The sequence below is a fragment of the Yinghuangia aomiensis genome, assembly GCF_039542225.1.
Classification (GTDB): Bacteria; Actinomycetota; Actinomycetes; order Streptomycetales; family Streptomycetaceae; genus Yinghuangia; species Yinghuangia aomiensis.
On record NZ_BAABHS010000004.1, the window covers coordinates 112,294 to 169,964 of the forward strand.

Below are 57,671 nucleotides of genomic sequence, written 5' to 3' on the forward strand. Positions count from 1 at the left end.
CTGCGCGAGCACCCGGAGCTGTTCCAGGAGTACTTCGGCTCGGTGATCCCGGTCGGCGACAACAAGTTCGCGGCGCTGAACACCTCGGTGTGGTCGGGCGGCTCGTTCATCTACGTGCCGCCGGGCGTGCACGTGGAGATCCCGCTCCAGGCCTACTTCCGGATCAACACCGAGAACATGGGCCAGTTCGAGCGGACGCTGATCATCGCCGACGAGGGCTCGTACGTGCACTACGTCGAGGGCTGCACCGCGCCGATCTACTCGTCCGACTCGCTGCACTCGGCGGTCGTCGAGATCGTCGTCAAGAAGAACGCCCGGGTGCGCTACACGACCATCCAGAACTGGTCGAACAACGTCTACAACCTGGTCACCAAGCGGGCCGTCGCCCACGAGGGCGCGACCATGGAGTGGATCGACGGCAACATCGGTTCCAAGGTGACGATGAAGTACCCGGCCGTGTGGCTGCTCGGCGAGCACGCCAAGGGCGAGACGCTGTCGATCGCCTTCGCGGGCGAGGGCCAGCACCAGGACGCGGGTTCGAAGATGGTGCACTGCGCGCCGAACACGTCGTCGAACATCGTGTCGAAGTCGGTCGCGCGCGGCGGCGGGCGTACGTCGTACCGCGGCCTGGTCCAGATCGAGGACGGCGCCAAGGGCTCGACGTCGTCGGTGAAGTGCGACGCGCTGCTGGTCGACACGGTCAGCCGCTCGGACACCTACCCGTACGTCGACGTCCGCGAGGACGACGTGTCGATGGGCCACGAGGCGACCGTTTCCAAGGTCTCCGAGGACCAGCTGTTCTACCTCATGAGCCGCGGCATGACCGAGGACGAGGCCATGGCGATGATCGTGCGCGGCTTCGTGGAGCCGATCGCTCGGGAGCTGCCCATGGAGTACGCCCTCGAGCTGAACCGCCTGATCGAGCTTCAGATGGAAGGGGCTGTGGGCTAGGCCCGCGAAAACCTATGGCAAGCGCAACTAACTCCGGTAGCACCACGGCCGGTTCCATCGCCGTGCGCGAGGCCGGGGCCCCCGGCGAACTCGCGGGTCCCGGCACCGGGCGCATGGTCAGCCAGCCGGCCGACGCCCGGCAGATCGCGGTCGCGTCCTACGACGTGGCCGACTTCCCGGTGCCGCACGGCCGCGAGGAGGACTGGCGGTTCACCCCCCTCGACCGGCTCAACGGGCTGCACGACGGCACGTTCGGCACGGCCGGCCGGGTCGGCGAGCTGACCGTCGAGGTCGAGGCCCCCGCGGGCGTCGTCGTCGAGACGGTCGGCCGGGACGACGCCCGGGTCGGCAAGACCGGCAAGCCCGTCGACCGCGTCGCGGCGCAGGCGTACAGCGCGTTCGAGAAGGCCACCGTCGTCACGTTCCCGAAAGAACTCGTGGCGGGCGAGCCGGTGTTCGTGCGGACGCGCGGTGCCGGGACGACCGGTTTCGGGCACCTCGTGATCGACGTCGGCCGGTTCGCCGAGGCGGTCGTGGTGCTCGAGCACACCGGCAAGGCGACCTACGCGGACAACGTCGAGTTCCTCGTCGCGGACGGCGCGAAGCTCACCGTGATCTCGGTGCAGGACTGGGCCGCCGGCGCGGTGCACCTGAGCCACCAGATCGCCCGGCTGGGCCGGGACGCGGCGTTCAAGTCGGTCGCGGTCACCCTCGGCGGCGACGTGGTCCGGCTGTTCCCGCGGGTCGTGTACGACGCGCCGGGCGGCGACGCCGAGCTGTACGGCGTGTACTTCGCCGACTCGGGCCAGCACCTGGAGCACCGCCTGTTCGTCGACCACGACGTGCCGCGCTGCCGCAGCCTGGTCACCTACAAGGGTGCGCTGCAGGGCGCCGACGCCCGCACGGTGTGGATCGGCGACGTGCTGATCCGCGCGGCGGCCGAAGGCACCGACACGTACGAGCTGAACCGCAACCTGCTGCTCACCGAAGGGGCGCGCGCCGACTCGGTGCCGAACCTGGAGATCGAGACCGGCGAGATCGCCGGCGCCGGGCACGCCAGCGCCACCGGCCGGTTCGACGACGAGCAGCTGTTCTACCTCCAGGCCCGCGGCATCCCGGCCGACGAAGCCCGCCGTCTGGTGGTGCGCGGCTTCTTCGCCGAGGTGATTGCCCAGATCGGGCTGCCGGAGCTGCAGGACAAGCTGATGGAGCGCATCGAGGCGGAGTTGGGGGCGAGCGTCTGATGGCGTTCCAACGCGCGTGCGCCGAGAGCGAGTTGTCGGAAGACACCCCGCACCGTGTGGTGCTGGACGGTGTCCCGGTGACGCTCGTGCGCACCGAGGGCGAGGTGTACGCGATCAACGACGTGTGCAGCCACGCCAACGTGTCGCTGTCGGAGGGCGAGGTGGAGGACTGCACGATCGAGTGCTGGCTGCACGGCTCGCGTTTCGACCTTCGCACCGGCCGCCCGTCCGGCCCGCCGGCGAACCAGCCGGTCCCCGTCTACCCCGTGAAGATCGAGGCCGACGCGATCCACGTCGACCTGAACCAGGAGTCCTGAGTCCGTATGGCAACGCTTGAGATCCGCGACCTGCACGTCAGCGTGGAGGCCGAGAACGGCCCCCGCGAGATCCTGCGCGGCGTCGACCTGACCGTGAAGCAGGGCGAGACCCACGCCATCATGGGCCCGAACGGCTCCGGCAAGTCGACCCTGGCGTACTCGATCGCCGGGCACCCGAAGTACAAGGTCACCGGCGGCACCGTGACGCTCGACGGCGAGGACGTGCTGTCCATGTCCGTCGACGAGCGCGCCCGTGCGGGCCTGTTCCTCGCGATGCAGTACCCGGTCGAGGTGGCCGGTGTGTCGGTGTCGAACTTCCTGCGCACGGCGGCGACCGCGGTGCGCGGCGAGGCGCCGAAGCTGCGCCTGTGGGTCAAGGAAGTCAAGGAGGCGATGGACCGCCTCCAGATGGACCCGGCGTTCGCCGAGCGCAACGTCAACGAGGGCTTCTCGGGCGGTGAGAAGAAGCGCCACGAGATCCTCCAGCTGGAGCTGCTCAAGCCGAAGATCGCGGTGCTCGACGAGACCGACTCGGGTCTGGACGTCGACGCGCTGCGCATCGTGTCCGAGGGCGTGAACCGGGTCCGCGACACCGGCGAGATCGGCACGCTGCTGATCACCCACTACACGCGGATCCTGCGCTACATCAAGCCGGACTTCGTGCACGTGTTCGCGGGCGGCAAGATCGTCGAGTCCGGCGGTCCTGAGCTGGCCGACAAGCTGGAGGAAGAGGGCTACGAGGCCTACACCGGAGTCAGGGAGAACGCATGACCATCACCCTTCCGGGGCTCCTCGACACCGACACGATCCGCAAGGACTTCCCGGTGCTGTCGCGCACCGTGCACGACGGCAAGCCGCTCGTCTACCTGGACAACGCGGCGACCTCGCAGAAGCCCAAGCAGGTCATCGACGCGCTGAACGCCTACTACGAGCTGCACAACTCGAACGTGCACCGGGGCATCCACGTGCTCGCCGAGGAAGCCACCGCGCTGTACGAAGGCGCCCGTGACAAGGTCGCGTCGTTCATCAACGCGCCGTCGCGCTCCGAGGTCGTGTTCACGAAGAACTCGTCCGAGGCGCTGAACCTGGTCGCCAACATGCTGACCTGGGCAGACGAGCCGTTCCGGGTCGGTCCGGGCGCCGAAGTGGTCATCACCGAGATGGAGCACCACTCGAACATCGTGCCGTGGCAGCTGATGTGCCAGCGCACGGGTGCGTCGCTCAAGTGGTTCGGCCTGACCGACGAAGGCCGCCTCGACCTGTCGAACATCGACGAGGTCATCACCGAGAACACCAAGGTGGTCTCGGTTGTGCACACGTCGAACATCCTCGGCACGGTCAACCCGATGGAGCTGATCGTCCGGCGTGCGCACGACGTGGGCGCGCTGGTCGTCGTCGACGCGTCGCAGGCCGCGCCGCACGTCCCGATGGACGTGCAGGAGATGGGCGCCGACTTCGTGGCGTTCACCGGGCACAAGATGCTCGCTCCGACGGGCATCGGCGTGCTGTGGGGCCGGCTCGGGCTGCTCGAGGAGCTTCCGCCGTTCCTGGGCGGCGGCGAGATGATCGAGACCGTGACGATGGAGTCGTCGACGTACGCTCCGTCGCCGCACAAGTTCGAGGCGGGCACCCCGCCGATCGCGCAGGCGGTCGGTCTGGGCGCGGCGATCGACTACCTCAACGCGCTGGGCATGGAGAACGTCGCCTCGCACGAGCACGCGCTGACCGCATACGCGCTCGAAGCGCTGGCCACCGTCGAGGGCCTGGAGATCATCGGCCCGAAGACCGCCGAGTCGCGCGGTGCGGCGATCTCCTTCAAGTTCGGCGACCTGCACCCGCACGACGTGGGCCAGGTGCTGGACGAGCAGGGCATCGCGGTGCGCGTCGGCCACCACTGCGCGCGGCCGGTGTGCCTGCGCTACGGGGTGCCGGCGACCACGCGCGCGTCGTTCTACCTGTACTCGACGCCCGGCGAGGTCGATGCGCTGGTGGCCGGCCTGGAACATGTGCGCCGGTTCTTCGGCTGACATATCCGTGGCACGGACACACATGCGTCAGGACCGTTGGGAGCGGCGATGAAGCTGGACTCGATGTACCAGGAGATCATCCTGGACCACTACCGCAACCCCCATCACAAGGGGCTGCGGGACCCGTTCGACACCGAGGTGCACCACGTCAACCCGACGTGCGGCGACGAGGTGACGCTGCGGGTGAAGCTCGACGGGACGGGTGCCGGCGCGAAGGTCGTCGACGTCTCGTACGAGGGCCAGGGCTGTTCGATCAGCCAGGCCAGCGCGTCGGTGATGACCGACCTGGTCATCGGCCGCACGGTCGAGGACGCGCTCAAGGTCCAGGAGGAGTTCCTGACCCTGATGCAGTCCAAGGGCCAGGCCGAGCCGGACGAGGACGTGCTGGAGGACGCGGTGGCGTTCGCCGGCGTGTCGAAGTTCCCGGCCCGGGTCAAGTGCGCATTGCTCGGTTGGATGGCGTGGCGGGATGCGACCACGCAGGTGATGGAGGGTCGGAAGTGAGCGACACCAAGATCGGTCCGGCGTCGCCGGACGAGGTCACCGAGGCGCTGTACGACGTCGTGGACCCGGAACTCGGCATCAACGTCGTGGACCTGGGCCTGGTGTACGGCGTCACGGTGGACGACGGCAACATCGCCACCGTCGACATGACGCTCACCTCGGCGGCGTGTCCGCTGACCGACGTGATCGAGGACCAGGCGAAGACGGCCACCGAGAACCTGGTGAAAGATCTGCGGATCAACTGGGTGTGGATGCCGCCGTGGGGCCCGGACAAGATCACCGACGACGGTCGGGAGCAGCTGCGGGCGCTGGGGTTCAACGTCTGATCTGCTGCCTCGCCGATCTGTGCCGGTGCTTGTGCCGGTGATGTGTGCGTGACGGAAGGCCCGGTTCCCCGATTCCGGTCGGGAGCCGGGCCTTCGGCGTTGGATAGCGTGGGCGGCATGAGCGAGGCGGGCGGTGCGGGCGGTGCGGGCGCGGCGGTTGCCGAGTTCGAGGCGGAGCGGGGGCGGTTGTTCGGGATCGCGTACCGCATGCTCGGGTCGGCGGCGGAGGCCGAGGACGCGGTGCAGGACGCCTATCTGCGGTGGCATGCGGCGGACCGGGGGTACATCGGCGCGCCGGGGCCGTGGCTCGCGAAGGTGCTGGCGAACCTGTGCCTGAACCGGCTGACGTCCGCGCGGGCGCGCCGCGAGGAGTACGTCGGCCCGTGGCTGCCCGAGCCGGTGCGCACCGACACCGGCGCGCTGGGGCCGCTGGAGACCGCGGAGCAGCGCGAGGCGGTGTCGATGGCGATGCTGGTGATGCTGGAGCGGTTGTCGCCGCCGGAACGGGCGGTGGTGGTGCTGCGCGACGCGTTCGACTACGGGCACCGGGAGATCGCCGCGGTGCTGGACTGGCCCGAGGCGAACGTGCGGCAGGCGTACAGCAGGGCGAAGAAGCACCTGGCGGACGGCCGCCCGCGGTTCGCGGCGTCCGCCGAGGTGCGCGCGGACCTGCTGGAGCGGTTCCTGACCGCGGCGGCGGAAGGCGCACTGGACCGGCTGGAGGCGCTGCTCGCCGACGACGTGGTGGCGTGGGCGGACGGCGGCGGCAAGGTGCGGTCGGCGACCCGGCCGGTGTCCGGGCGGAACGCGGTGGCGCGGTTCTTCATCGGCATGCTGCAGAAGTTCGGGAGCGGGGTGGTGGTCACGTTCGCCGAGGTCAACGGTGCGGCGGCGGTCCTCGGGTGGGAGGACGGCGCGCTGATCGCGGCCGGGATGGTGGAGTTCGGAACCGACGATTTCGGGAACGGTGTGGTGACGGACGTCCGGATCATGCGGAATCCGGACAAGCTGGGGTTCCTGGAAATCCAGTGCCGGGAGCTGTCACAGAACGCGTAGCTGCGCGGTTCCTTCCTGCGTAGGCGCTTCGACCGCGTACGCATTTGGAGGAGACGCAGATGTCCGACGACGCGATCCGCAACGACGGCGGCACGATCCTGGTGACCGGGGCGACGGGGGTCCTGGGCCGGGAGGTCCTGGCCCGGGCCCGCCGCACCGGCCTTCCGGTGCGGGCGATGACGCGCCGCACCGAACTGCCCGACGACCCGGGCGTCACGTGGGTCACCGCCGACCTCAAGACCGGCGCGGGGGTGGACGAGGCCCTCGACGGGGTGACGACCGTCGTCCACTGCGCGAGCGACGTCCGCCACCCGAAGAACGACATTCCGGGGTGGCACCACCTGCTCGACTCGGCGCGGCGGGCCGGGGTGGGGCACATCGTCAACATTTCGATCGTCGGGATCGACCGGATCCCGTACCGCTACTACCGGATCAAGCTCGAAGGCGAACGTCTGCTCGCGGCCTCCGGCATCCCGTGGACCAACCTGCGCGCGACCCAGTTCCCGGAACTGCTGAACGCCGGCTTCCGGGCGCTGTCCAAACTGCCGGTCGTGCTCGTCCCGGCGAAGACCGCGTGCCAGCCGGTCGACCAGGGCGAAGTCGCGGACAGGCTGGTTGCGTTGGCCTTGGCGGCCCCGTCCGGCCAGGCCACCGAGATGGGCGGCCCGACGGTCTACACCGCCGACGAACTCGCCCGCACCTGGTGCCGCGCGGCGGGCAAGAAGCGCCGGATCGTCGCTGTCCGTATCCCCGGAAAGCTCGGCGCGTCTTTCCGCAGCGGCGCCCTGACGACCCCGGAGCAGGCCACGGGGGTGCGGACCTGGGAGGAGTATCTGGCCGGGAAGTCGGGGGTGGCGGCGGGCTGATCGGCGGCGGTCCGGGTGGTGCGGACCCGGTGCCGGGGCGCGCGGCGTCGCCCCGGCACCGGCTCAGGCCGCCGGTTGTGCCGCGTCCTCCGTGCTCAGGCGCAATGCCGCGACGATGCGGCGGTAGAGCGGTGATCAGGACGCTGGAGCAGGGCATCGCCGGCACGGCGTGAGACGCCGTACCGGCGCCCGGCGGGTCAGGAGCGGATCGGCTCGCAGCCCTTGGCGGTGGCGACGGCGCCTGCGATCCTGCGGAACGTCTCGTCCGGTGCCGGCAGCCAGGCCTGCCGCGGCTCGGTCTGCTTGACGACGAGGAACAGCGGACGGCCCTGACAAGTCGTGCGCAGCGTGAAGTCGGTCCCGGCATCGGTCACCGACCGCCACACCGTGCCGCGGTAGCCCGCCACGGCGACATCTCGGGGCCCCGGCCCGGCGGCGGCCTCCGGCGGCTGCGGATCGCCTTGCACGACGCGGAACTCCAGCTCCCAGGAGACCCAGTTGCCTCGCCCCGGGCGGTGTTCCACACCGACGTGCACGCCCAGCCCGCACGCGAAGTATCCGCTGCCCGTGTCGATGTAGGCCTGACGCAGCGGTGCCTGCTCCTCGGCCGCGGCCGGGAGAACGTCCTTCCACGCGACGCCGGCAAACCCGCACACGGGGTCGCCGGCACGGACATCGCCGCGCACCGGGTCGCCGCCCGGGGCCGGGGCAGGCAGGTCCGGCCCCTCGCAGTTGTCCGCACGGCGCCGGATGTTCACCGCGGACACCAGCGCGGCGGCGAGCCGGCCCCGGTTGTCGGGCCGCGCCACGGCACCGGGGTCGCCGGTCAGGTTGGTCAGCTGAAGCCTTGCCGCCCAGGTCTTGTTCGTGGCGTGGCAAGGCGGGACGAATACCACCGCCTCGTGCTCGTCCGCGTAGCCGGTCAGCCCGGGGCCCAGGGGCTCGAACAACGCGGGGACGGAACGGTCGGCGGAACCCCGCCAGTTCACCATGCGGTCTTCGTTCGGGCTTGCCACTCCGGTGAGGAAGTCCAGGTACCAGGTGGTCTGCGCGGGGTCGGTCGCTGTCACCACGGTGCAGCCCGCGGGGAGGCCGGGGACCGCGTCGTTCCGGCCGCCGACGTCCTTGAGCTTCGCGGTGGTCCCCGGCGGCAGCAGGTCCCGGACCTGGCTCTCGGTGAACCATCCGCCGCACAGGCTCTGCGGCGACGCCGGCGGCGACTTGGCGCCACCGCCGGAGGAACACGCCGAGGCGGCACACAGGAGAGCTGCGATGGCGACCCACCGCGCGAAGGTGCGGTCTGTGCGCTTCATCCCGGAGTGCCCCGCGTTCCCTTGGTGACCTGCTCTCCCGTGTTGTAGCCCGTGTCCACGACGTCCACGAGATCGACCGGGTCCCGCCCCGGCGGCAGGTGCGAGTTGTAGTCGTTTTGCCATTGAAGGACCGTGTCCGTGGACATCGTCAGTCTGTCGACGTAGGCCCGGCTGATCTGCTTCGACGCATCGCCGGAAGAATCCTGCTTCAACCAGTCGTTGATCTCCGACGCCGACTTGTCGATGACCACTGCGCCGACGTCCCCGATCCACTCGTGCCCCGCCGGCGCAAACACCGTGGCCGCCGCCGACAAGGCACCGCCGCCCCAGCGCGTCCATCGCTCCAGGGTGGCATTCGATGCCTTGTCGCCGTTGAGCTGAGAACTGCGAATGTCATCGGACGTCACCCTGTCGATGGCGCCGAAGACCTCTGCCGAGTTCGCCGCGAACTTCTCCATGGCAGGGTTGACGGCCTGCGGGGAGCCGTAGACGCCGTCCGGGTTGGCGGCGATCGCCGACAAGCCGGACCAGGTGAACGCCTGCTCGGCCTGCTGCAGTGCGGCGACATTCAGCTTGTCTCCGGCCAATCCCGCGACCAGCCGCAGCATGTCCTCGCGAGCCACCCCGACAGCCGGAAGTCCCGGGGGCATATTCGCGGCCGAAACTCCGGCGTGCTGGTTGGACAATCCCGCGTGCAGCGTCGCCGGGTTGGATACCAGCATCTGTGTCACACCGGTGCGCAAGTGTTCGGAGTGCGAGAGCGCCGAGGAATCCTTGTCGCTGAACACACCGACGACGTTGGACACGACGCTCGGCAACTTCGTGGGATCCGTGCCGACCCGCGTCGCCGCCGCAATGGCGTCGCCCAGGGGATCCAGATGGGCCTTCGCGCCCGGGCCCGGGCCGTAGATGCCGTTCCTCAGTTCCCGCTGGTTCGCCAGATAGTCGAGATCGTTCTTGCCCTGATTGCCGGCGAACATCTCGGTGGCCGCGGCCGGGTTGTTCTTCAGGGCGACGAGATAGCCGTTGACCGGGTCCCGACTGGGCTGGTCGGTGCCCCAGCCGATGCCGCGGGCGTTCAGCTCCTTGTCGTAGTCCAGGACGTCGCGGCCCACGACCTTCAGGAACTCCGTGTCGTACGTGCCCTGGCGGATCAGGGTGTCCAGCGCCTGGTACCCGTACGTCACGTTGCCGCTCAACGGGTCGCCGGGGTCGTTGACGACGTTGCGTCCCGCCTGCTTCAGCTGCTCCATCCACGTCTTGTCGCGGGCCAGTTCCGGACTGGCCGCGGACAACGCGTTGCGCAGGGTGTCCTGGACGACCTTGAGGTCGCCGGAGTCCGCGTCCCTCCGCGACCAGGGCGGGGTGGTGTACTTCGCGGTGTCGAGCAGGCCTTGGGGTCCAAGGTCCCGGACCAGCTGGGTCTGGTAGCCCGGGTTGCCCGCGTTGTCCAGGCCGAGCAGTTTCAGCTCCCGGATGTCCTGGCTGCTCAGCTCGCCGCTCTGGAGCTTGGTCAGGAGGTCCGCCGCGCGCCGAGCGTCCGCGGCCGGATCGGCACCGAGGGAGTGGACGTTGAAGTCCCGCTTGGGGCCGAAGTCGACGTTGGCTTTCATGGTCACGGCGGCCAGTTCGTCGGCGGCGGTGGCCTGGTCCAGCGCGGCGGTGACGCGTTTGGCGATGTCGTCGGCGATGCCTTGGAGATTGGTCTGCTCGGCGTCCGACATCGCGGTCCAGGTGAGCCGCCCGTCCGGTTGACGGGTGATGCCGTTGCGGCGGGCGTCGTCCAGCGCTTGACGGAGCGTACTTTGCGCTGTGCGGAGCTTTTGCGCCGCTTCCCGCAGGATCGCCGCCATCGCGCCGGACTCGGCGCGCACGGCTTCGAGTTGGTCGCCTACGTAGCCGATCAGCTGCACCGCTCTGCGGCCGTCGTCGCTGATCCAGGCACCGGCCAGCGGGCCGATGACGTCGCGGTCGACGGACGCTTCGTCTCCCGTCATCGCGGCGCTGAGCCGCTCCCAGCTTGCCGCCACCGCGTCGACCGCGTCGGGAGAACAGGTGTCGAGGTCTTCGATCGAAAGTCCCATGGCGTGTCCCCTACTTCCGGATCAACGCTTTGGTGACGGCCTGTTCGTTTTCCTGCCAGTTCGTGGCGGCCTTGCGGATCCGGCCCGCGCGGTCGTCCATGTCTTCGAGGAGATGCTTGAGCTTTTCGCCCCAGCGTTCGTGGACGTGCTCGACCGCCTTGGTGAGTTGCAGGTTGCGGCCGATGTTCACGTGGTCGCTGTCCTTCAACGCGGCGTTGACGTCGGCGCTCGCTTCGGCGCGCAGGCCTTCGAGGCGGGCCGCGGCACTCAGCAGAGTCTCGGGTGTCAATCGGACCGCGCCGGGTGCGGCGGCGGCGGACAGCAGCCGGGTCTCGGCGGGTTCGGCGGCAGGTGGGTCGGCGCCCTCGTAGAGCCATGGGCTCAGGGCTCGGTCTATGTGGTTGTCTGCGCTCACAGCGGCCCCCGTAGCGACTGGAATCGTGGACGGGAGCCTAGTGAAACGGAGGCTGCGGCGCAGTGATACGACTGGCTTGATCGGCGCTGTGGCCACGCCGCGCAAGCGGCATGCGCGGTAGCGTCGCCCCAACAGTGGACTAGCTGTGGGGTGGGGTGGCTGCGGGTGGTCTTCCGATGGCGGCGGCGGCACGAGCGCCACCTGGCCGAGTACCGGCAGCGCCTGGAGCAGGCGCAGGCCGCCGCTCCCCCGTCGGGTGCCCTGATACCCGCGATCGCGCCGCCCAGGGGATCACTTTCGGTCGAAGCGGAGGATGAGCTTCCGTCACCAGCGCGGTCCGCACGGGCCATGGCGGTACGCGCCGAAGACCGCGACCGGGCCGCCATGCTCGCCGACCGAGCCCGGCAGTTGAGCCGGTCCGGACGCCACACCGAAGCCTCCGCGCCCGCCCGCGCCGCGGTGCGGATCCTCGGCGAACTGGCCGAGCACAACCCGGCCGAGCACGCCGCGGCCCTCGTCGACGCGCTCCGCGCGCTGGCCGCGGTCCTCGCGGGCGGCAAACAGTACGCGGACGCGGTCAAGGTCGCCGACAATGCCACGCTCCGCGCGCGCCGCCTCGCCGCGCTCGACGTGCATCTCCACCGGCCTTTGCTGGCCGCGACCTTGCGGGACCTCGGTGCGCGGCTCGGCGACGCCGGCGAGGCGATACGGGCGTTGAGCGTGCTGCACGAGTGCGTCGAGGCGTATCGCACGCTTGCGGCCCGCTCGCCCGAGGTCTACCGGGCCGGACTCGCGGACGCGCTGGACGAGTTCGCCGGTCGGCTCGCGGAAAGCGGGCTCACCGACGACGCGTTGGCCGTGTTCGAGGAAGCTGCTCGGCTGCTGACCCTCGCGGACGCGGACGTCCTGGCGCAGGTGACGACGCGTCAGGCCAACTTGCTGGCCCGGGTCGGCCGCGTCGACGAGGCGCTGGAACGCGCGAACTCCGCGGTACGGCTGCGCCGTTCGCAGGCCGAGGACGCCCCGGGCGCGGCCGAGGACGCGCTGGCCGCCGCGCTGCAGAGCTACGGCCTGCTGCTGAGCGGCACGAAGCGGCACGACGACGCGGTGGAAGCGCTGGAGGAGGCGGTGTCGCTGCGGGCCCGCCGGGTGCGGGTGGATCCGGCGATCGCCCGGCGGCCCGAGGTCGCGGTGACGTATGCCGTGTACGGCCTGGTGCTGATCTCCGCGGACCGCCCGGCGGACGCGGTGCCGCCGCTGGCCGCCGCGCTGGGGGTGGGCACCGCGCTCAACCTGCCGCAGGTCGTCGAGATGGCCACCGACGCGCTGATCCGCGCCCACGCCGCCGAACCCGCCGCGGTCCGATCGCGCTGGCGCGCGGCCACGGGCGAGGACGCGCCGCAGTGGATCACGGGGACGGGCCGTACCCGCCGCGTCGAAGCCGGGCCCCCGGCCCCTGCCACTACCGCTCCGCGGCCCGACCGGATGCCCGCACCGGACCGGACACCGCCGGCCGACCGTCCCCCCCGAGCCGACCGCACGCCGCCACCCGACGAGGAGAACCCCCGCCCGCCGGGCCGCGGCCGCCTGACCGGCCAGCCGATGCGACGGCCGATCCCGTCACCGACGAAACGACCGCGGACGGACGTCGACGTGTAAGCAGAAACGAGAAGCGCCGGTGCAAGACGCGCGAGCCCAGGACGCGAGACGCGGGCGCAGCGCGGGCGAGCGCGAAACGCGGGGGCGTACGGGCGCGCGGGCTGGAGCCCGCGGCTCAGGAGCGGCGGCGTGAAGCCGCGGGCACGACGGGCGACAGCGCGAAAGGCCAGGGCGCGAGGCACGAGAGCGCGGGCACGAGAGCGCGACGCGCGCAGCTCCGGACCTCCCCGAAGGCCTGACGGCGCGGGGCCTCAATCACGGGACCCCGGGCGCAAGCGCGAGGCGCAGGCGGGAGAACCCGAAACGCGGGGGCGTCGGGCGCGATAGTCGGGGCGTGCGAGCGAGGCGCGATGCGGAGTCCCTCGCGTGCCCTGCGCTTCTGCCGCCAGGGCGCGAGCGCGAAACGCGGGGGCGTCGGGCGCGCGAGCTGGAGCCCGGGGCGCGCGGGCGCGTGACGTAGGCGTGCGAGCGCAGTGCGCGAGGCGCGCGATGCGGCGGCTGTCGTGTGGCCTGCTCCCCTGGCCGTCAGGCCATCCGGCTGCCCGGGCGTGGTCGGGCCCCGAGTGTGGGCGCGCGCGGCGTCGACGCCACGATCCCGGCTCAGCGGCGTTCCCGTTCGCCTCCGCCCGCTTCGTCGCCCTTCGCGTCGGAGACCGCTGCAACCGGGCGGTCTGCGGACGTGCCCGGGGTCCCGGCTTCCCGGTCGGCACCGTCCTCCGCCGACCACACCGTCTCGGCCGGCGGCTCCCCCGCCTCGCCCTCGCCACCGCCGCCCTCGCCACCGCCGTCGCCCCCGTCCGCCGTCGGCCCGCGCCGCCGCGACGTGTACCAGCCCGCCCCCGCGATCGCCGCGACCACCGCCGCGATCGTGCCGAGCAGGGTGGCGGTCGAGAAGAAGCCCGCGGAGGAGGCCGAGTCCGCGTCGTCGGGCAGCTCGTCCAGATCGGTGGAGCAGACCAGCTGGTCCGACATGCCCGCGAGGCGGACGCAGGCGGTGGCCGCCAGGCCGCCGCCGTCGTCCGGCAGGACGTCGACCCGGGCCTTGACCGTCCGCACCACCTCGCCGCCCACCGGCAGGTCGACCGTCCATGTCAGCTGTCCGCCGAGGGTGTCCGGCGAGCCGTCGCTGGCGAGCAGGAAGGTGCCGTTGGGCAGCCTCGCCGTCAGCGAGACCGTCTCCAGCGCCACCGCGCCGATGTTGCGGGCCCGGATCGTGTACGTGTGCACCCGCCGCTCGGCGGTGTTCATCGTCCCGTCGTCCATCCGCACCGAGACCGCGGGCTGCGGGACGCCCGGCAGCGGGTCCGCGGCCGCCGCGGCGGGCAGGCAGGCGAGCGCGGCGGCGGTACCGAGGACGGCGAGACGCGTGCCCACGAGGACTCCCAACGGTGGCGGCCTGGCGCAGGTTCACCGCTCAGTCTGGGCAGCGGCGCACCCCGCAACGCCGATCCGGCCCGCAGGTTCCCCCAACGGGCGTATCAGGACAACTCGTTCGTGTCATTCCGCGGCCGTCGGGGAACCACCCGGAACGCCGGCAGGGGTGTGCCGTCACGTGGGCGCCAGGCACCCACGTGAGGGCACACCCCTGCCGGGACGTGCAAAAAAGCGCGGTCGCTCTCAGATCTCCCCGCGGAGCTTGGCGAGGGCCTCGGCGAGGATCGCCTCGCCGTCCGCGTCGCTGCGGCGCTCGCGGACGTACGCGAGGTGCGTCTTGTAGGGCTCGGTACGCGGAGCGTCCGGCGGGTTGTCCGCGTCCTGGCCGGCGGGCAGGCCGCAGCGCGGGCAGTCCCAGGTCTCCGGGACCTGTGCGTCGGTCGCGAAGCTCGGCTGGGTTTCGTGCTTGTTGGCGCACCAGAACGAAATGCGCAGCCGGGGTGCCGCTTCGCCGCGCTCGGCCTCACCCATCGGACCCGCGCCTACCCGGCTCCCACGGATGGCGTTGCCACTTGCCACGGTTAAAACTCCCCTTGGATCTGGTGGACGCGCGCCACGGACGCGCGGCTCGGACGACGGCTCGGGCCAACGGCCGTGATCCGGCCGGGCGACTGCCTGCCGAAACAGTGTACGTGCGGCCCGCGCGACCGGGAACCGCCTCCTGCGGCATTCCGACACGGTGTCAGGAAGCGTGCACAGAACGGGACATCGGCCCCGATACCGGGTGCCCGGAAAGTCCGGCGGGGCGGCCCGGCACGGAAATCCCCGCCGGAGCCGCCCCGTCCGCGCACCCTACTTCTTGAGCAGCAGCCCCAGGACCACGATGCAGATGAACCACAGCGAGCCGACGATGATCGTCAGGCGGTCGAGGTTCTTCTCCACGACGGACGACCCGCCGAGCGAGGACGACATGCCGCCGCCGAACAGGTCGGAAAGACCGCCGCCCTTGCCCTTGTGCAGCAGGACCAGCAGCACCATGAGCAGACTGCAGATGATCACGGCGATCGAGAAAGCGAGAGTCACGGCCTGGCCCAAACTCCTCATCGGAGAGCTTCACGGGGGCTGGCCCCGTCCCGCTCCGGACGCGCGGCCAGGGGTTCCTGGCCTCGGACAGGGTACGCCGTTCCGCCGCCCCGGGGGGAACCGGAAGCCGAAAACCCGGGACCCACCTGCGGAAACCGCGGGCGGGACCCCGGCGGACGCCGGGCCCGCGGAACGGACCCGGCCGACGTACCCGACTAACCGTGCTTAACCTACGGCCTGGTCCCGGAAGCGGACCAGCTTGACGAACTCCTCGGCCTCCAGGCTCGCGCCGCCGACCAGGCCGCCGTCGATGTCCGGCTTGACCATGAGGCCCGCCACGTTCGACGACTTGACCGAGCCGCCGTACAGGATGCGCACCTTGCCGGCCAGCTCGGCGTCGTACAGCTCGGCCAGGCGGCCCCGGATCGCGCCGCAGACCTCCTGGGCGTCCTCCGGCGTCGCGACCTCGCCCGTGCCGATGGCCCACACCGGCTCGTACGCGATCACGATGCGCTCGGCCTCGGCCGCCTTGATGCCCTTGAGGCCGCCGTCGACCTGCGCGAGCGTGTGCGCGACGTGCTCGCCGGCCTTGCGCACCTCGAGGCCTTCGCCCACGCACAGGATCGGCGTGATGTTGTTCGCGAACGCGGCCTTGGCCTTGGCGTTCACGACCTCGTCGGTCTCGTTGTGGTACTGGCGGCGCTCGGAGTGGCCCACGGTGACGTAGGTGCACTTGAGCTTGGCGAGCATCGAGCCGGCGATCTCGCCGGTGTACGCGCCGCCCGTGTGCTGCGACACGTCCTGCGCGCCGAACACGATGCGCAGCTTGTCGCCGTCCACGAGGGTCTGCACCGAGCGCAGGTCGGTGAACGGCGGCAGCACCGCGACCTCGACCTGGTCGAAGTCCTTGTCGTCCAGCGCGAAGGCGAGCTTCTGCACCAGGGCGATGGCCTCGAGGTGGTTGAGGTTCATCTTCCAGTTGCCGGCCATCAGCGGAATGCGGCCGGTCACGGCGGAACCTGCGGGGTTCTTCTTGGTCACGGGTCAGCTCTCCAGGGCTTCGATGCCGGGCAGGGTCTTGCCCTCGAGGTACTCCAGGCTGGCGCCGCCGCCGGTCGAGATGTGGCCGAACGCGGCCTCGTCGAAGCCGAGGGTGCGCACCGCGGCGGCCGAGTCGCCGCCGCCGACCACGCTGAACGCGGCGGAGTCGACGAGGGCCTGCGCGACGGCGCGGGTGCCGCCGGCGTACGGCGCCATCTCGAACACGCCCATCGGGCCGTTCCAGAAGACGGTGCGCGCGTCGGCGAGCTTGGCCGCGAAGAGCTTCCCGGACTCGGGGCCGATGTCGAGGCCCATCCGGTCGGCGGGGATCGCGTCGGCGGCGACCACGCCGTGCTCGGCGTCGGCGGCGAACGCGGCCGCGGCGACGACGTCGACCGGCAGCACGAACTCGACGCCCTTCTCCGCGGCGCGGGCCAGGTACGCCTGCACGGTCGGGATCTGGTCCTTCTCCAGCAGGCTGGAGCCGACCTCGTGGCCCTGCGCGGCGAGGAACGTGTAGACCATGCCGCCGCCGACCAGGATGCGGTCGGCCTTCTCCAGCAGGTTGTCGATCACGCCGAGCTTGTCGGAGACCTTGGAGCCGCCGAGGACGACCGCGTAGGGCCGCTCGACGTTCTCGGTGAGGCGCTTGAGCACGTCGAGTTCGGCGGCGATCAGGTAGCCGGCCGCGTGCGGGAGCTTGTGCGCGATGTCGTACACCGAGGCGTGCTTGCGGTGCACCGCGCCGAAGCCGTCGCCGACGTACAGGTCCGCCAGCGCGGCCAGCTCGTCCGCGAACGCGCCGCGCTCGGCGGCGTCCTTGCTGGTCTCGGCGGCGTTGAAGCGCACGTTCTCCAGGACCGCCACGTCGCCGTCGCCGAGGGAGGCGACGGTCCCACGGGCACTCGCGCCGACCGTGTCGGTCGCGAACGCGACGGGCTTCCCGAGCAGTTCGCCGAGGCGCGCGGCGACCGGTGCGAGCGAGTACGCCGGGTCCGGCTCGCCCTTCGGGCGGCCGAGGTGGGCGGTGACGACGACCCGGGCGCCGCGCTCGGCGAGCGCGCGGATCGTCGGCAGGCTCGCGCGGATGCGGCCGTCGTCGGTGATGGTCGCGCCGTCGAGCGGCACGTTGAGGTCGGCGCGTACCAGAACGCGCTTACCGGCGACATCGAGGTCGTCGATGGTCTTCATGCGGGGGTGTCATCCTCATCGGTTCGGGCCGTCGAGGGAAACGGCCCGTCGGCCGGCTGGGGGTCGCGGGTGCGCCCGGGGCTTCCCGGGGCGCCCGGGGCCGGCGGGCCCCGGGCGTGCGGCCGGGCCCGGCCGACGGAAGTCCGTCGTCCGGGCCCGCACGGTCACCGGATCAGCGGTGTCAGAGCTGCGCGCCGACGTGCTTGACCAGGTCGACGAGGCGGTTGGAGTAGCCCCACTCGTTGTCGTACCAGCCGACGACCTTGACCTGCTTGCCCTGCGCCATCGTCAGCTTCGAGTCGAAGGTGCAGGAGGACGGGTCGGTGACGATGTCCGAGGACACGATCTCGTCCTCGGTGTAGGACAGGAAGCCCTTCAGCTCGCCCTCGGCGGCCTTCTGGAACGCGGCGTTGACCTCGTCCTTGGTGACCTCGCGCTCCAGCTCGACGACCAGGTCGGTAACCGAACCGGTCGGGACCGGCACGCGCATGGCGATGCCGTCGAGCTTGCCGGCCAGCTCCGGCAGGACCAGCGCGGTGGCCTTGGCGGCACCCGTCGAGGTCGGGATGATGTTGGTCGCGGCGCCCCGCGCGCGACGCAGGTCGCTGTGCGGGAAGTCCAGGATGACCTGGTCGTTCGTGTACGCGTGGACCGTCGTCATGAGGCCCTTGGCGACGCCGAAGTTCTCCAGCAGGACCTTCGCCATCGGCGCGACGCAGTTGGTCGTGCAGGAGGCGTTGGACAGCACGGTGTGCTTCGCGGCGTCGTACTTCTCGTGGTTGACGCCCATCACGATGGTGATGTCCTCGCCCTTGGCGGGCGCGGAGATGATGACCTTCTTGGCGCCGGCCTGGACGTGCTTGACGGCGTCCGAGGCGTTGGTGAAGCGGCCGGTCGACTCGATGACGATGTCGGCGCCCAGCTCGCCCCACGGCAGCGCGGCCGGGTCGCGCTCGGCCAGCGTCTTGAACGTCTTGCCGCCGACGGTGATGCTGTCGTCGGTGTGGCTGACCTCCTGGCCCAGGCGGCCGAGGATGCTGTCGTACTTCAGCAGGTGGACCAGCGTGGCGTTGTCGGTGAGGTCGTTGACACCGACGATCTCGACGTCGGCGCCCGACGCCAGAACCGCGCGGAAGAAGTTGCGGCCAATACGGCCGAACCCGTTGATACCTACTCGGATCGTCACGAACCGATCTCCTCTTGGTGCGCCGGAGGGATGCCCTGATGTGTTCTTCCCGGCAGACGGGTTGGAATCGTCAAGCCGAGACCAAGTCCGACCTTATCGCGCGCCATAGCGTGGCCGTGACCCAGGCGTCCACCCGTTGAGACCGGCTCCGACCGGCGGATATGGCGCGCGAGCCGACCGCACAGGGGCGGGCCGCACTTGCCGGCGCACCCGAAGCGGAGCACCCCCGGACGGGCGGAAGGCCCGGCGGTCGCGACCGCCAGGCCTTCCGGTGGTGCATCGCGCCGACTAGCGGCTGCGACCCGCGCCGAGAGCCGCGCCGCCTGCGGCCACCACGCCGAGTGCGGTCAGGAAGCCCTTCGAGCCGTCCTTCATCTCTTCCTTCCAAGCATCGAAGATGTGGAGTTTGTCGAGCACATCCGACAGCGAGATGTCCATGCCGTGGTCGTTGTAGGCGTTCTGGACCGAGAAGGCGATACCGAAGTACTGCGCGACGAAGATGCCGACTGCGGCGAGCACCACCGCAAGCACCGGCATGGCCGGGTGGCGGCCGCCGAAGCGGCCGACCACGGCGCCGATGACCAGGCCCGCAAAAATCGCAGCCCAGGCGTAGAGCTTGTCCGTGCCGGCGATCAAGCCGCAGTAGGCGCCACCCGCCACGAGCGTCGCCAGCACGCCAAGGCCGACCGCCGCGCCCACACGGACGGGCCGTCCCGCACCGTAGGGCCCGCCCGGCCCGTACCCACCCGGCTGTCCCCCGTAAGGGCCGGGCTGCTGAGGGTGGGGCTGGCCGTAAGGACCGGGCTGCTGGCCGGGCTGGCCGTATGGCCCCGGCTGCTGGCCGTAAGGTCCGGGCTGCTGCCCGTACGGGCCCGGCTGCTGCTGCGGGGCGCCGTAATTGCCGGGCCCGTTGTATCCACTCACGTATTCGTCTCCCGAGACGATGGCTTGGGGGGACGCCCGACGCTAGTGGGGCGCAGTGACGAACGCGCGAACGCAAGGGTCCCTAGGCCTGCGAACACCCGCGCGTCGCCCGTCTTGACCGGAAATGCCGGAAAGATCGAGGGATTTCCCGCAGACCGGGGCAGGCGGAGCAGACCCCCGACGCGGCCTCGCTTGCGGAACGCTCGGCGCGACAAGCGAGTTCCCGCCGTCACCCTCCGCACACGCCGGGGCCCGGCGGACGTTTCGCCCGCCGGGCCCCGGATCGCACCCGACCTCACTCGTCCGCCTTGCCGGTCCCGTGCGGGACCGCCAACCCCTGCGGACTACGTACCGTCCTTCCCGGACCGGGCTACTTGAGCAGGTGCGCCAACGCCTTGCCCATCACGGCGTTCCGCTCGGCCTGCGTCGCCAACTGCTCCAGGCCGAAGCCGAAGAGCAGGGTGTCGTTCGTGGCGACCACCGAGCTGCCGTAGACCGACTTGGAGTTGATGAACGTGCCGGACGAGTGGTCGCCCGGCGGCGGGCCGGCGATGGTCCACGGGCCCGTGCCGGTCTCGAAGCCCTCGCTGTCCACGGTGCCGCTGACGGTCACGACCTTGGCGTCGTCGAAGAACACGCCCGCGCCGCCGGTGTTGGCGTCGCTGACGTAGCCGAGCGAGACCTCCACCTTCTTGCCCGCGTACGGCGACAGGTCGAACGCGACCTGCTGCCAGCCGCCGGAGTTGCCCGTGAACGCGTTCCACGCCCCGGTGCTGCCGGAGGCCTGGCAGGGGGTGCCCACGGTGATGTAGTGCGCCAGGAACGGGTGGTCCTTCTGCGCCAGGTAGCCGCTGGAGCAGTCCTCCGGCAGCTGCTGGGTGCTGCGGCCGTTGAGGTCCGGCAGCGTCGTCCAGTCGTCCTGGCCGACGGTGTGCGCCTCGACGATCACGTGGTCCCAGTTCTGCTCGGTGTCCCACGACATCTGCGCGGTCAGCTTCGCCGCGTCCGCCGCCGTCACACTGCTCAGGTCGATGGTGCGCGTCATGCGCATGTACGACTCGTCCACGTGCGGGCCGGCGATGTACTTCTGGCCCTCCGGCGGGGTCAGCGGCCCCGACGGAACGCCCTGGTACACCGCGGCGCTCTGGCTGCTGCCGAACTGCGGGAAGCTGTTCGGCGGCAGGATCGCGCCGGTGGGCAGGAACCCGCCCGCTTCGTTCACCGGGTTGCTCGCGGTGCCCGGAAGCCCCGCGGCCGTTCCGGCGAACGGGCCGGTGTCGGTGCCCGTGACGCCGTTCACGCCGCCCGTCGCCGCCCGTGCGTAGGCGCCGAAGTAGTACTGCGTGAAGTCGTCGGACAGCAGCTCGCAGTCGTCGCGGTAGCTGGTGGTGATCCAGCACGGCTGGTCGGGGTGTCCCTTGAGGCCGTAGTAGATACCGCCGCCGTTGGCGCCGGCGAGCGGGCCGTAGTACGCGGTGGTCTCACCCGCGTACATGACCTTGCCGCCCTCGTTGAGGTAGTCCCGCATCGCATAGGTGAGGGCCACCGCGCGGTCGGCCACCGTGCTGTCCGGGAACTGCCCGCTGCCGCCCACCCGGGTCGGCTCGTCGGCCGCGTCCTGGGTGAGACGGTTGTCGCCCAGGTACCACACGACCGCCTTGAAGTGGCCGAGTACGCCGACCGCGTCGGGCACGCCCTGCTGGTCGATGTCCCACAGCGACGCCTTGACGCCGTTGGCCTTCAGCGAGTCCAGGTACTGCTGGGCGTACTTCGGCGCGCTGGTACCCGGCGGGTAGGTCGGGTTGACGCCCTTGTAGTCCTCGTTTGCGACCACCAGGACCTCGGAGCCCTTCGCCACCGTGCCCGGCGGCGCGAACTTGTAGGTGAAGTGCTCGCTCTCCACCTTGCCGGTGCCGGGCTTGTTGGCGGTGTACCACACCTCGACGGAGTCGCCGGGCTTGCTGTGGTCGACGGAACCTCTGTACTGCTTGTACCAGTTGGTGCCGTCCTTGCCGAAGACCTCGCCGCCGTCGAAGGGCAGGACGCCGTCGGTCTTCACGCTGCCGCCGTTGACCCGGTAGTTGATCCGCAGGTTCTTCAGCTTCTGCTTCGCGTCGACGGCGACCGGCTGCTCGTCGTCGTTCTCCGCGTAGGAAGTGTCGAACTTGTGGATGACCAGGTCCTTGGCCTGGAGGCCCACCGAGGAGACCGGCTCGTCCGGCTGCTGCGCCGACTTGGCGACGGACAGCGCGAACGGCAGGTTGTCCTGGAACTCCTTGGAGATGAGCGTGTCGTCGTCCGGGAACGTGAAGATGCTCTCGCAGTCGTCCGCGTTCCAGGCGTCGTTCGGGTCCCAGTTCGACGCGGTCTCGCACGTCGACATCTCGGGCGTGAACGAAATGCCGCCGTACTTGGTGTCCACGTAGCCGTCGGTGTCGCCGTTCGTGGAGTACAGCGACGCGCTCAGCTCCGGCGTGTAGTTCGGGACCGCCGGGTTCGCCTTGGTACCCGCGAGGGCGATGCCGATGTTGTCGTCGGGGCTCTGCGTGGCGACCTGCCAGCCCACGCCGTACAGCAGCAGTTCGGCGGCGGAGTGGTAGTTCACCACGAACCGCGGCTGGAGCTTGGCGAACAGCTTGTCGATCGCCTGGGTCTCCGGCTCGGAGTTCCCGGCGGGGCCGCGGTACGTCTCACTGAACGTGTCAGGCGACGAACCCTCGTTGTCGTAGCCCCACTTGTAGTCGAAGTTGCGGTTCGGGTCGACGCCGTCCGCGCCGGTGATGACGCCGTTGCCGTCGTTGTCCCGGAGGTTCTTGCGCCACTGCCGCTCGCCCGGCTGCCACGTCCACTCGTAGCCGTCCGGGTTCGCCGAGAGGACGAACCACAGTTCGGTGGAGTTGACGATCTTCTTGACGTCGGTGTTGTTCGCCTTGTAGCCGTCCACGTAGTAATGCATCAGCCGCCGGTTCATCTCCGGGGTGATCCACTCGCGGGCGTGCTGGTTCGCCATGTACAGCACCGGCGCCTTGGACCCGTCCGGACTGCTCTTGGCATCCTTGCTGATCTTGATGGCGAGGATGTCCTGGCCGAGCGTCGACTTGCCGATCGACACGACCTTGGTGATGTCCGGGTTCGCCTTGGCGACGTCGAGCATCTCGGCGGCCAGGCCGCCTTCGCCCGCGTAGTGCTTGAAAACGCCGCCGGGCGCCGCGGTGAGCGACGCCCGGGCTTTGTCACTGTTCTTGTTGCCGCGTTCCTGGAGGGAGACGCCGGCCTTGGTGAGTTTGGCCGCCTGCGCTGCGTCCAGATCGACCTCGGCGGTGAGCTTGCCGTCCGCGGCCGGTGCGGTCTTGGTCTCGGTGCGGTCGATGCCCAAGTCGTAGAGCTTCGACGCGTCCTTGGGATCGAACGTGGCCAGGTAAGCCTTCTTGCCGGCGTCGCCGGCCTGCGGCAGCTTGACCTGGGGTACTTCGGTGGCAATCGGGAACGAGTCGGTTGCCGTCGGCGCCGACGCCGCATGTGCCGCCGGAAGCGCCGAAACCATGCCGACGACCAGGGAAATGGCCGCCAACCCGGTTCCGGCGATGCGCGTGGACCGTCGGGAACCCTTGCTGCGTCTCACTCAACCCCCTCTGTGAGCGGCATACGCGTGGGGATCAAGCACGAACGGGCACCTTGCCGCGAACCTCGTTGATCATCAAGGAGATTGCTGTGCCAGGTGCCCGTCCGCGCTACACGCGTAACGCAGGATACGGGAATCCCGTCCGCGGACAAGGCTCTTCACAAAACCGCTCCCCGGTGTCCACTGTCCGCTCAACGATCACTTCCGATCGGTTCAGAACCAGTCCGGGCACCACGGCGCCCGCGCGGTCCGGAACATGACCTCGGCGCGGTCGAGCGCCCCCGGGTTCAGCTCGGTGATGTCCCCCGCCGCGGCCAGCCGCACCGCGGAACGCCCGCCCAGGTACAGCGCGCCGAGGGTGCCCGCGTCCAGCGCGAGGTCCGCAGGCTCGTCGACGGGCACGCACCGCGCCCCGTCCGGGCGGCCGTCCACCGCGAACGTGCCCGCCGCGTAGCCCATCGGGTCCTCGACCCGCAGCACCAGCCGCCCCGGCACCGGGTAGGTGCGGGCGGACAGCGCGGCGGGGACGTCGATCGGCCGCACCCACACGAAGTCGCGGGCGCTGTCCCAGGTGACCTGCCGGGGGTCGTCGAAGAGGTCCGGCAGCAGGTCGTCGGACGTGCGCTCCCCCGCGTTCAGCTTCGCCAGGTAGTCGATCTGCGTCGCGTACACCCACAGCGCGGCCTCGGCCGCCGGAGTCGCGGCGATCAACTGGTCGACGTGCAGCGTCGCCTTGGGGACGAAGTCCTCCCACACCTCGTCCACCCGGTACGCGAGATACCCGCGCGGTGTCCCCGAAGCGTCGGTATAGAGCGCCCAGAACCGGCTCTCCTTGGGGCGCCCCGGCCGGGTCTGCACCCCGGTGTACAGCGGCCACCACCTCTCCTGCCGGGTGATCGCGCCCGGGGTGCGGCGCCGGAACGCCTCGTGCACCGCCGGTCCCGCCTCCAGCATCGTCTCCGGCGCGACGAGCGTGACCCGCCCGCCGCCCTCGGCCGCGGCGGCCCGCACGGCGGGGCGCAGCCCGGCACGGGTGAGATCCACTCGGAAGAGCGAATAGTCGGTGGCCGGGCCGAAGCCGAAGCGTCCGTAGATCGGATATTCGGCGGCGATCAGGATCGCGAGTGCCTCGCCGCGCGCGGCCGCCGCGTCCAGGTCGGCCCGCATCATCCCGGTCAGCAGACCGCGGCGGCGGTGCGTGGCGGTCACGGTGACGTTGGTGATCGCACTGACCGGCACGTAGGCACCGCCCGGCGCGGTGATCTCGCCGCCCCAGCTGCGGAACGTGCCGACGATCCGCCCGTCGTCGAACGCGGCCTGGGTACGCGAAAGGTTCACGATGCCGCGCAGAAATTCGGCCGATTCGTCGCGGGCTTCCTTGGACAGGTCCGGGACCCGCAGGAAGCCCGTGTCCAACGCCGCTCCCCAGGCGCCGAGTTCGTCCTCGGTGACGGTCCGGATGTGCATGGGGCTTCCTCCCGGGTGGCAGACGCGGCGGCGGATGGGGCTGCGGACACTGCGGCGGATGCGGCGTCCGGCCGGGCGGCTTGTGGCCCCCGGACAACGCGAAAACGCCGACCGGGGAACCCTAGGCTCCCCGCTCGGCGTTTTCGACGGGTTTTCCGGAGCCCGCCGCGGACCGCCGCGGTCCGCGGCGGGCTCCGGAGGTCGGGCAACGGGTGGGCAGGCGGTCAGGAGACCAGCATGTCCGCGGTCAGGTTGGCGTCCGTGCCGGGCATCCCGAGGTCGCCCGCGCGCTTGTCGGCCATGGCCAGCAGACGGCGGATGCGGCCCGCGACCGCGTCCTTGGTCAGCGGCGGGTCGGCCAGGCCGCCCAGCTCCTCCAGCGACGCCTGCTTGTGCTCCAGCCGCAGCTTGCCCGCCGCGGCGAGGTGGTCCGGCACCTCCTCGCCGAGGATCTCCAGCGCGCGCTGCACCCGGGCGCCCGCGGCGACCGCCGCGCGGGCCGAGCGGCGCAGGTTCGCGTCGTCGAAGTTCGCCAGACGGTTGGCGGTGGCCCGCACCTCGCGGCGCATCCGGCGCTCTTCCCAGGCCAGCACGCTCTCGTGCGCGCCGAGCCGGGTGAGCAGCGCGCCGATCGCGTCGCCGTCGCGCACCACGACGCGGTCGACGCCGCGGACCTCGCGGGCCTTCGCCGAGATGCTGAGCCGCCGCGCCGCGCCGACCAGCGCCAGCGCCGCCTCCGAACCGGGGCAGGTCACCTCCAGGGCGGAGGACCGGCCGGGCTCGGTGAGTGAGCCGTGCGCCAGGAACGCGCCGCGCCACGCCGCCTCGGCGTCGCAGGTCGCACCGGAAACCACCTGCGGGGGCAGCCCGCGGACCGGGCGGCCGCGCGCGTCCAACAAGCCGGTCTGCCGGGCGAGTTGATCGCCGTCCTTGGCCACCCGCACGACATACCGGCTGCTCTTGCGCAGGCCGCCGGCGGCGACCACCAGAAGCTCGGACTGGTGTCCGTACACCTCGAGAATGTCTTTGCGCACGCGCCGCGCCGCGGCTCCGGTGTCCAGCTCCGCCTCGACGACGATCCGTCCACCCACCAGGTGCAGACCGCCCGCGAAGCGCAGGAGCGCCGACACCTCCGCCTTGCGACAGCACGACCGCGTCACCGGGAGCCGACTTAGCTCGTCTTTCACAGCTGCCGTCATCGCCATGGCGCGATCCTTTCACGAGCGGTGAAGATCCGGCCGTAGGCGGCGGCCAGGCGGGCCGGATCGTGTCGCGGTGTCCCGTCCCCGACCGCGACCGGGGCCAGCAGCACCTGTCCGCCGAGTCCGGCGGCGGCGCGGGTCAACTCGTCGACGTCGTCGACGAGGTCGCGGTCCCCGAGCACCACGTCGAACTCCAGTTCCGGCGCGTGCTCGGCGAGGACCTCGACATGCCGCTGCGGGGAGAACCCGTCGGTTTCGCCGGGCTGCGGCGCGAGGTTGAGCGCGAGCACCTTGCGGGCCTTCGTCTCGACCAGCGCGGCGGCGAGTTCGGGCACCAGCAGGTGCGGCAGCACGCTGGTGAACCACGAACCCGGTCCCAGCACCACCCAGTCCGCGTCGCGGACCGCGGCGACCGCCTCGGGCACGGCCGGCGGATTCGCCGGCGTGAGCCGGATGCCGAGCACTTCGCCGGGCGTCTTCGCCAGCGCGTGCTGGCCCTGCACGGCGGTCACCAGGGTGGGCGCGGTGCGGTCGTGGCCGCGCACGTCGGCCTCGATGTCCAGCGGCACCGCGGACATCGGCAGCACGCTGCCGTGCGCGCCGAGCAGCCGGCCCATCCACTGCAGCGCGGACACCGGGTCGTCGTCCAGGAGTTCCCACAGCGCGACGATCAGGAGGTTCCCGACCGCGTGGCCGTTCAGGTCGCCGTCGCAGCGGAAACGGTGCTGGATGACCCGGGACCAGGTGTTGCCCCACTCGTCGTCGCCGCACAGCGCGGCCAGCGCCATGCGCAGGTCGCCGGGCGGGAGCACACCCATGTCGCGGCGCAGCCGGCCGCTGGAGCCGCCGTCGTCGGCGACCGTGACCACCGCGGTCAGGTCGTCGGTGAGCCGGCGCAGCGCGGACAGCGACGCGGACAGGCCGTGGCCGCCGCCGAGGGCGACGACCTTGGGGCCGGTGTGGCGGACGTACGCGTCGCCGTCGGCATAGCCGTTGAGCCGGCCGCCTTCCGCGTCGTCTCCGCCGCCGTGTCCGCCGTGTCCGTTGCCGTGTCCGTTGCTGTGTCCGTTGCTGTGTCCACTGCCACGGCCGTCGACGGTCCCGGCCCCCGAGGTGTCGAGTTCGTTCACGCGGGCATCACTCGCGTCCCTTGTCGCGGTGGACGACCACGGCCTCCACGCCGTCTTCCTGCATGCGCTTGGCGAGGCGTTCGGCCATCGCCACACTGCGGTGCTTGCCGCCGGTGCAGCCGACCGCGAGCGTCAGGTAACGCTTGCCCTCGCGACGGTAACCCTCGGTGATGATGCGGAGGAGTTCGGTGTAGCCGTCCAGGAACTCCTTGGCACCGGGCTGGTCGAAGACGTAGCGGGCCACCGGCTCGTCGGTGCCGGTGAAGGGACGGAGCTCGGGGATCCAATGCGGGTTCGGCAGGAAGCGGCAGTCGACGACGAGATCGGCGTCGACCGGGAGTCCGTACTTGAACCCGAACGACATGACGGTGGCCTTGAGCCGCGGTTCGCTCGAACCGGCGAACTGGGCGTCCATCTTCGCGCGCAGTTCGTGCACGTTGAGGTTCGTGGTGTCGATCACCAGGTCGGCTTCGCCGCGCAGTTCGGTGAGCAGCGCGCGCTCCGCCTCGATGCCGTCGACGATCCGGCCGTCGCCCTGCAGCGGGTGCGGGCGGCGGACGTTCTCGAAACGCCGCACGAGGGCGTCGTCGGCGGCTTCCAGGAAGACGATACGGCACACCACGGCCGCGGACGCGAGCTGCGCGAGGGCCTCGCGCAGGTCGTCGAAGAACGTGCGGCTGCGGACGTCCACGACCACGGCGATCCGCGCCACCGCGCCCTGGGTGCGCGCGCCGAGGTCGACCATCGCGGGGATGAGGGACGGCGGCAGGTTGTCGACGACGAACCAGCCGAGGTCCTCCAGGCCCTTGGCCGCCGTCGAGCGGCCGGCTCCGGACATACCCGAAATGATGACCAGTTCGGGGATGCCGGGGACCGGCTCGGCGGACCCGGCCACCTCGGCTCCGGTCGTCCGGACGACGTCGTTCATGACGCCTTCCGGACGGACGGGGCGGAAATCGCCGGGGTGACGCTGCGCTTTCTCACGATTCCTCCAGGTTTCACACCCGCGCGGGGACGGATGCCGAGTGTCCCCCATCGGTGCCGCGGACGGCGACACGCACACGCGGGCCTGCCGCCCCTCACTAACCGGAACGACCCGGATCCACGATCTCATCCGCACCGGGGGTGTGAGGCACTCCACGCGACGGTTGGGGCTGCGGGGACACGGCGTCGGGATCGGTGTCCGGGAACACCGGAGGCTCGTCCGGCGGGCCGGGGGCCGGCACGTCGGCGGAGCCGGGCAACGGATCGGGCACGCGCGGGGCATCGCGCCAGGCACCCCGGGCAGGCACGACGGGTTCGGCGTCACCGGGCGCCACCGGTGCGGCACTCTCCGCCGCCGACTCGGCGTCCGGTTCCGGGTCGTCGTCCGTGAGGATCTCGCCCGTCGACACGTTGACCGCGACCCTCGGTGCCGTGGCGGCCAGTGCCGCGGCGACCACTTCGGCGGTGTGGCGGCCGATGCCGGGGACCTCCATGATCTCCTCGACCCTCGCCGCCTTGAGCTTGCGCAGCGACCCGAAGTGGTCGAGCAGCGCCTTGCGGCGCGTCTCGCCCAGGCCCGGCACGGAGTCCAGCGCGCTCGCGGTCATCGCCTTCGACCGCTTCTTGCGGTGGAACGTGATCGCGAACCGGTGCGCCTCGTCGCGCACCCGCTGCATCAGGTACAGCGCCTCGCTGCTGCGCGGCAGCACCACCGGGTCGTCCTCGTCCGGCAGCCACACCTCTTCGAGCTTCTTCGCCAGGCCGCACACCGCGACGTCGTCCACGCCCAGTTCGTCGAGCGCGCGCTTCGCCGCGGCGACCTGCGGCTGACCGCCGTCGACCACCACGAGTTGCGGCGGGTAGGCGAAGCGCTTCGGCTTGCCGGTCGTCGGGTCGATCGGACCGCTGCCCGACGGCGTCTCGTCCTCGTCGACACCGCCGAGTTCCGGTTCGCCGGTCTTGGCGCGTTCCGCGAGGTAGTGCTTGAACCGGCGCGTGAGCACCTCGTGCATGGCGCGGACGTCGTCCTGGCCCTCGAACGACTTGATCGCGAAGTGCCGGTACTCGCTCTTGCGCGGCAGCCCGTCCTCGAACACCACCATCGAGGCCACCACCTCGGTGCCTTGCAGGTGCGAGATGTCGAAGCACTCGATGCGCAGCGGCGCGGTGTCCATGCCCAGCGCGTCGGCGATCTCCTGCAGGGCGAGCGAGCGCGTGGTCAGGTCGCCGGCCCGGCGGGTCTTGTGCAGCACGAGCGCCTGCTGCGCGTTGCGCAGCACGGTCTCCTGCAGGGCCTTCTTGTCGCCGCGCTGCGGCACCCGGAGGTCGACCTTGGCACCGCGCAGCGTGCCGAGCCAGTCGGCGACCGCGGCGGCGTCGGTCGGAAGCGCGGGCACCAGGACCTCGCGCGGCACGGAGTCGCCGCGCTGGTCGCCGTAGATCTGCTGGAGGAAGTGCTCGACCAGGTCGCCGGGAGTGACGTCCTCCACCTTGTCGACGACCCAGCCGCGCTGGCCGCGCACCCGGCCGCCCCGCACGTGGAAGATCTGCACGGCGGCTTCGAGGTCGTCGTCGGCGAGCGCGATCACGTCGGCGTCGGTGCCGTCGCCGAGCACGATGGCGTTCTTCTCCATCGCGCGGGTGAGCGCCCCTATGTCGTCGCGCAGCCGGGCGGCCTTCTCGTACTCCATGTCCGCCGCGGCCTGCTTCATCTGCCGTTCCAGGCGGCGGATGTACGGGCCCGTCTGCCCGGCCATGAAGTCGCAGAACTCGTCCGCGAGTTCGCGGTGCTCCTCAGGGCTGACCCGGCCGACGCACGGGGCCGAGCACTTGCCGATGTAGCCGAGCAGGCACGGGCGTCCGGCCTGCTTTGCGGCACGGAACACACCGTTGCTGCACGTGCGCACGGGAAACACGCGCAACAGCAGGTCGACGGTTTCCCGGATGGCCCACGCGTGCCCGTACGGCCCGAAGTAGCGCACGCCTTTCTTCTTCGCCCCGCGCATCACCTGCACGCGCGGGAACTCCTCGTCCAGCGTGACCGCCAGACTCGGATAGCTCTTGTCGTCACGGTATTTGACGTTGAACCGCGGGTCGTACTCCTTGATCCAGGAGTACTCGAGCTGGAGCGCCTCGACTTCGGTGCCGACGACCGTCCACTCCACCGACGCCGCCGTGGTGACCATGGTCTGGGTCCGCGGATGCAGGCCCGCGAGGTCCTGGAAGTACGACGACAGCCGCTGGCGCAGGTTCTTGGCCTTGCCGACATAGACCACCCGGCCGTGCACGTCCCGGAACCGGTACACCCCGGGATCGGTCGGGATCTCGCCCGGCTTGGGACGGTACGTTGCCGGGTCGGCCATTTCTGCTACCCCGTGCCTCTCGTCTGCGGCCGGAGCGCTCCGGCCGGTACATCCCCGCTCTATCCAGCCTGACGGATCAGCCGACCACGATGTTCCCGTCGACGACCTTCGAGGGCAGCTCCTCCAGGCCCTCGTTCGCCGGGCCGCGCACCACCGAGCCGTCCGTGACGGAGAACTGGCTTCCGTGGCACGGACACTTGACGACGCCCTGCTCGACCTTGTTCACCAGGCAGCCCTGGTGCGGGCAGCGGGCGTAGAACGCCTTGTACTGGTCCTTGACCGGCTGGGTCACGACCACCGCGGAGTCGTCGTAGACCTTGCCCGCGCCGACCGACACGTCCGGCACCTTGCCGACCGTGACCGGTCCCTTCGCGCCGGGCCGCGACCCCGCTTTGGCGCCTCCGCCTTCGGTGGTGCCGCACCCCGTCACCGCGGCGCCGGCCGCCCCGAGCGCGCCCACGGCGGCGACCCCGCGAAGGACGGAACGGCGGGACGGGTCGGCGGGGGTGGTGGTCATGATCGTGTGCTCCTCGCATGCGGCGGACGGCGCGGGCCCGACCGCGAGGGCCCGCCGCCCCATGATCGCACCGCCGCTCACAGCCGGTCGGCGAGGATCTCCCGGAGGAACTTGCCGGTGTGGCTCTCCGCGATCCCCGCGACGTCCTCGGGGCTGCCCTCGGCGATGACCATGCCGCCGCCGCTGCCGCCCTCGGGGCCGAGGTCGACGATCCAGTCCGCGGTCTTGATCACGTCGAGGTTGTGCTCGATGACCAGGACCGTGTTGCCCTTCTCGACCAGCGTGGTCAGCACGCCGAGCAGCCGGCGGATGTCCTCGAAGTGCAGGCCGGTGGTCGGCTCGTCGAGCACGTACACGGTCCGCCCGGTGGACCGGCGCTGGAGTTCCGACGCGAGCTTGACGCGCTGCGCCTCGCCGCCGGACAGCGTGGTCGCGGGCTGGCCGAGCCGCACGTACCCCAGGCCGACCTCGTCGAGCGTCTTCAGGTGCCGGGCGATCGCCGGGACCGCCTCGAAGAACTCCCGGGCCTCCTCGATCGGCATGTCGAGGACCTCGGCGATGTTCTTGCCCTTGAAGTGCACTTCGAGCGTCTCGCGGTTGTACCGCGCGCCGTGGCACACCTCGCACGGGACGTACACGTCCGGCAGGAAGTTCATCTCGATCTTGATCGTGCCGTCGCCCGCGCAGTTCTCGCAGCGGCCGCCCTTGACGTTGAACGAGAAGCGGCCCGGCAGGTAGCCGCGGACCTTGGCTTCCTGGGTCTCCGCGAACAGCTTGCGGACGTGGTCGAACACGCCCGTGTACGTCGCCGGGTTCGACCGCGGGGTCCGCCCGATCGGCCCCTGGTCGACGTGGACGACCTTGTCCACCAAGTCCGTTCCGGTGATCCGGGTGTGCCGGCCGGGCACCGACCGCGCGCCGTTCAGCTCGCGCGCCAAGTGCGTGTAGAGGATGTCGTTGACCAGCGTCGACTTGCCGGACCCGGACACCCCGGTGACCGCGACGAAGCAGCCGAGCGGGAACCCGACGGTCACGTCGCGCAGGTTGTTCTCGCGCGCCCCGTGCACGACGAGGCGGCGCTTCTTCTCCGGCACGCGGCGCTCGGTCGGCGTCGCGATCTCCTTGCGCTTGGACAGGTACGCGCCGGTGTGCGACTCCTTGTTCTTCAGCAGGTCCTTGTAGGTGCCGGAGTGCACGACCTTGCCGCCGTGCTCGCCCGCGCCCGGGCCGATGTCGACGACCCAGTCGGCCACCCGGATGGTGTCCTCGTCGTGCTCGACGACGATGAGCGTGTTGCCCATGTCGCGGAGCCGCACGAGGGTTTCGATGAGCCGGTGGTTGTCGCGCTGGTGCAGGCCGATGGACGGCTCGTCGAGCACGTACAGCACGCCGACCAGGCCGGAGCCGATCTGCGTGGCCAGGCGGATGCGCTGCGCTTCGCCGCCGGACAGCGTGCCCGCCGCGCGGTTGAGCGACAGGTAGTCGAGGCCGACGTCGACGAGGAACCGCAGCCGCTCGTTGACTTCCTTGAGCACGCGCTCGGCGATCTTCTTCTCGCGCGCGGTCAGCCGGATCGCGCCGAGGAAGTCCGCGCAGTCGCTGATCGACATGGCCGACACGTCGGCGATCGACTTCCCGGCGACGGTGACCGCGAGCACGATCGGCTTGAGCCGGCTGCCTTCGCAGGTCGGGCACGGCACCTGCCGCATGTAGCCCTCGAAGCGCTCGCGGCTGCTGTCCGACTCGGCCTCGGAGTGGCGGCGCACGATGAACGGGATCGCGCCTTCGAACGCGGTCGTGTACGCGCGCTGGCGGCCGTACCGGTTGCGGTAGCGCACCTCGATCTGCGTCTTGTGGCCGTTGAGCAGCGCATTGCGGGCGCGCACCGGCAGCCCGTTCCACGGCACGTCGGTGCGGAAGTTCAGGGCTTCGGACAGTGCCTCGATCAGGCGCCCGAAGTACTCGCTGGCGTGCCCGCTCGACCACGGCGCGAGCGCGCCTTCGTCGAGGGTCTTCTCCGGGTCCGGGACGACGAGTTCCGGGTCGACCTCCATGCGGGTGCCGATGCCGGTGCAGTCCGGGCACGCGCCGAACGGCGAGTTGAAGGAGAACGAGCGCGGCTCCAGCTCCTCGAACGACAGGTCGTCGTACGGGCAGTAGAGATGCTCCGAGTACATCCGCTCGCGGTTCTCGTCGTCCTCCGGAAGGTCGACGAAGTCCAGGACCACCATGCCGTTGCCGAGCCGCAGGGCGGTCTCCACCGAGTCGGTCAGCCGCCGCTTGGCGCTCGACTTGACCGCGAGGCGGTCGACGACCACCTCGATGGTGTGCTTCTCCTGCTTCTTCAGCTTCGGCGGCTCGGCGAGCTGGATCACCGCGCCGTCGACCCGGGCACGGCTGTAGCCCTGCGACTGGAGCTGCGCGAACAGGTCGACGAACTCGCCCTTGCGCTCGCGCACGACCGGCGCGAGGACCTGGAAGCGAGTGCCTTCGTCGAGTTCGAGGACGCGGTCGACGACCTGCTGCGGGCTCTGCCGGGCGATCGGGCGGCCGCACACCGGGCAGTGCGGGTGGCCGATGCGGGCGAACAGCAGGCGGAGGTAGTCGTAGACCTCGGTGATGGTGCCGACGGTCGACCGCGGGTTGCGGTTCGTGGACTTCTGGTCGATCGAGACGGCCGGCGACAGGCCCTCGATGAAGTCGACGTCGGGCTTGTCCATCTGGCCGAGGAACTGCCGTGCGTACGACGACAGCGACTCGACGTAGCGGCGCTGGCCCTCGGCGAAGATCGTGTCGAACGCCAGGGACGACTTGCCGGACCCGGACAGGCCGGTGAACACGATGAGCGCGTCGCGCGGGAGGTCGAGGGAGACATCCTTGAGGTTGTGCTCGCGCGCGCCACGGACGATGAGACGGTCGGCCACTGGAGAATCGAAACCCTTCGACAGCATGCTGCGGCTTCGCCCTGATCAGGGCGGATCCTGCGGAACCTCGGCGGAAACGCACGGTCGGCGCGCCCCCCGGGACGAGTCCCCCGGCAATCGTAAGCGGCTGGAAGGCCCCGTTTGTTCCCCCGCGGATCTCCGTCGCGTTCCCGATGCGCCTGCCAGGGTATCGCACATGTATTCGAACGAGTGCCATCCGGCCGACGTTTCACTCGATCGCGTGACCTTTTTGTCACCGTGTTGAGGTCGATATCGTCATCACCGGATGATCCGCGGGTCGGGCGAACGACTCGCTTGGCGCCTGCGTGAGCCGATAGCGTGCCTGCCAGCCAGGGGCCCGCGCGCTCCGCAGCCGCCGTGCTTTTCCCGGGAGGACTTACGTGACGACGGACGGGTTCGACCCCGCCGCACTGGTCGACGAGGTCGCGGTGGCGACACAGCAGGTGCTGGACAGTGCCGAGCGCCTCTCGCCGGAGCGGCTGACCGGGGAGTCGCTGCTGCCGGGGTGGTCCCGGGCCCACGTCCTCACCCACCTCGCCCGCAACGCCGACGCGCTGGGCAACCTCGTGCACTGGGCCGCGACCGGCGTCCGTACCCCCATGTATCCGTCGCCCGAGGCGCGCGAGGCGGGGATCGCCGCGGGCGCGCAGCGGCCGGGCGAGGAGATCGTCGCGGACCTGCGCGCCGCGTCCGCACGGCTCAACGAGGGCCTGCTGAGCCTGTCGCCGACCGCATGGGGCGCGAAGCTCACCGGGAACGACGGGCGGGAGTTCTCCGCCGAGACCATCCCGTACAAGCGGATCCGCGAGCTGTACGTGCACCACGTCGACCTGGCCGCGGGCTGGACGCCGGCGCACTGGCCGGGCGACTTCGCCACCCGCGAACTCTTCGACGTCGCGGCGTCGTTCCGCGGCCGCCCGGACACCATGCCGCTACTGCTGCACGACGAGGACTCCGGCCGCCGCCTCACCATCGGCCCCGAGGACCTCGCCCCGGTCGCGATGGTCGCGGGCCGCCGCCGCACGCTGCTGGCCTGGCTGATCGGCCGCACCGGCGGCGACGGCCTGGTGATGGACCCGCCCGGCGCGCTGCCGCCGCTGCCCGCCTGGACCTGACCGGCACAACGACACAACGGCACAACGGCCGCTCGACCGCGCATCCGCGGTGCGGGGCCGACCCGCCGGGCCCGCCGCTGGTCGTGCGGTGCCTGTCGGCGGGAGGATGGGCGTATGACGACGTATCACGGGTCGGTCAAGGTCGGCGGGGCGCCCGACGTCCGCGAGTTGGCCGAACTCATCATCACCAAGGTCGCCGTCGGCCCGTTCGACAACGACTGCTACCTGCTGCGCTGCCGAACCACCGGCGAGCAGCTGCTGATCGACGCGGCCAACGACGCACGCACGCTCCTGGCGATGGTCGGCGACGGCCTCGGCCAGGTGCTCACCACGCACCGGCACCAGGACCACTGGCAGGCACTCGACGAGGTCGTCGCGGCGACCGGTGCGCGCACGCTGGCCGGCCGGTACGACGCCGAAGGCGTGCCGGTGCCGACCGACCGGCTCCTCGACGACGGCGACACCGTCGAGGTCGGCAACGTGCGGCTGACCGCGATCCACCTGGTCGGCCACACGCCCGGCAGCATCGCGCTGGTCTACGACGACCCCAAGGGCCACCCGCACCTGTTCACCGGCGACTGCCTGTTCCCCGGCGGGATCGGCAACACGTTCGGCGACCCGGACGCGTTCCGCACCCTGCTCGCCGGGGTCGAGCAGAAGGTGTTCGGCCGCCTCCCGGACGAGACCTGGGTGTACCCGGGACACGGCAACGACACGACGCTCGGCGACGAACGCCCGCACCTCGCGGAATGGCGCGAGCGCGGCTGGTGACGCCGGAAACTCGCAGAAAACGCTAGAAGCGGAACAATGCCGCCTCGATCGTCGAGCCCGGGCCCATGGTCATGAATACCCCGTATTCGCCGGGCTCGGCGATCTTCTCGTCGAGCAGCCGCTCATAAGAGAACAGAAACGATCCGCTCGACACGTTTCCGAAATCGCGCAGCACGCTCGTCGTGTGGCGCAGCGCCGCGGATTCCAGGCCGAGACTGTCGCGGACCGCGGCGACCACCTTTTTGCCGCCGGAATGCACGCACCAATGCGCGATGTCGACACGTGTCAACCCGGCGCCTGCCAGCAGCCGGTCGATCAGCGGGGCAGCGTATGCGCGGACCACGCCCGGCACGTCGCGCTCCAGCACGAACCGGCGCTTCCCCTGGTTCCGGTCGAACTCGACGCGCATGGCACCGATCGCGTCCGCGACCAGGACGCTCGCGAAGTCCAGCAGCTCGGGGCCGGCCGAGGAACCCGCAGAGGAACCTGTCGAGGAGCCCGCTCCGCCCTTGGCCCCGTCTTCCTCGCCCCGCACGACGAGCGCGGCCGCGCCGTCGCCGAAGAGGCTGTTGACCACGGCGGCGGCGAGCGACCCGTCGTGGACGAACGCGCCGGAGAAGGATTCGACGCACACCACCGCGGCGGGCCGGCCCGGGTGACCGGCGGCCCACGACGCCACGGGGCCGAGCGCGTTGAGGCCGGCGTTGCAGCCCATGCCGACGACGTCCATGCGGCCCGCGGCGGGGTCCATGTCCAGGTGGGCCATGAGGCGGGCGCTGAGGCCGGGGGTCATGAAGCCGGTACTGGTGACGAGCGCGAGGTAGCCGAGGTCGCGCGGTGCGAGCCCGGCCCGGTCGAGGGCGGCGAGGATGGCGCGGGAAGCCGGGTCGAGGTGCCGGGTTTCCTTGTCGACGCGGCCTTCGGGGAGGGTCAGGTGACGGCGTTCGATGCCGCCGTTGAGGAAGAACCCGACCGCGCGCTCGTCGGTCACGCCGAAGACGTCGACGAGTTCCCGCTGGGTGTAGGAATCCGCCGGCACCGCGGTGCCGACGCCGGATATCCGGACGGGCGCACGGGTCGTCGCGGATTTCCCGGAACCGGTGCGGCCTTCGGTCGCTTTCCGCGCACCGGGCACGAAAACGGATTCCACCGGATCGACGGAATGGCGCGAAACGGGCGTTGTCATGCGGAGTCCCCAAGCAGACGGATAAGTCCCCGGAACGACCGGGCCCCCGGCGAGTTCGCCCAACGTAGCAGGTGGCGGAATTCCCAGGGCGAAATCCCGCCACGCGCCCGAGACCCCCGGGCTCGGGGCTCCGGGGGCCGGTTTTGGGACGGTTCGGGGGCGGTTCGGGGGCGGCCCGGGCTGGGTCCGGTCAGCTTCCGGTGCCGACCGGGGTGTCCTCGGAGTCCTGTCCGGCGTCCTTTCCGGCGTCCCGTTCGGCGTCCTGTTCGGCGGCGAGCGCGTCCTTCTTGGACTTGCGCAGGCTCAGCACCGTGGTCACCGCGAGGGTCACGACGATGAAGCCGAGCGAGACCGGGATGCCGATCTCCGGGACGTGCACGCCCTGGCCGTGCAGCGCCTCGAACACCAGCTTCACGCCGATGAAGCCGAGGATCACGGACAGGCCGTAGGACAGGTAGACCAGCTTCTTCAGCAGGCCGCCGATGAGGAAGTACAGCTGCCGCAGGCCCATGAGTGCGAACGCGTTGGCGGTGAAGACGATGTACGGCTCCTGGGTGAGGCCGAAGATCGCCGGGATCGAGTCGAGCGCGAACAGCACGTCCGTGGTGCCGACCGCGATCATCACGATGAGCATCGGCGTGACCAGGCGCTTGCCGTGCTCCTTCACCAGCAGCTTGGTGCCGCGGTAGTCCTTGGTGGTCGGCGCGACCTTCTCCACCCAGCGGAGCAGGGCGTTCTCCTCGAACTCCTCCTCCTCGTCGGACTTCGCCTCCTTGACCAGCTTCCACGCGGTCCAGATGAGGAACGCGCCGAAGATGAAGAAGACCCAGGAGAACGTGGCCACGACGGCGGCGCCGAGGCCGATGAAGATGCCGCGCAGCACGAGCGCGAGCAGCACGCCGACCAGCAGGACGCGCTGCTGGTACTGCGCGGGCACCGCGAACTTGCCCATGATCAGCACGAAGACGAACAGGTTGTCGACGCTGAGGGACTTCTCGGTGATGAAGCCGGCGAAGAACTCCCCGGCGTACTGCGGTTCGGTGAAGAACCACAAGCCGAGGCCGAAGACGACGGCCAGCGCCACCCAGAAGACGCCCCAGAGCGCAGCTTCCTTGAGGGTGACTTCGTGGGGCTTGCGGTTGATGACGAGGTCCACGCCCACGAGGGCGAGCAGGACCAGGATGGTCACGATCCAGGTGGTCAGTGAGACGTCCACTATGCCTCCGGCATTCGTGGCAGGTGTGCGGCGATGCCGGAGGTCTCTTCCGCCCGGATCCGCGGGACCGCGACCCGGACCGGCAAGGCCGGACACATGAGCACGCGCTACGCCATCGGGACGTAGGGGCATATGTCGTACTGACGACCGTGCCGTGGGGGAATACTCCCCTCCGATGCAGCCAGTCTGCCAGAAGGTAAAGTAAAGACCAAGTAAGCCTTTACCTTCCCATGGTGATTCTTGGTGGTCAGAGGGTTGCGAACCCCGAGGAACGTGGTGTTGTGAGCCCGCTCACCCGGCCCTAACCGGCTCGAAACCGCTCCTCGGGCGCAGCATCCCCCGGAATTTCGGGTAGTCCGGGTGCTCCCATGCCCGGCCGGGCGGCACCGGCAGCGCCAGTGCCCCGGCCCCGGCGGTGCGCAGCAGCAGCGGGAGCAGGCGCGCGGTCACCCGCGCGTCGGCGAGCGCCGCGTGCGCGTCCGGGAAGTCCAGGCCGAAGTGCGCACAGCAGGTGCCGAGCTTGTGGTCGGGCAGGTCCAGCCCGGTCGTGCGGGCCAGCCGCATCGTGCACAGCGCGGGCAGCAGCGGCATCGCGATGCCCGCGGCGGCGAATTCGGCTTCGAGGAACCGCTGTTCGAACGAGGCGTTGTGGGCGACCACCACCGCGCCGGCGAAGAGGGCGGCCAACTCCCCGGCGATGTCCGCGAACCGCGGTGCACCGCGCACATCCGCGGCGGTGATCCGGTGCACCTGCGTCGCGCCGACGCCGCGGCCCGGGTCGAGGAGCGTCGTCCATTCGCGCAGCACCCGGCCGTCGCCCGCCATCCGGACGACGCCGATCTCCACGATGCGGTCGCCGCGGCCCGGCGAGAAGCCGGTGGTCTCCAGGTCCACGATGGCGAATTCGAGGGCGCCGACCTCGACGGCGCGGGCGGCGGCCACGCCGGAAGTCCGCGGCCCGGGCACGTCGGCATACGAGAACACGCTTGGCACTCCGAGGGGTTGGGGCCCACCGGTTGGGCTCACGTCAAGGCGAGCCCACCCTAGCGACCACCGGCCCGAAGCCCGGCGCAATCCCCCGCGATCCACCCGTACGGGCACGCGGGGTCCGCCCGGTCGGGCAGACCCCGCGCGGAAAACCTCAGCGCCCGCCGCCCGCCGCGGTCGACGCGAGCCAGGTCAGCAGCGTCTGCGTGACGCCGGTGCCGTCCGACGGCAAGTCCGGGGTGTACGTCCACGCGTGGCCCACCCACGGGTCCGCGATGTGGTCCTCCGGGATCGGCGTGAGCCGCAGCAGCGCCCGCCACAGCGGGTCCAGCAGCGGCCCGAACGACCCGGAGTCCTCCCGGTTGCCGACCACGACGACGTGCACGCCGACGCGGGAGCCTTCCTCGACGATGTGCCGGAGCTGCGTCACGGTGCGGTCGTCGAAGCCGTACGGGAACCCGTGCACGACCAGCAGCTGGCGGCTGAAGTCGATGTGGTCGGGCAGCGCGTCCGTCGCGCCGCTCTCCACCGCCATGCGCGCCAGCTCGACGCGGTCCATGAGCCGGCCGAGCAGGGCGGCGATCTCCGGCGCGGTCGTGGCCGCCGGGCCGACCAGCAGGCCGCTCGACGACAGCGGCGCGAACGGGCCGGCCGCGGCGCCCTTGCCCTCCGGGTCGACGATGTGCAGCTTGAGGTCGCCCACCGGGAACGCGGCCAGCATGCGCGCGCTCAGCGTGAGCGCCAGTTCGGCGGCGCGGGACCGGACGACCTCCGGCGAGGTGAGGTCGAGTTCGCCGTCCACGCCGGTGGCGCCGCTGTCGATCCACAGGCCGCGTTCCATCGGCAGCCGCAGCACCATCGGGACGCGCAGTTGCGGCGACTCCGGCAGGTGCAGGTCGCCGAGCCGGATCGCCGGGGCGGTGTCCTCGGGCGCGCGCCACGCGGCCCACGCGGGCGAGTCCCAGCGCGCCATCTCCGGCGGCAGCTTGGGCTCGAGCTGGGCGACCTCGCCGGCCAGGTGCGCGGCGTCCCGGTCGAGGCCGGTCCGGGCCCGCTCGACGAGTTCGCGGTGCTTGGCGCGGGCACCTTCCTGCGCGTCGAGGCCCTCGCGGGAGGTGCGCGCGGACGGGTCCGCCAGCACGTCGGCGAGTTCCTTGTCGAGGCGGTTGTCGGCGTAGCCGACGGCGGAGCGGAACGAGGCGGCGGACCGGGCCGCGTCCTCGAACACCCCCCAGATGTCCTCGTAGAGCCGCTCGATCTCGCGGCGTGCCTCGCGGGCAGCGGCCTCGCGCTGCGCGTCGCTCTGCCCGGCGGCCGGGGCCGGACGGGCGCCGCCGTGCGGCGCGGTCGCGGTGGGGAAGCCCGCCGCGGGCGGCTCCGGGGCCGCTTCGGCGGTGCGCTGCGGGGGCTCCGGGGCGTTCGCGGAGGTGTGCGCGACGGCGTTCGGCCCGGCCAGGCGGGTGCGCACGCGGTCCACGATCGGGGCGCGGAGCTGGACGCCGAGGTCACGCAGCAGCGCGTCGAGGCCCCCGTCGTAGCCCTGCCCGACGGCGCGGAGCTTCCACGCGCCTTGGCGGCGGTACAGCTCCACGGCCTGCAGGGCGCGTTCGGAGTTGAGGTCGACGATGGTGAACGCGGCGACCGGCGCGCCGCCGGCGGCGACGGTGGCCACCGGTGCGCCGACCGCACCGAACCGGTCCACGCCGCTGCCTTCGAGCGTCGCCACGACGACGACGCGCTCCACGTCCTCGGGCAGCGCCGTGAGGTCGACGTCGACGCCCTGCGCGCGCATCGCGATGCCGGCGGCCGTGCTGCCGTCGCGCTGCAGTACGTCGCCGTCGCCGCGGACCTTGAGGCCGGCGTCGACCAGCACGGCGAGGAGTTCGACCGGGCACGACGCGGCGATATCCACCGCCACCTGCTGAGCGGGCAGCGGGACGTTCTGCCCCCGGACGAGTTCGGTACTCATGCTGCGTTCCCCTCCCCGCCCCCGTGGGACGGAACCGCACGAGCCGGAGGGCCGGTTCTCCCGACCGGCCCTCCGGCTCGCGGTAAAAACAACCGGCACTGTTCTACAGGTTTCCGCCGGGTTCTGCAGGGCCATACCGCGGTCTCCGGATGTCCGGGACCGGGTCAGGCCGGACCTCGGGTCAGAGGTGGGCGGCCAGGGCCGGCATCAGCTCGGTGAAGGTGCGGCCGTTGGCGGCCTCGCCGATCGCGGTCATCTTCCAGCCGTCGCCGTGGCGGTACAGCTTGGCCATGATCTGCGCGTTGTAGGCGCCGCCGCCGGACAGCGTGTAGCGGGCCATCTCCTGGCCGTTGGTCTCGTCGACCAGGCGGCAGAAGGCGTTCTCGACCTCCTGGAAGGTCTGCCCCTGGAACGAGTTCACCGTGAAGATGATCTGCGTGACGTGCACCGGGACGCGGGACAGGTCGACGATGATCGACTCGTCGTCGCCGTCGCCGGCACCGGTCAGGTTGTCGCCGGTGTGGCGGACCGAGCCGTCGTCGCTGACCAGGTGGCCGAAGTAGACGGCGTCGACCGGCTGGTTGTCGGCGAACAGCACGCACGAAGCGTCCAGGTCGATGTCGCGCTGACGGTTGCCGAAGAGGCCCTTCTTCTTGACCGCGTCCCAGCCCAGGCCCATCCGGACCAGGGTCAGCTGGCCGCCGCCCTGCTTTTCGAGCGACAGGCGCTGGCCCTTGACCATGTTGACGGACACTGAATGTCTCCCCTCGCAATGCACTTTGCGCGACGCGGCCTAGCGTCCGCAGCGTAGTACCCGGCGTCGTTCCCCGTCCCGGGGTTCCGCCGGTACTTCTCGGTGTCGAACCTACCGTTCATGACGTCCGGAGACGACGAGTCGTTCCCGCGGAACCGCGGGAATCCGGCCGCCGGGCGCGAAAACCGGCCCGTCGGGCCGCCGTGCGGCCGTCCGGGGACGGTCTCGTGCCGGTTCTCGTGCCGGCCCCGCGCCGCTCTCCGGGGCCGGCGGTCATGCCATCCCGGCCGCCTTCATGCCGCGCAGCTCCTTCTTGAGTTCGCCGACCTCGTCGCGCAGCCGGGCGGCCAGTTCGAACTGGAGTTCCGCGGCGGCGGCGTGCATCTGCTCGGTGAGCTGGCCGATCAGGTCGGTCAGGTCGGCGGCGGGCATGCTCTTGGCGTCCGGCAGCTCGCGGCCGCGGGTCGGCACCGGCGCCTTGGCGCGGCCGCCCTTGCCGCTGCCGCCGCTCATCAGCTCGGCGGTGTCCGCGTCCTCGCGGGCGATCATGTCGAGGATGTCGACGATCTTCTTGCGCAGCGGCTGCGGGTCGATTCCGTGCTCGGTGTTGTAGGCGATCTGCTTCTCGCGGCGCCGGTTCGTCTCGTCGATGGCCTTCTCCATGGACGGGGTGATCCGGTCGGCGTACATGTGCACCTGGCCGGACACGTTGCGGGCCGCGCGGCCGATCGTCTGGATGAGCGACGTGCCCGACCGCAGGAAGCCTTCCTTGTCCGCGTCGAGGATCGCGACCAGCGACACCTCGGGCAGGTCGAGGCCTTCGCGGAGCAGGTTGATGCCGACCAGCACGTCGAACTCGCCGAGGCGCAGTTCGCGCAGCAGCTCGATGCGGCGCAGCGTGTCGATGTCGCTGTGCAGGTAGCGGACGCGGATGCCGAGTTCGAGGAGGTAGTCGGTGAGGTCCTCGGACATCTTCTTGGTGAGCGTGGTGACCAGCACCCGCTCGTTGCGTTCGGCACGCTTGCGGATCTCGTGCACCAGGTCGTCGATCTGGCCCTCGGTGGGCTTGACCACGACCTCGGGGTCGATCAGACCGGTGGGGCGGATGACCTGCTCGACGACGCCGTCGCCGCGGGACAGCTCGTAGTTGCCCGGGGTGGCGGACAGGTAGACGGTCTGCCCGATCCGCTCCAGGAACTCCTCCCACTTGAGCGGGCGGTTGTCGACCGCGGACGGCAGCCGGAAGCCGTGTTCGACGAGGTTCCGCTTGCGCGACATGTCGCCTTCGAACATCGCGCCGATCTGCGGGACGGTCTGGTGCGACTCGTCGATGACCAGCAGGAAGTCCTCGGGGAAGTAATCGAGGAGGGTGTTGGGCGCGGTGCCGGGTTCGCGGCCGTCGATGTGCCGCGAGTAGTTCTCGATGCCGGAGCAGGTGCCGATCTGCCGCATCATCTCGATGTCGTACGTGGTGCGCATGCGAAGCCGCTGCGCTTCGAGGAGCTTGCCCTGCTTCTCGAAGCGTTCGAGCTGGTCGGCCAGCTCCTTCTCGATGCCGCCAATCGCGCGCTCCATGCGCTCGGGGCCGGCCACGTAGTGCGTGGCGGGGAAGACATAGAGCTGCTCGTCGTTGGTGACGATCTCGCCGGTGAGCGGGTGGAGCGTCATCAGCGACTCGATCTCGTCGCCGAACATTTCGATGCGGACCGCGAGTTCTTCGTAGACCGGGTAGATCTCGATGGTGTCGCCGCGGACCCGGAAGGTGCCGCGGGTGAACGCGACGTCGTTGCGCGCGTACTGGATGTCGACGAACTTGCGCAGCAGCGCGTCGCGGTCGATCTCCTGGCCCACTTTGAGCGGGACCATGCGGTCGACGTACTCCTGCGGCGTGCCGAGGCCGTAGATGCAGGACACCGAGGCGACCACGATCACGTCGCGGCGGGTCAGCAGCGAGTTGGTGGTCGAGTGGCGCAGCCGCTCGACTTCCTCGTTGATCGAGGAGTCCTTCTCGATGTAGGTGTCCGTCTGCGCGATGTACGCCTCGGGCTGGTAGTAGTCGTAGTACGACACGAAGTATTCGACGGCGTTGTTCGGCAGCAGCTCGCGGAACTCGTTGGCGAGCTGCGCGGCCAGCGTCTTGTTGGGGGCCATGACGAGGGTCGGCCGCTGGAGCTGCTCGATCATCCACGCGGTCGTGGCCGACTTGCCGGTGCCGGTCGCGCCGAGCAGCACGACGTCCTTCTCGTCGGCGCGGATCCGGCGCGACAGCTCCGCGATCGCGGCCGGCTGGTCGCCGTTGGGCTGGTACGGACTGACGACCTCGAAAGGCGCCACGCTGCGTTGGATGTCGGTGATGGGTCGCACGCGATCCACCGTACGGCCTCGGACCGACAAACGCGGGAGGCCGCACTCCGGGCCCGGCTGGGCCCGGGTCAGTCCGCGGGGGTCTCCGGGGCGGGCTTGCCGGTCAGGCGCAGCCAGAGGGCCTCGAGCTGCGGTGCGAGGTCGTCGATGGGGCCGTCGTTGTCGACGACGACGTCGGCGATGGCGAGCCGGTCGGCGCGGGTGGCCTGGGCGGCCATGCGGGCGCGGGCGTCGGCCTCGGCCATGCCGCGGAAGCGGACGAGGCGGTCGAGCTGGGTCTCCGGGGACGCGTCGACGACCACGACGAGGTCGTAGGCCTTCTCCAGCCGGTTCTCGGCGAGCAGCGGCACGTCGTTGACCAGGACGGCTTCGGGGCCCGCCGCGGCGCGGAGGGCGTCGGCGCGGGCGCCGATCAGCGGGTGGAGGATCGCGTTGAGCCGGGCGAGCTTGTCCTTGTCGCCGAACACGACGGTGCCGAGCTTGGGGCGGTCGAGCGTCCCGTCCGCGGCGAGTACCTCGGTGCCGAACTCCTCGACCAAGGCCGCGAGTCCGGGAGTGCCGGGTTCGACGACCTCGCGGGCGATCTTGTCCGCGTCGACGACCACCGCGCCGTACGCGGCCAGCCGCCGCGACACCTCGCTCTTGCCGGATCCGATGCCGCCCGTGAGCCCCACGTTGACCATGGGCGTCAGCGTAGTGGCCTGCCGGGCGGTACGGGCGGGGCGGGCCGCTTCCCCGCCCGGGCCGGCCCGCGGCTCACCGCCGAAGGCCCGGCCGAGGCAACGCAGCGTGGTCGTCCGTGCGTATAGCGTGGTGTCCAACGATGCCGTTTCGCGGGTAGTGTCCGCGCTCCGGCGGCTGTTCCGCGGATGCCGAGACGAGGAGCCCATGGTCCGGAACCGGTTCGGCGTCGTGCTCGCGGCGTTCGCCGTCGGCGCGGTCGCCCTGCTCGCCTGCGACGATCCGGCGCGGCCCGCGCCGACGCCGCCGGTCACGGTGGCGTCCGGCCCGGAGCCCGCGGAGCCGCCCAGCGGCGGCCCGGGGGCGCTGCCCGCGGACCGCACCGGCCCGGCGGCCGCGCCGTGCGCACGCACGGTCCGGCCGCGCGGGTGGGTCGCGCAGGAGAACACCCGGCCGGGGACCGGTGATTGGCGGGTGCCGGAGCGCTGGGGCGCGGACCTGATGGGGTTCGTGGACCAGGACAGCGTGGCGTGCGGGGACACCGTGCGGCTGCGGCTGACCGGCCCGGGCCCGGCATCGGTGGCCGCCTACCGCCTGGGCTGGTACGGCGGGACGGGCGGCCGCCTGGTGTGGTCGACGAGCGGTATCTCCAGCGTGGAGCGCAACAAGCCGAAGGCGCTTCCGCCCGCGTACACCGTCGAGACAACGTGGCCGGTGTCGGCGGAGATCCCGGTCACCGCGGACTGGCCGCCGGGCTACTACATGCTGGTGCTGCGCAACGGCGCGGGCAGCGCGTACGGCATCCAGCTGACGGTCCGCAACGACGTGGGCGACGCGCCGCTGGTCTTCCAGGCGGCGAACCTGACCGCGCAGGCGTACAACACGTTCGGCGCGTACGGCCTCTACAGCGGCCCCAAGGACACCTCCGGGGCGCGCAGCGACCGGGCGCGCGTGGCGAGCTTCGAACGCCCGTACACCGGCAGCGGCTACCTGGTGCCGTTCTGGTACGACGTGCCGATGGTGCAGGCGATCGAGCGCACCGGCCTGGACGTCGACTACATCACGGACATCGACCTGGACCGCCGCCCGTCGCAAGTCCTGCGCCACAAGGCGCTGGTGATCGGCGGCCACAACGAGTACTGGACGCGGCGCATGTACGACGCCGCCGAGGCGCTGCGCGACCGTGGCGTCAACATCGCCTTCTTCGGCGCGAACACGGTGTACTGGCATGCCCGTCTGGAGCCGTCGGCGGCGGGCCCGGACCGCCGGATCGCGGTGTACCGGCGGTTCGACGAGGACCCGCTGGCGAAGGACGACCCGGGGCAGGCCACCGTGACGTGGCGCGAGTCGCCGCTGGACCGGGGCGAGCAGCGGCTGGTCGGGGCGACGTGGGGCGGGCTCGGCGTGGTCGGCTCGTTCCGGGTGCTGGACGCGTCGTCGTGGATCTACGCCGGGGCGGGCGTGCACGACGGGCAGGTGCTCGCGAACTCGCTGGGCGGCGAGTACGACGCGGCGCTGCCCGGCGATCCGGGCACGCCGCCGACCCTGGAGGTGATCGCCGCCGCGCCGCTGCGGCTGGGCCCGGAGGCGGCGATGGGCACGATGTCGTACTACACGGCGCCGTCGGGGGCGGGGGTGTTTTCCGCGGGCACCACGTACTGGCCGTGCCAGTTGCGGGATTCGTGCCACGAGATGGCGGTCGATCCGACGAGCCGCGCGGTCCTGACGAAGATGACGGAGAACGTGCTGCGCGCCTTCGCCGTCGGCCCGGCCGGGCGTGCCCACCCGGCGAAGGGGCAACTCCCGCCGACCGCCGACGTGCTGGTGGCCGGCGCGGCCCGCGCGGAGGACGTGGGCGTGCGGCCCTGAGGACCGGAGACACCGACGGGCGGCTCCCCCGCGCCGCAGCGCGGGAAAGCCGCCCGTCGAACCGCTGTCCCTCGAACCGCTGTCCCTCGAACCGCTGTCCCTGGAACCGCCGTGTCAGATCGGCAGCTTGCGGAAGATCGGCCGCGGCACGTGGCGCAGCGCCGAGAACACGAACCGCAGCTGGCCGGGCACCCAGATCGTCGTGGCGCCCTTGCGCAGGCCCTTGACGATGCCGTCCGCGACGGCGTCCGGCGTGGTCGCCATCGGCCCGTCGGGCATGCCCGCGGTCATCTTGGTCTTCACGAAGCCGGGGCGGACGACCATCACGTGCACGCCGGTGCCGTGCGTCTTGTCCGCGAGGCCCTGCGCGAACGCGTCCAGGCCGGCCTTCGACGAGCCGTAGATGAAGTTCGCCTTGCGGGCGCGCTCGGCGGCGACCGACGAGATCACCGCGAGCGAGCCGTGGCCTTGCCGGCGCAGCGCCTTGACCGACGCGAGGCCGGCAGAGACGCCGCCGACGTAGTTCACCTGGGCGACCTTGGCCGCCGCGACCGGGTCGTTCTCGTCGGCTTCCTGGTCGCCGAGCACGCCGAAGGCGAGGAGCACGACGTCGATGTCGCCGTCGGCGAACACCCCGTCGATCACCTTCTCGTGGGTGTCCGGCTCGGCCGCGTCGAACGCGACGACCTCGACCGCCGCGCCCTGCCCGCGCAGGTCGTCGGCCGCCTGGTCCAGCGCGTCCGACGGCCGCCCGGCGAGGACGACGCGCCGCACGCGCTCGGCGACCAGCTTGCGGGCGGTGTGGAGGGCGATCTCCGACGTGCCGCCGAGGATCAGGAGGGACTGCGGTGCGCCCAATGCGTCTTTCACCCTTGGTTCCTTAAGCATTCAACGGGTCGGGCCGGATCAGGCGAGGCCGAGGCGGCGGGCTTGGTCGGAGACGAACACACCGTCCGGGTCCACCTTGGCGCGGACCGTGCGGAACTCCTCCAGGCGCGGGTACATGCGGGGCATGTCGGCCGGGTCCATCCGGGAGTCCTTCGCGAGGTACATGCGGCCGTCGTTGGACAGCACGATCTCGTCGAGCCGCGTCAGCAGCCCCGCCAGGCCCGGGGTGTTCGTCGGGAAGTCCAGGGTGAGCGTCCAGCCCGGCTTCGGGAACGACAGGAAGCCGCGGTTGCCCGGCCCGAAGCGCTTGAGGACGGTCAGCGACGACGGCGCGCCCGCCGCGCTGATGGTCTCCACGATGGTGCGCAGCGCGTCCTCGTGGCCGAACGGCACGATGAACTGGTACTGCAGGAAGCCGGTCTTGCCGTAGGCCCGGTTCCATTCCTGCACGCCGTCGAGCGGGTGGAAGAACCCGGTGATGCCCTGCAGCTGCCCGACCTTGTGCTTCGGCGCCTTGCGGTACCACATCTCGTTGAACAGGCCCATGGTGAACTTGTTCGGCAGGCGGCCGGGCATGATGTCCGGCACGGTGGCCAGCGAGCCGCCCTTGAACTGCAGCGGCTTGGCGCGCTTCTTCGCGGGCAGGTCCTCGAGCCGGGCGAACTCGCCGCAGGTGAGCACCGACCGGCCGAGGTTGCGGCCCTTCGCCAGGCAGTCGAGCCAGGCGACGGTGTAGGTGTACTTCTCGTCGGTCTCCGCCATCAGCGCCATGATCTCGTCGAGGTCGCGCGTGCGGTCGGTGTCCACCGACACCAGCGACGTCTCGATCGGCTTCATGCGGATGACCGCGGACAGCACGATGCCGGTCAGGCCCATGCCGCCGACGGTCGCCCAGAACAGGTCCGGCTCGCCGTCGGGGGTGACGGTGCGCACCGTGCCGTCGGCGAGCAGCAGGTCGAACGCGAGCACGTGGTCGCAGAAGCTGCCGTCCGCGTGGTGGTTCTTGCCGTGCACGTCGGCGCCGATCGCGCCGCCCACGGTCACCTGCCGGGTGCCCGGGGTGACCGGCACGAAGAAGCCGAACGGGACGAACAGTTCGATCAGCCGGTCGAGGCTGATGCCGGCTTCGACGGTGATGACGCCGGTCTCCAGGTCCGCGTCCAGGACCCGGTTCAGCGCCGTCATGTCGAGCACGAGGCCGCCGCTGTTCTGCGCGGGGTCGCCGTAGGAGCGGCCGAGGCCGCGGGCGATGACGCCGCGTTCGGTGCGGCGCTGCAGTGCCGCCGCGACCTGGTCGCGGGTCATCGGCGCGACGACGTCCGCGACGCTCGGCGAGGTGCGCGCCCAGCCGGTCAGCCGCTTGCGGGTCGCCGCGGGGAACGCGCCGGAGGAAGCCCCCGGAACGTCGGAGCGGAAGGTACCGGCCACCGGGCCGTCAGACATGGAACACTCCCAGAACGAACATGAGCAGCCACGCGAACCCGAGTCCGACGATGACCTTGTCCTTGAGGACAACGTCCTCGGGTGCGCCCGCGGTTCCCTCGTCGACGTACACCGCGTAACGCAGCAGCACGAAGCCGAACGGCACCAGCGAGAGCTGCTGCCAGGCCAGGGTCGCGTCGCCCTTGGGGATGTCGAAGGCCCACAGGCTGTAGGTCAGCACGGTGACCGCGACGGACATCTGCCACACGAACCGCAGGTACGTGATCGAGTAGTTGGCGAGCGAGGCACGCGTCTTCGCGGCCTCTTCGCCCATCAGCACCATTTCCGAGTACCGCTTGCCCGCGACCATGAACAGCGAGCCGAAGCCCGCGGTGAGCAGGAACCAGCGGGACAACGGGATGTCCGCGGCCACGCCGCCGACCATCGCGCGGAACAGGAACCCGGAGGCGACCATCATCAGGTCGAGGACCTGGACGTGCTTGAACCAGAAGCTGTAGAGCACGTGCAGGACGACGTACAGGCCGACGATGAGCGCGGTGCCCGGGTTGCACAGCAGGAACGACAGGCCGATCGCGATCAGGCCCAGGATCGGGCCGAGCACCCACGCCAGCTTCACGGGGACGACGCCGGAGGCGATCGGCCGGTACTTCTTCTTCGGGTGCGCGCGGTCGGCTTCCACGTCGAACGCGTCGTTGACGTAGTAGATCGCCGACGCCGCGATGCAGAAGATCGCGAAGATGTAGAGGCCCTGCCGCAGGACCGCCCACTCGTCGATGCGGCCGGCCGCCAGCGGCGCGGCGAACACCAGGACGTTCTTGACCCACTGCTTGGGCCGGGCGAGCTTGACCAGCCCGCCGAGGAGGCCGCCTCTGATCGGCTGCGGCGGGGCCTCGGCCTCCACCGCGGTCTGCTGGGCGGTGGCTTCGATCTCCGTACTCACGGGCTCAGGCCCCCTTCGGGGCCGCGCCGGCCCGGGTCCAGGAACGGCTCAGGTGCGCGGCGGCGGCGCCCATGGCCGCCCCGCCGATCACGTCCGTCGGGTAGTGCACGCCGACGACGAGGCGGGAAAAGCCCATCGCGACGGCGGCCGGGACGGTGACCCGGCCGGGCACCAGACCGCGGAACGCGACCACCGAGGCGGCCGCGGAAACCGAGTGCGACGAGGGGAAGCTGTGCCGCCCCGCGGTGCGTACCAACGGCTCCAGGCCGGGGAAGTTCGGGCGGGGGCGGCGTACGACGCGCTTGACGGCCATGCTGGCGGCGTGTGCCCCCGCGATGGTCGCCGTGGCCCGCAGCCACTGGGTGCGGCGCTCGCGGTCGACGGCCGCGCCGACGAGGCCGGTCGCGAGGAACACTCCCCCGTGTTCGCCGACGAACGAGAGCGCCTTGCAGGCGCCCTGGACCGCCGGGTGACCGGTCCGGCCGCGCACGCTGCGGTACAGCTTCACGTCAGGGCCGGTCACAAAGCCGGTCACGATGTCCACTACCTGCCCGGTGGCCGGAATCCCACCAGGAGCCATACCCATCCTCATTCCCACGTGTCACGACGGTACCGGGCGGTCCGTCCTCCGAAGACCGAGGCCGCGGGGCGGTCGGCTTTCGCCGGCCCGGGCGGGGCCGGCGCGCGCATCCACCGGGGGACGGGCACGCGCAGCTGGCGCCAAAGGCCTCACCCTACGCGACGACAGCGGGTGGTTTCTCGGGGGCGGGGGTGGGACCGCCTCGCGGGAAGGGCTCCGGACAGCCGAGCAGCGAACGGCATCCGCGCAGGTCAACCCCAGCGCCACGGCGCCGCGGCAGTAACGGCCGCCATCGCGTTCGTGACAGAACTGTGGCAATACCGCCCCATGGCGTACACCGATTTCGCGGCAACCGACCGGGAGTTCGCCGCTGGGTCCATCAGATCTGCACGCCGTGTTCATCTCTGCGCGACGCAGCCATCAGGGTTCAGCGCAGCGGTGCGGGCGAAAACGCCCCGGCGATCAACCGGGTCGGGGCACCGCCGCCGTCCGCGGGCACCGACCAGACGTCGGAGCCGGCGCCGGAGCCGGTGGGCAAGTCGTAGGCCACGGCGGCATCGTCCAACCAGATGGCTTGGTCGTCGACGCTGCGCGTCTCGGCGAGCGGCGTCTCCTGTCCGGACGCGAGGTCGAGCACGTTCAGCCGCCACGGCTTCCGCGGATCGTCGGACACCTTCTTCTTGAACACCAGCCGGGTGCCGTCCGGGGACAGCGACGGGCATTCCACGTTGTCGCGCAGCACGACCGCGGAACGCGCCTTCAGGTCGCCGCGCACCAGGTAGGTGCGGGTCGGATTGGCGGTCGACATGGTGGCGTAGAAGGTGTTGTCGTCGGCGGCGAAGGTGACGCCCCAGAAGTTCCGGTCGGGCGTGCGGACGTCCTTGCCGTCCCGGGTGACCGCGAAGTCCTCCAGGGACTCGACGAGATCGCCGGTCCGGGTGTCGAGGATCGACGTGCGGGTGGAGAACGACGAGGCCGCGTACGAGTCCCCGTAGACGAACACGGTCCACGACGCCATCCGGCCGGACGCGGACAGCCGCGCGCGGTTCGGCGTGCCGGACAGCTCTATCCGGCGGACTTCGTGCAGCGTGCCGTCCAGGATCAGCGCGTAGTTGCGGGCGATGACACCGCGCTCCACGGTGAGGCACAAGGCCGTTCCGTTCGCGGCGTACACGCGGTCGCAGGTGCGGTCGCCGACCTGGCGGGCGCCGCCCGGGTCGGCGGCGGCCACGGTGGCGAGGTGGCCGTAGCCGGGCCCCGATTCGGTGCTGCGGAACAGCAGCCGCCGCGGGCCGGCCAGCGTCAGCGGCGCCGCGCCGGGGGCGGTGCCCGAACCGCCGTAGCGCTTGTCGTCCTCGCGCTTGACCGCGTGCAGCGTGTAGCCGACACCGACCCCGGCCAGCACCACGAGCGCCACCACGAACGCGATCACCCGCCCGCGTGTGAACACCGCCGCGACGGGCTCGGGTTCGACCGGCCCGGCGGGCTCGGGCCGCTCGGCGATGTCGCCGGTGTCCTCGGTTTCGTCCGGGTGCTCCCCCGGTTCGGTGTCAACGGCCACGGAGCCGCGCCCCTCCCATCACCACAAGACTCACCGCGACGGCACACGCCAGCGCCGCCCCGGACCACACCACGGCACGCTCCGGCCCCCACCGCGTCCACGCCGCGCCGAACGCCACGGACGACACGAACCGCCCGGCCGCCTGCCCGGTCTGCAGCACCGCGAGACCGCTGGTGCGCAGCGCCGGAGGCAGCCCCGCGCCGGCGGCCGCCATCAGCACACCGTCGGTCATCGCATAGAACACGCCGTGCAGCATCAGCGTGGGCACCAGCAGCGCGAGGCCGTCGAACGGGCCCGCCAGCAGCATGTACACCCCGCCCAGCGCGGCGTGCCCGGCGAGGAACATCCGGCGCCGCCCCCACCGGTCGGCCAACCGCCCCGCCGGGATCGCCAGCAGCAGATACGTCCCGGTGGTGCCCAGCGGCAGCAGCGGGAACCAGTGCGCGGCGATGTCCAGCTTGCGCTGCAGCACCAGGTAGACGAACGCGTCGCTGACCGTCGCCACCCCGAGCAGCGCCGCGCACAGGCACAGCCGCCGGAACGGGGCGTCGCGCAGCAGCCGCGCCCCGGCCCGCCACGACGCCGCCGTACGCGCGGACTCGCCTGCGGGCGTGGGCCGGTCGCGCACGAACAGCACCATCATGAGCAGCCCGACCATGCCGACGCAGAAGCTCACCACGAACACCGCGTCGTACGCGGTCGCCACCGCGGACAGGATCATGAACGCGATCAGCGGCCCGGTGAACGCGCCCACGGTGTCCAACGCCCGGTGCACGCCGAACGCGCGGCCCTGCGCTTCGGGCGTGCTGGACAACGAGATCAGCGCGTCGCGCGGCGCCGTGCGCAGGCCTTTGCCCGCCCGGTCGACGGCGAGCAGCGTGCCGATGCCGGGCACGGAGGCGCCGACCGCGGGGAAGCCGAGTTTGCTGACCGCGGACAGCCCGTAACCGGTCGCGGCGACGGTCTTGCGGGCCGCGAACCGGTCGGCGATGTGCCCGCCGGCCAGCCGCAGGAACACGGTGACGCCCGAGTACAGGCCGTCGAGGAAGCCGAACTGCAGGATGGACAGGCCGAGTCCGGCGACCAGGTACACCGGCATGACGGCGGTGACCATTTCCGACGATATGTCGGTGACGAGGCTGACAAGTCCGAGGGCGATGACGTTGCCGGTGATCGCCGCACCGGTCCGCGGACCCGTCCGGCCGATCCCCGTCGCGGTGTCCTGGCTGCGACTTGACGACAGGTACACGCGGAAACCCTAGTGGCGCGGCCGGTCCCCCGCCCCGATAACGCGCCACCGGCCGGGGTGTTCGCGGGGGTTCACCCCGACGCGGCACCGCGCGGCTGCGGCCGGAACGCTTCCGGCCGCCGTCCGGCGAACCCGCGTACGAACCACCACCCCACCGCTTCACTCACACGGGTGAATAAGCCGACCCAGGGTGTAGCCACCCCGCGGCACCGGGCAGAACCCTCGCGGAGCGGACCCCTTCCGGGATCGCGAACCCCGCGGCGGCGGCCCGGGGTTGCGCACCGGGTCGCGCGGACGCGCAAGCCGCCCGCCGGAATTCGCCCGGCAGCACCGCTGCCGGGCGAGGTCCGGAAATGCCGGAAGGCCCCGCCTCGGGGGCGGGGCCTTCCGTCAATCACTGCACCGGATTTCGCACCGGATCAGCCGCAGGGGCAGAGCTTCAGCTCTGGCCGCCCGCCAGCTTCTCGCGGAGCGCGGCAAGCGCCTCGTCGGAGGCGAGCGCACCGCCGCCGGCCGGCGCCTCGGACGGAGCCGACGAGTACGAGCTGCCGCCGCCGCCCGCAGCCCCGGCTTCGCCGGCAGCCTCGGCCTCGGCCTCGCGGGCCTTGACCACCTGCTGCTGGTGCTGCTCGAAGCGGGTCTGGGCCTCGGCGTACTGCCGCTCCCACTCCTCGCGCTGCTTGTCGTACCCCTCGAGCCAGTCGTTGGTCTCGGGGTCGAAGCCCTCGGGGTAGATGTAGTTGCCCGCGTCGTCGTACGTGGCGGCCATGCCGTACAGCGTCGGGTCGAACTCCGCCTCGGTCGGCTCGGCGCCGAAGGCCTCGTTCGCCTGCTTCAGCGACAGGCTGATGCGACGGCGCTCGAGGTCGATGTCGATGACCTTGACGAAGATCTCGTCGCCGACCTGGACGACCTGCTCCGGGATCTCGACGTGGCGCTCGGCCAGCTCGGAGATGTGGACCAGGCCCTCGATGCCCTCGTCGACGCGGACGAACGCACCGAACGGCACCAGCTTGGTGACCTTGCCCGGAACGACCTGGCCGATCTGGTGGGTGCGGGCGAACTGCTGCCACGGGTCTTCCTGGGTCGCCTTCAGCGACAGGGAGACGCGCTCGCGGTCCATGTCGACGTCCAGGACCTCGACCGTGACGTCCTGGCCGACCTCGACGACCTCGGACGGGTGGTCGATGTGCTTCCAGGACAGCTCGGACACGTGGACGAGACCGTCCACGCCGCCGAGGTCGACGAACGCACCGAAGTTGACGATCGACGACACGACGCCCGTGCGGACCTGACCCTTCTGCAGGGTCGTGAGGAAGGTCTGGCGGACCTCGGACTGGGTCTGCTCGAGCCAGGCACGGCGGGACAGGACCACGTTGTTGCGGTTCTTGTCCAGCTCGATGATCTTGGCCTCGAGCTCCTTGCCGACGTACGGCTGGAGGTCGCGGACGCGGCGCATCTCGACGAGGGACGCCGGAAGGAAGCCGCGGAGGCCGATGTCGAGGATGAGACCACCCTTGACGACCTCGATGACGGTACCGGTGACGATGCCGTCTTCTTCCTTGATCTTCTCGATGGTGCCCCACGCGCGCTCGTACTGCGCACGCTTCTTCGAGAGGATCAGGCGGCCTTCCTTGTCCTCCTTCTGGAGAACGAGGGCCTCGATGTTGTCGCCGACGGCGACGACCTCGTGCGGGTCCACATCGTGCTTGATGGAAAGCTCGCGGGACGGGATGACGCCTTCGGTCTTGTAGCCGATGTCGAGCAGGACCTCGTCCCGGTCGACCTTGACGATCACGCCATCCACGATGTCGCCGTCGTTGAAGTACTTGATCGTCTCATCGATTGCGGCGAGGAATTCTTCCTCGGAACCGATGTCGTTGACCGCCACCTGCGGGGTGGTGCGAGTTGCCTCGGTGCTGCTCGTCATGTGGGAAAGGGCTCCGGTACGGACAGAAGTCGTCGGTTAAACCACGCTCCAGGACCCGGTTTCGCCCCGTCGGACACGCACGGCCGTGAACACGGCCGAAATGCAGCGACAAAGGTGAGCGCGACCTGCTCCGTCTGAGTTCACGCAGGCCCGCGGCGCAACTTGCAGCATACGGGCCTGGCCAAGCGCGGTCAACGCGCGGGGTCGCGGGCGCAAGCGGACCCGCTGCGGGCGCCCGGCACTTCCGTCACTGCCGCTTCCCTGTTCCCACCGGTCACGGCAGTATCCGTGCGTGCCCGGGAGTATCCCTGCGTCACTGCGGTCGTTTGCGTTGGCGCGCACGATAACGTACGCCGATCCCGAACAACAGCGCGTGAGGCAAGTCATATGAACGAGCACGAGGACGCCGTTTTCTCCGCCGGGGTCGCCCGCCGCGACGTGGGGGCTGCGGAGAGCGCGCGCGCCGGACGGTCGTGGTGGGACGCCAACGCCGACGAGTACCAGGCCGATCACGGCGACTTCCTGGGCGACGCCCGGTTCGTGTGGGGACCCGAGGGCCTCGACGAGCAGGATGCGGGCCTGCTGGGCGACGTCACCGGGCGCGCCGTGCTGGAGATCGGCGCGGGGGCGGCGCAGTGTTCGCGGAGCCTGCTGGCACGCGGGGCGTCCCCGGTGGCGCTCGACCTCTCCTACCGGCAGTTGCAGCATTCCCGGCGGATCGACCTGGGGCATGCGGTGGCGGTTCCCGCCGTGCAGGCCGACGCGGGTGCGCTGCCTTTCGGCGACAGCGTGTTCGACCTGGCATTCTCGGCGTACGGCGCACTGCCGTTCAGTCCGGACGGGGCGGGGATCATGCGCGAGGTGTACCGCGTGCTCAAGCCGGGCGGACGGTGGGTGTTTTCGCTGACGCACCCGGTCCGCTGGGCGTTTCCGGACGATCCCGGGCCGCGCGGGCTGACGGTGCGCAGCTCGTACTTCGACACGACGCCGTATGTCGAGACGGACGACGAGGGTCAGGCCACGTATGTCGAGCACCATCGCACGCTCGGTATGCGGGTGCGGGAGGTGGCCGGCGCGGGGTTCCGCCTCGTCGACATCGTGGAGCCGGAGTGGCCCGAGGAGTTGGCGCAGGTATGGGGCGGATGGAGTCCGACGAGGGGCCGGTTGATCCCGGGGACCGCGATCTTCGTGTGCGTGAAGGACGGCGCCCCCGGCGGCGCCTGATCCGGGGGCTGCGCGCGACCGCGGCGGTGGCCGGGTCGCTGGCCGCGGCGCTGGTGCTGTCCGGGGTGGGCGCACTGACCGCGCTGCGGCTGGAGTACACCGGGGCGCCGGCGGCGGACGCCCGCACCCGGGGCCGGGACGCGCTCTGGCTCGGGCACGCGTGGGTCGACGGCCGCAAGAGCCCGGCGGACGTCGCGGCGCTGGCCGCCCGGCTGCGCGGCACGGGCGTGCGCGACCTCTATGTCCATGCGGGCCCGCTGGAGCACGACGGTTCGCTGCCGCGGGAGCGCTATCCGCAGGCGCGGGCGCTGCTGGACGCGGTCCGCCAGGCCCTGCCCGGTGCGCGCGTGCAGGCGTGGCTCGGGGACGTGGTCGGTCCGAACGCCCTCGACCTGCGCGACGAGGCGGTCCGCGGCCGGGTGGTCGCGTCGGCGCGGTCCGCGATGGACGCCGGGTTCGGCGGCGTGCATTTCGACCTGGAGCCGATCGGCGACGGCAACCGCGACTACCTGGAGGTGCTGACCCGGGCCCGGGAGGCGGTGCGCGCGGGCGGCGGGGTGCTGTCGGTGGCGGCGCACCAGATCGAGCCGGCCGGGAACCTCGTCGCCATAGCGTCGGCGGCGGGCGCGCAGCGCACGAAGTGGTGGACGCCCGGCTACTTCGGCGACGTGGCGTCGCGGGTGGACCAGATCGCGGTGATGGCCTACGACACGTGGATGCCGACCCGGGGCCTGTTCGGCGGCTATGTGACCCGGCAGACCGAACTCGCGTTGTCCCGCACCCCGTCCGCGGTCGACCTGCTGATCGGGCTGCCGTTCTTCCACGACGACACGATCGGGCACCACGAGGACGCCGAGCAGGTCGCGACGGCCGCCCGGGCGGTCCGGCTGGGCCTCGCCGCGGCGCCGGGCCGGCAGACGTTCGGGGTGGCGCTGTATGTGGACTTCGCCGCGACCGAGGAGGACTGGGCGGCGTACCGGCGCGAGTGGGTCGACGCGGGCTGAGGCCCGGCGGCGGTCTTCGGCGCCGGTCCTTCGGCGCCGGAGGCGGCCGGCTCCGGCGCGGGCCCGGAAACGCACCCGCTCCCCGCGCGGCAGGACACGCGGGGAGCGGGGGGGGAACGACTGGGCGCTGAGCGGCGATTCGCGGCCCG

General features: G+C 71.1%; 47 protein-coding genes (1 of these 47 running past the window's edge). 15 read left to right on the top strand and 32 right to left on the bottom strand.

Translation table 11 applies throughout. The features are described from left to right. From sufB to ABEA93_RS06880, 9 genes are all read left to right on the top strand, one after another. Positions 1–951, top strand: the 3' portion of a protein-coding gene (sufB, locus tag ABEA93_RS06840; protein ID WP_345674395.1) for a Fe-S cluster assembly protein SufB. Its footprint begins 462 nt before the window's first position; the window shows 951 of its 1,413 coding nt (coding positions 463–1,413); its start codon lies off the left edge, out of view; it ends in the stop codon at positions 949–951. A 14-nt stretch (positions 952–965) separates the two neighbouring features. Beyond that, the gene (sufD, locus tag ABEA93_RS06845; protein WP_345674396.1) at positions 966–2,195 is read left to right on the top strand and encodes a Fe-S cluster assembly protein SufD; all 1,230 of its coding nucleotides are present in this window, start codon (positions 966–968) and stop codon (positions 2,193–2,195) included. Beyond that, complete coding sequence (locus ABEA93_RS06850; protein WP_345674397.1) at positions 2,195–2,512, top strand: non-heme iron oxygenase ferredoxin subunit; 318 nt, start codon at positions 2,195–2,197, stop codon at positions 2,510–2,512. The genes sufD and ABEA93_RS06850 overlap by 1 nt, the downstream gene beginning before the upstream one ends. 6 nt (positions 2,513–2,518) lie before the next feature. Continuing rightward, entirely contained in the window at positions 2,519–3,283 is a 765-nt protein-coding gene (gene sufC, locus ABEA93_RS06855; protein WP_345674398.1) for a Fe-S cluster assembly ATPase SufC, read from the top strand. Beyond that, entirely contained in the window at positions 3,280–4,539 is a 1,260-nt protein-coding gene (locus ABEA93_RS06860) for a cysteine desulfurase (RefSeq protein ID WP_345674399.1), read from the top strand. Before sufC ends, ABEA93_RS06860 begins: the two co-directional genes overlap by 4 nt. A 48-nt stretch (positions 4,540–4,587) precedes the next feature. Beyond that, positions 4,588–5,043, top strand: a complete 456-nt coding sequence (sufU, locus tag ABEA93_RS06865; RefSeq protein WP_345674400.1) for a Fe-S cluster assembly sulfur transfer protein SufU — start codon at positions 4,588–4,590, stop codon at positions 5,041–5,043. Continuing rightward, on the top strand, positions 5,040–5,369 hold the full coding sequence (locus ABEA93_RS06870; RefSeq protein WP_345674401.1) for a metal-sulfur cluster assembly factor: 330 nt from the start codon (positions 5,040–5,042) through the stop codon (positions 5,367–5,369). Before sufU ends, ABEA93_RS06870 begins: the two co-directional genes overlap by 4 nt. Before the next feature lie 117 nt (positions 5,370–5,486). After that, positions 5,487–6,425, top strand: coding sequence for an RNA polymerase sigma-70 factor (locus tag ABEA93_RS06875; protein ID WP_345674402.1), 939 nt, complete (start codon positions 5,487–5,489; stop codon positions 6,423–6,425). Positions 6,426–6,484: 59 nt separating this feature from the next. Further along, the gene (locus ABEA93_RS06880; RefSeq protein ID WP_345674403.1) at positions 6,485–7,291 is read left to right on the top strand and encodes an SDR family oxidoreductase; all 807 of its coding nucleotides are present in this window, start codon (positions 6,485–6,487) and stop codon (positions 7,289–7,291) included. 197 nt (positions 7,292–7,488) lie between these two features. On the opposite strand, the gene ABEA93_RS06885 is transcribed toward ABEA93_RS06880, so the two are convergent. From ABEA93_RS06885 to ABEA93_RS06895, 3 genes are read right to left on the bottom strand one after another with little or no spacing between them, the layout of a single operon-like run. Further along, entirely contained in the window at positions 7,489–8,604 is a 1,116-nt protein-coding gene (locus tag ABEA93_RS06885; protein WP_345674404.1) for a hypothetical protein, read from the bottom strand. Then, positions 8,601–10,688 carry a hypothetical protein gene (locus ABEA93_RS06890; RefSeq protein WP_345674405.1) on the bottom strand — a complete coding sequence of 696 codons (2,088 nt, stop codon included), beginning with the start codon at positions 10,686–10,688 and terminating at the stop codon, positions 8,601–8,603. The genes ABEA93_RS06885 and ABEA93_RS06890 overlap by 4 nt, the downstream gene beginning before the upstream one ends. Positions 10,689–10,698: 10 nt before the next feature. Further along, the gene (locus ABEA93_RS06895) at positions 10,699–11,103 is read right to left on the bottom strand and encodes a hypothetical protein (RefSeq protein ID WP_345674406.1); all 405 of its coding nucleotides are present in this window, start codon (positions 11,101–11,103) and stop codon (positions 10,699–10,701) included. A gap of 348 nt (positions 11,104–11,451) precedes the next feature. On the opposite strand from ABEA93_RS06895, the gene ABEA93_RS06900 reads away from it, so the two are divergent. Next, positions 11,452–12,762: a tetratricopeptide repeat protein gene (locus tag ABEA93_RS06900; RefSeq protein WP_345674407.1), complete on the top strand. Its 1,311-nt coding sequence runs from the start codon at positions 11,452–11,454 to the stop codon at positions 12,760–12,762. Positions 12,763–13,362: 600 nt separating this feature from the next. Here ABEA93_RS06900 and ABEA93_RS06905 read toward each other — a convergent pair. The 15 genes from ABEA93_RS06905 to uvrA form a co-directional block, all read right to left on the bottom strand. Then, positions 13,363–14,136: a hypothetical protein gene (locus tag ABEA93_RS06905; RefSeq protein ID WP_345674408.1), complete on the bottom strand. Its 774-nt coding sequence runs from the start codon at positions 14,134–14,136 to the stop codon at positions 13,363–13,365. Positions 14,137–14,379: 243 nt separating this feature from the next. Next, positions 14,380–14,715 carry an RNA polymerase-binding protein RbpA gene (locus ABEA93_RS06910; protein WP_345674409.1) on the bottom strand — a complete coding sequence of 112 codons (336 nt, stop codon included), beginning with the start codon at positions 14,713–14,715 and terminating at the stop codon, positions 14,380–14,382. Between the two features lie 273 nt (positions 14,716–14,988). Continuing rightward, positions 14,989–15,240, bottom strand: a complete 252-nt coding sequence (gene secG / locus ABEA93_RS06915) for a preprotein translocase subunit SecG (RefSeq protein ID WP_345674410.1) — start codon at positions 15,238–15,240, stop codon at positions 14,989–14,991. A gap of 204 nt (positions 15,241–15,444) precedes the next feature. After that, on the bottom strand, positions 15,445–16,230 hold the full coding sequence (gene tpiA / locus ABEA93_RS06920) for a triose-phosphate isomerase (protein WP_345674615.1): 786 nt from the start codon (positions 16,228–16,230) through the stop codon (positions 15,445–15,447). A 33-nt stretch (positions 16,231–16,263) separates the two neighbouring features. After that, the gene (locus tag ABEA93_RS06925) at positions 16,264–17,451 is read right to left on the bottom strand and encodes a phosphoglycerate kinase (RefSeq protein WP_345674411.1); all 1,188 of its coding nucleotides are present in this window, start codon (positions 17,449–17,451) and stop codon (positions 16,264–16,266) included. Between the two features lie 181 nt (positions 17,452–17,632). Next, positions 17,633–18,637, bottom strand: coding sequence for a type I glyceraldehyde-3-phosphate dehydrogenase (gap, locus tag ABEA93_RS06930; RefSeq protein WP_345674412.1), 1,005 nt, complete (start codon positions 18,635–18,637; stop codon positions 17,633–17,635). Positions 18,638–18,925: 288 nt separating this feature from the next. Next, entirely contained in the window at positions 18,926–19,336 is a 411-nt protein-coding gene (locus ABEA93_RS06935) for a hypothetical protein (protein WP_345674413.1), read from the bottom strand. 595 nt (positions 19,337–19,931) lie between these two features. Further along, on the bottom strand, positions 19,932–23,183 hold the full coding sequence (locus ABEA93_RS06940; RefSeq protein WP_345674414.1) for a M14 family metallopeptidase: 3,252 nt from the start codon (positions 23,181–23,183) through the stop codon (positions 19,932–19,934). Between the two features lie 213 nt (positions 23,184–23,396). Beyond that, complete coding sequence (locus tag ABEA93_RS06945) at positions 23,397–24,650, bottom strand: GNAT family N-acetyltransferase (RefSeq protein ID WP_345674415.1); 1,254 nt, start codon at positions 24,648–24,650, stop codon at positions 23,397–23,399. Between the two features lie 224 nt (positions 24,651–24,874). Continuing rightward, complete coding sequence (gene whiA / locus ABEA93_RS06950) at positions 24,875–25,855, bottom strand: DNA-binding protein WhiA (protein ID WP_345674416.1); 981 nt, start codon at positions 25,853–25,855, stop codon at positions 24,875–24,877. Next, on the bottom strand, positions 25,846–26,772 hold the full coding sequence (locus ABEA93_RS06955; protein ID WP_345674616.1) for a gluconeogenesis factor YvcK family protein: 927 nt from the start codon (positions 26,770–26,772) through the stop codon (positions 25,846–25,848). The genes whiA and ABEA93_RS06955 overlap by 10 nt, the downstream gene beginning before the upstream one ends. A gap of 217 nt (positions 26,773–26,989) precedes the next feature. Then, positions 26,990–27,910 (bottom strand): RNase adapter RapZ, encoded by a 921-nt coding sequence (gene rapZ / locus ABEA93_RS06960; RefSeq protein ID WP_345674417.1) that lies wholly within the window; start codon positions 27,908–27,910, stop codon positions 26,990–26,992. 154 nt (positions 27,911–28,064) lie between these two features. Beyond that, entirely contained in the window at positions 28,065–30,329 is a 2,265-nt protein-coding gene (gene uvrC, locus ABEA93_RS06965; RefSeq protein WP_345674418.1) for an excinuclease ABC subunit UvrC, read from the bottom strand. A gap of 76 nt (positions 30,330–30,405) precedes the next feature. Next, positions 30,406–30,846, bottom strand: coding sequence for a Rieske (2Fe-2S) protein (locus tag ABEA93_RS06970; RefSeq protein WP_345674419.1), 441 nt, complete (start codon positions 30,844–30,846; stop codon positions 30,406–30,408). A gap of 77 nt (positions 30,847–30,923) precedes the next feature. After that, positions 30,924–33,770 (bottom strand): excinuclease ABC subunit UvrA, encoded by a 2,847-nt coding sequence (gene uvrA / locus ABEA93_RS06975; RefSeq protein WP_345674420.1) that lies wholly within the window; start codon positions 33,768–33,770, stop codon positions 30,924–30,926. A 401-nt stretch (positions 33,771–34,171) separates the two neighbouring features. Here uvrA and ABEA93_RS06980 point away from each other — a divergent pair, with 401 nt between their 5' ends. Next, entirely contained in the window at positions 34,172–34,906 is a 735-nt protein-coding gene (locus ABEA93_RS06980; RefSeq protein ID WP_345674421.1) for a maleylpyruvate isomerase family mycothiol-dependent enzyme, read from the top strand. 114 nt (positions 34,907–35,020) lie between these two features. Continuing rightward, positions 35,021–35,677, top strand: coding sequence for an MBL fold metallo-hydrolase (locus ABEA93_RS06985; protein ID WP_345674422.1), 657 nt, complete (start codon positions 35,021–35,023; stop codon positions 35,675–35,677). Between the two features lie 22 nt (positions 35,678–35,699). On the opposite strand, the gene dpgA is transcribed toward ABEA93_RS06985, so the two are convergent. From dpgA to coaE, 7 genes are all read right to left on the bottom strand, one after another. Then, positions 35,700–36,827, bottom strand: coding sequence for a 3,5-dihydroxyphenylacetyl-CoA synthase DpgA (gene dpgA / locus ABEA93_RS06990; RefSeq protein WP_345674423.1), 1,128 nt, complete (start codon positions 36,825–36,827; stop codon positions 35,700–35,702). Between the two features lie 226 nt (positions 36,828–37,053). Further along, on the bottom strand, positions 37,054–38,079 hold the full coding sequence (locus ABEA93_RS06995) for a TerC family protein (protein WP_345674424.1): 1,026 nt from the start codon (positions 38,077–38,079) through the stop codon (positions 37,054–37,056). A 291-nt stretch (positions 38,080–38,370) separates the two neighbouring features. Beyond that, positions 38,371–39,063 carry a 3'-5' exonuclease gene (locus ABEA93_RS07000; RefSeq protein WP_345674425.1) on the bottom strand — a complete coding sequence of 231 codons (693 nt, stop codon included), beginning with the start codon at positions 39,061–39,063 and terminating at the stop codon, positions 38,371–38,373. 157 nt (positions 39,064–39,220) lie between these two features. Next, the gene (locus ABEA93_RS07005; protein WP_345674426.1) at positions 39,221–41,035 is read right to left on the bottom strand and encodes a TerD family protein; all 1,815 of its coding nucleotides are present in this window, start codon (positions 41,033–41,035) and stop codon (positions 39,221–39,223) included. A 181-nt stretch (positions 41,036–41,216) separates the two neighbouring features. Next, on the bottom strand, positions 41,217–41,789 hold the full coding sequence (locus ABEA93_RS07010) for a TerD family protein (RefSeq protein WP_345674427.1): 573 nt from the start codon (positions 41,787–41,789) through the stop codon (positions 41,217–41,219). Between the two features lie 273 nt (positions 41,790–42,062). Further along, positions 42,063–44,153: an excinuclease ABC subunit UvrB gene (gene uvrB / locus ABEA93_RS07015; RefSeq protein WP_345674428.1), complete on the bottom strand. Its 2,091-nt coding sequence runs from the start codon at positions 44,151–44,153 to the stop codon at positions 42,063–42,065. A 68-nt stretch (positions 44,154–44,221) separates the two neighbouring features. Further along, positions 44,222–44,836: a dephospho-CoA kinase gene (gene coaE, locus ABEA93_RS07020; RefSeq protein WP_345674429.1), complete on the bottom strand. Its 615-nt coding sequence runs from the start codon at positions 44,834–44,836 to the stop codon at positions 44,222–44,224. Between the two features lie 205 nt (positions 44,837–45,041). Here coaE and ABEA93_RS07025 point away from each other — a divergent pair, with 205 nt between their 5' ends. Further along, entirely contained in the window at positions 45,042–46,703 is a 1,662-nt protein-coding gene (locus ABEA93_RS07025) for a N,N-dimethylformamidase beta subunit family domain-containing protein (protein ID WP_345674430.1), read from the top strand. A 114-nt stretch (positions 46,704–46,817) separates the two neighbouring features. Here the strand turns inward: ABEA93_RS07025 and dprE2 are convergent, their stop codons facing one another. The 7 genes from dprE2 to rpsA form a co-directional block, all read right to left on the bottom strand. Then, entirely contained in the window at positions 46,818–47,573 is a 756-nt protein-coding gene (gene dprE2, locus ABEA93_RS07030) for a decaprenylphospho-beta-D-erythro-pentofuranosid-2-ulose 2-reductase (protein WP_345674431.1), read from the bottom strand. A 36-nt stretch (positions 47,574–47,609) separates the two neighbouring features. Next, the gene (gene dprE1, locus ABEA93_RS07035; RefSeq protein ID WP_345674432.1) at positions 47,610–49,034 is read right to left on the bottom strand and encodes a decaprenylphosphoryl-beta-D-ribose oxidase; all 1,425 of its coding nucleotides are present in this window, start codon (positions 49,032–49,034) and stop codon (positions 47,610–47,612) included. Next, complete coding sequence (locus ABEA93_RS07040; protein ID WP_345674433.1) at positions 49,027–49,974, bottom strand: decaprenyl-phosphate phosphoribosyltransferase; 948 nt, start codon at positions 49,972–49,974, stop codon at positions 49,027–49,029. Before ABEA93_RS07040 ends, dprE1 begins: the two co-directional genes overlap by 8 nt. 4 nt (positions 49,975–49,978) lie before the next feature. Continuing rightward, the gene (locus tag ABEA93_RS07045) at positions 49,979–50,554 is read right to left on the bottom strand and encodes a phosphatase PAP2 family protein (RefSeq protein WP_345674434.1); all 576 of its coding nucleotides are present in this window, start codon (positions 50,552–50,554) and stop codon (positions 49,979–49,981) included. 427 nt (positions 50,555–50,981) lie between these two features. After that, on the bottom strand, positions 50,982–52,115 hold the full coding sequence (locus ABEA93_RS07050) for a TolB family protein (RefSeq protein WP_345674435.1): 1,134 nt from the start codon (positions 52,113–52,115) through the stop codon (positions 50,982–50,984). Further along, positions 52,105–53,364 carry an MFS transporter gene (locus ABEA93_RS07055; RefSeq protein ID WP_345674436.1) on the bottom strand — a complete coding sequence of 420 codons (1,260 nt, stop codon included), beginning with the start codon at positions 53,362–53,364 and terminating at the stop codon, positions 52,105–52,107. Before ABEA93_RS07055 ends, ABEA93_RS07050 begins: the two co-directional genes overlap by 11 nt. A gap of 439 nt (positions 53,365–53,803) precedes the next feature. After that, entirely contained in the window at positions 53,804–55,294 is a 1,491-nt protein-coding gene (gene rpsA / locus ABEA93_RS07060) for a 30S ribosomal protein S1 (protein ID WP_345674437.1), read from the bottom strand. 387 nt (positions 55,295–55,681) lie between these two features. Between rpsA and ABEA93_RS07065 the strand changes: the two genes are divergently transcribed. After that, complete coding sequence (locus tag ABEA93_RS07065; protein WP_345674438.1) at positions 55,682–56,518, top strand: class I SAM-dependent methyltransferase; 837 nt, start codon at positions 55,682–55,684, stop codon at positions 56,516–56,518. Beyond that, positions 56,485–57,522, top strand: a complete 1,038-nt coding sequence (locus ABEA93_RS07070; RefSeq protein ID WP_345674439.1) for a glycoside hydrolase family 18 protein — start codon at positions 56,485–56,487, stop codon at positions 57,520–57,522. Before ABEA93_RS07065 ends, ABEA93_RS07070 begins: the two co-directional genes overlap by 34 nt. Positions 57,523–57,671: the final 149 nt, after the last annotated feature.

Excerpts from the sequence above, each read along its gene's own strand:
- sufD (WP_345674396.1), top strand. The coding sequence starts at position 966 with ATGGCAAGCGCAACTAACTCCGGTAGCACCACGGCCGGTTCCATCGCC.
- ABEA93_RS06850 (WP_345674397.1), top strand. The coding sequence starts at position 2,195 with ATGGCGTTCCAACGCGCGTGCGCCGAGAGCGAGTTGTCGGAAGACACC.
- sufC (WP_345674398.1), top strand. The coding sequence starts at position 2,519 with ATGGCAACGCTTGAGATCCGCGACCTGCACGTCAGCGTGGAGGCCGAG.
- ABEA93_RS06860 (WP_345674399.1), top strand. The coding sequence starts at position 3,280 with ATGACCATCACCCTTCCGGGGCTCCTCGACACCGACACGATCCGCAAG.
- sufU (WP_345674400.1), top strand. The coding sequence starts at position 4,588 with ATGAAGCTGGACTCGATGTACCAGGAGATCATCCTGGACCACTACCGC.
- ABEA93_RS06875 (WP_345674402.1), top strand. The coding sequence starts at position 5,487 with ATGAGCGAGGCGGGCGGTGCGGGCGGTGCGGGCGCGGCGGTTGCCGAG.
- ABEA93_RS06880 (WP_345674403.1), top strand. The coding sequence starts at position 6,485 with ATGTCCGACGACGCGATCCGCAACGACGGCGGCACGATCCTGGTGACC.
- ABEA93_RS06885 (WP_345674404.1), bottom strand. The coding sequence starts at position 8,604 with ATGAAGCGCACAGACCGCACCTTCGCGCGGTGGGTCGCCATCGCAGCT.
- ABEA93_RS06890 (WP_345674405.1), bottom strand. The coding sequence starts at position 10,688 with ATGGGACTTTCGATCGAAGACCTCGACACCTGTTCTCCCGACGCGGTC.
- ABEA93_RS06900 (WP_345674407.1), top strand. The coding sequence starts at position 11,452 with ATGGCGGTACGCGCCGAAGACCGCGACCGGGCCGCCATGCTCGCCGAC.
- secG (WP_345674410.1), bottom strand. The coding sequence starts at position 15,240 with ATGAGGAGTTTGGGCCAGGCCGTGACTCTCGCTTTCTCGATCGCCGTG.
- ABEA93_RS06925 (WP_345674411.1), bottom strand. The coding sequence starts at position 17,451 with ATGAAGACCATCGACGACCTCGATGTCGCCGGTAAGCGCGTTCTGGTA.
- ABEA93_RS06945 (WP_345674415.1), bottom strand. The coding sequence starts at position 24,650 with ATGCACATCCGGACCGTCACCGAGGACGAACTCGGCGCCTGGGGAGCG.
- whiA (WP_345674416.1), bottom strand. The coding sequence starts at position 25,855 with ATGGCGATGACGGCAGCTGTGAAAGACGAGCTAAGTCGGCTCCCGGTG.
- rapZ (WP_345674417.1), bottom strand. The coding sequence starts at position 27,910 with ATGAACGACGTCGTCCGGACGACCGGAGCCGAGGTGGCCGGGTCCGCC.
- uvrC (WP_345674418.1), bottom strand. The coding sequence starts at position 30,329 with ATGGCCGACCCGGCAACGTACCGTCCCAAGCCGGGCGAGATCCCGACC.
- ABEA93_RS06970 (WP_345674419.1), bottom strand. The coding sequence starts at position 30,846 with ATGACCACCACCCCCGCCGACCCGTCCCGCCGTTCCGTCCTTCGCGGG.
- ABEA93_RS06985 (WP_345674422.1), top strand. The coding sequence starts at position 35,021 with ATGACGACGTATCACGGGTCGGTCAAGGTCGGCGGGGCGCCCGACGTC.
- ABEA93_RS07005 (WP_345674426.1), bottom strand. The coding sequence starts at position 41,035 with ATGAGTACCGAACTCGTCCGGGGGCAGAACGTCCCGCTGCCCGCTCAG.
- coaE (WP_345674429.1), bottom strand. The coding sequence starts at position 44,836 with ATGGTCAACGTGGGGCTCACGGGCGGCATCGGATCCGGCAAGAGCGAG.
- ABEA93_RS07025 (WP_345674430.1), top strand. The coding sequence starts at position 45,042 with ATGGTCCGGAACCGGTTCGGCGTCGTGCTCGCGGCGTTCGCCGTCGGC.
- dprE1 (WP_345674432.1), bottom strand. The coding sequence starts at position 49,034 with ATGTCTGACGGCCCGGTGGCCGGTACCTTCCGCTCCGACGTTCCGGGG.
- ABEA93_RS07045 (WP_345674434.1), bottom strand. The coding sequence starts at position 50,554 with ATGGCTCCTGGTGGGATTCCGGCCACCGGGCAGGTAGTGGACATCGTG.
- rpsA (WP_345674437.1), bottom strand. The coding sequence starts at position 55,294 with ATGACGAGCAGCACCGAGGCAACTCGCACCACCCCGCAGGTGGCGGTC.
- ABEA93_RS07065 (WP_345674438.1), top strand. The coding sequence starts at position 55,682 with ATGAACGAGCACGAGGACGCCGTTTTCTCCGCCGGGGTCGCCCGCCGC.